A 55,985-nucleotide genomic window follows, 5' to 3' on the forward strand; every position below is an offset into this window, starting at 1 on the left:
AAATACAGAGCTGGCAATCAAAGCCATGGGGGACTTTTCAACCAAATGCGACCGGTTCAGCGGTGCGGGCTTCGTGTTCCTGATCGGTATGGGAACCTGGCTTTTGACGCCTTTTTCATGCGAGAGTTGGTTGAGGCTGGGCTCATACAGGGTTCCAGTTGCTGAAAATGGCGGCGCGGTTGGGTCGCCATTGCGCGCCGGGCTGTCAGAATACGGCGGATGCTTGACCGTCGCCTCAAGCGCCTGCCAGATCTGTAGCCTTTCCCACCCTTGTTCATGACCTCCCCAGCTTCTCCCGTCTCTCGCGCTGCCCTGCTGGCGTCTTTTGATGGACTTCTGCAGCCCTCGATGTTTCAGGACCATGGACCCAATGGACTGCAGGTGGAAGGGCGGGCTGACGTGCGGAAACTGGTTTCCGGGGTCACAGCAAGTCTGGCCTTGATCGACGCGGCCATCGCGGAGAACGCCGATGCCATCCTGGTCCATCATGGTCTTTTCTGGAGAGGTCAGGATGGCCGGGTCACCGGATGGATGAAGCAGCGCCTTTCGCGCCTGCTGGCGCACGACATCAACCTGTATGCGTACCATTTGCCGCTGGACGCTCACCCCGCGCTGGGCAACAACGCTCAACTGGCCAGACGCCTGGGTATCGAGCTGCAGGAAGGTCCGGATGGCCGGTTTGGTGAGCAGTCGCTGGGGTTCCTGGGTTGGCGTTCCACGGCGTCTGCGTCCGCGCTGGCTGAGCATGTCGCCCAGGCGCTGGGTCGGCCGGTGACCCTGGTGGCCGAGCCGGACCGATCGATCGAACGCATTGCCCTTTGCACTGGCGGCGCTCAAGGGTATTTTGAGTCCGCCATTGCGGCTGGTGCTGACGTGTTCATCACCGGCGAAATCTCGGAACCACAGGCCCACTACGCCCGCGAATGCGGCGTGGCTTATATCGCCTGCGGGCACCATGCGTCCGAGCGCTATGGCGCACCGGCAGTGGCTGGCCATGTCGCCACGGCGCTCGGTTTGCAGCACATCTTTATCGATATTCCCAATCCAGGCTGAGCCACGTTGGCAGCATGACGGCATCAGAACATCTGTCTTCCGCCCCACAGGGTCCTGTGCTGCTGACCATGGGCGATCCGGCGGGCATCGGCCCGGAGATCATCGCATTGGCCGTGCGGGAACGCCCCGCCCTGTTGAGCCAGTTGGTGGTGGCGGGCGATGTGGAGACGATGCGCAGAGCCACCCATGTTGCGGCCCTGCGATCTCAGCCGGCATGGCCAACCCCGATCGCCGAATTGTCAATGCTTTCGGATTGGCGCCAGACCCCGCCGGGCTGTTTGGCCGTTGTGCAGGCGTGTCATGCGCCAGACGCTGTTGCCTGGGGCCAGGTGAGTGCTGTTGCAGGGCGGGCCGCAGCAGAGTGCATTCGTTTCGCTGCAGAAGCGGCACTTCGAAATGAAGCGAAGGCCTTGGTGACCGCACCTGTGCACAAAGAGGCACTGGCCTTCGCTGGCGTATCGCATCCGGGGCATACCGAAATGCTGCAGTCGATCGCGGCGGAGCATCTGGGTGTTTCGCTGGATCGACTGCCAGTTCGCATGATGCTGAGCTGCCCGGGTTTGAGTACCGTGCTTGTCAGCATTCATGTTTCTTTGCGCGACGCGCTGGCGGCCGTGAGCGTTGAGCAGGTGGCAAAAACCATTCGGCTGACCCATGTTCACTTTCAGCGTGCGGGCCATGACAGGCCAAGGATCGCTGTGGCGGGCCTGAATCCCCATGCAGGGGAGGGTGGCCTTTTTGGGCGGGAGGAGATCGACGTCATCGCGCCAGCAATCGGACAGGCTCAGGGGGAAGGCATCGATGCCACTGGCCCCCATGCGCCTGATACCGTTTTCATGCGGGCCCGGCGGGGCGAGTTTGATGTTGTGATCGCGATGTACCACGACCAAGGACTGATTCCAGTCAAGCTGCTGGGGCTGGACGATGGTGTCAACACCACGATCGGGCTGCCTTTTGTTCGCACCAGCCCGGATCACGGCACGGCGATGGACCTGGCCGGAACTGGGTTGGCCAGCCCATCAAGTTTGCTCGCTGCGATTGAGGCGGCTGTGAGCGATTTCTCACGTTGATCCGAACCTCGTGCCATACCCCTGCGCGAGCGCCTATTTCTGCAGGCTGTCCCGGATCTCTCGAAGCAGCAGTACGTCCTCGGGTGTGGCCGGAGGTGCCGCTGGCGGCGTCGCCCTTTTGAGGCGGTTCACTTGCTTGACCATCATGAAGATGATGAAGGCAAGGATGATGAAATTGATGGCCACGGTGATGAAGCTTCCGTACGCCAAGACAGGCACACCAGCCTCTTTCATGGCCGCCAGGGTACGTACTGTGCCCTCGGGTACATTGCCCAGCGTTACAAACAGGTTGGTGAAATCAAGATTGCCGAAGATGGATCCGACCACGGGCATGATCACGTCGTCCACCAGAGATCCCACGATCTTCCCGAAAGCCCCGCCAATGATCACGCCGACCGCCAGGTCGATCACATTCCCTTTGACGGCGAATTCCCTGAATTCCTGCATCATGCCCATGCTGACTCTCCTGAAACTGCGTGTGGAAAAAATTGCTGCCGCCCCTCTGGGTTCAGACTCTTGAATAGCGAGATTCTCACATGCCTGCAGAGTGCTGGCCCGGCTTCGGTGTTGGACGCGACGGAAGTGATTCCCCGTATTCACGGAATAGCCAAGCTGTCCACCCAGACAACTGGGGAGGGGTGAGAATCGCTCCAGTACAATGCCGGGTTGTCCCTAACGTCTTCTCGACTCTGATTGAAAGATCCCCATGAGTGAAGCAACCGTCGCTGCGCCCGTCGACAGCAGCCGCCGTACCTGGCTGATCACTTCCTGCGCCATGGGTGGCGTTGGAGCAGCCGCAGTCGCCGTTCCTTTTGTGAGCAGTTTTCAACCTTCCGAGCGTGCCAAGGCAGCTGGTGCTGCTGTCGAGGTGGACGTTTCCGGCATTGCCCCCGGCGAGAAACTGGTGGTGGAGTGGCGGGGCAAGCCCGTGTGGATCATGCGACGCACGCCTGAGCAATTGGCATCGCTTGAAAGCCAGGAAAATCAGCTGGCCGACCCCCAGTCGGTTCGCACCGCCTACCCCACGCCCGAATACGCAAGAAATCGTCACCGCTCGATCAAGCCCGAAATTCTGGTCGCGGTAGGCATCTGCACCCATCTGGGTTGCTCGCCCAGCGACAAGCTCACTCCCGGGCCTCAGCCTTCGCTGCCGGATGACTGGCAAGGTGGTTTTCTGTGTGCGTGCCACGGCTCCACATTTGACGTGGCTGGCCGGGTCTTCAGGAACAAGCCCGCGCCCGACAACCTGGAAATCCCGCCTCATTACTACACGTCGGACACCACTGTGATGATCGGCGAAGAGCAACAAGCCTGAGCGGGTGCTCCCCTCCGCGCAAACAGACACCTGACATCCGAGGCATCACATGGCTGAATTCAAAGAGATCTCCCCTGACGCGCCAATTGGTCAGAAGGCGCTGAACTGGGTCGACAACCGGTTTCCCCTGTCCAAGCTGTACAACGAGCACCTGGCCGAGTACTACGCGCCGAAGAACTTCAACTTCTGGTATTTCTTCGGCTCGCTCGCGTTGCTGGTGCTGGTGATCCAGATCGTGACCGGCATCTTCCTGGTCATGCACTACAAGCCAGATGCAAACCTCAATGCTGCGGGCGTACCGGTGGCGTTTGCGTCGGTGGAATACATCATGCGCGATGTTCCATGGGGCTGGCTGATCCGGTACATGCATTCCACAGGCGCATCGGCGTTTTTCGTGGTCGTCTACTTGCACATGTTCCGAGGCCTGATCTATGGGTCCTACCGCAAGCCACGCGAACTGGTGTGGGTATTTGGTTGTGCCATTTTCCTCGTGCTGATGGCAGAAGCCTTTATGGGCTACCTGTTGCCCTGGGGGCAGATGTCGTATTGGGGTGCGCAGGTGATCGTGAACCTGTTTTCTGCAATTCCCTTCATCGGGCCTGACCTCGCCTTGTTGATTCGTGGCGATTTCGTCGTCGGTGATGCGACGCTCAACCGCTTCTTCAGCTTCCACGTGATCGCAGTCCCTCTGGTTCTGCTGGGCCTGGTCGTTGCGCACATCATTGCCTTGCACGAAGTGGGTTCCAACAACCCCGACGGGGTGGAAATCAAGGCGCTCAAGGACGACAAAGGCATTCCCCTGGACGGCATTCCGTTCCACCCCTACTACAGCGTGCACGACATCCTCGGCGTCTCGGTGTTCCTGATGGTGTTCTCGGCGGTTGTGTTCTTTGCGCCTGAGTTTGGCGGCTTCTTCCTCGAATACAACAACTTCATTCCGGCCGATCCGCTGGTCACGCCGCTGCACATTGCGCCAGTTTGGTACTTCACTCCCTTCTATTCCATCCTGCGAGCGGTCACCAGCGAGATGATGTATGCGTTGGTTGCCTGCGTGGTGCTCGCCGCGGTACTTGGTGTTATCAAGACCCAGTTGAGCACCCTGATGAAGGGTGTGGTGGTGGGTGGCGCACTGGCGCTGGTGGCCATGATGCTGAGCATCGACCCCAAATTCTGGGGTGTGGTGGCCATGGGTGGCGGTGTCGTGATCCTGTTTTTCCTGCCCTGGCTGGACAACAGCCCGGTGAAGTCGATCCGCTACCGTCCAAACTGGAACAAATGGCTCTACGCGCTGTTTGTGATCAATTTCCTGATTCTGGGTTATCTCGGCGTGCTGCCACCTTCACCGATTGGCGAGCGGGTTTCGCAGGTCGGCACACTGTTTTACTTTGGCTTCTTCCTGCTGATGCCTTGGTGGAGCCGTTTGGGCGAGTTCAAGACTGTGCCCACCCGCGTCACATTCAAGCCGCACTGAGCCAGCCAGAACCAAACAGAGAGCCACAGCAATGAAAAAACTGATTTCGAGCTTCGTGCTGGCCCTGGCCGTGTCGGGCACGGCATGGGCAGCGGGTGCCACCATTCCCATGGACAAGGCACCTCAGCGCACCAACGACATGTCAGCGCTGCAGAACGGCGCCAAGCTTTTCGTCAATTACTGTCTGAACTGCCATTCGGCATCGTTCATGCGATTCAATCGCTTGCGCGACATCGGCTTGACCGACAAACAGATCGCCGAAAATCTTGCCTTCACGACCGACAAAATTGGTGACACGATGAATGCGGCGATCAGCCCAAGTGACGCCAAAACCTTTTTCGGCAAAAACCCGCCCGACCTCACTTTGGTCGCCCGTTCCAGAGCTGCCATCGGCAGTCATTCCGGACCCGACTACCTCTACACGTTCCTGCGCACTTACTACCGGGACGAGAGCACGCCCACTGGCTGGAACAACAAGGCCTTTCCTGCCACCGGGATGCCCAATCCGTTGTGGGAGCTCCAGGGTGAGCAACGTCCGTTGTACAACAAGGTGGAAAGCCACGGGCAAGAGGTGGAAGTGCTGCGCGGTTGGGAACGCGTGAGCCCGGGCACCATGAGCTCCGTGGAGTTTGACCAAAATGTGGGCGACCTCGTTGCTTTCCTGCAGTGGATGAGCGAGCCGGAGCAAAACACCCGTGTGCGCATTGGCGTCTGGGTCATGCTGTTTCTCGCCGCCTTCACGGTGGTCGCCTGGCGTCTCAACGCGGTTTTCTGGAAAGACATCAAGTAATTCGACCCGGCTTGGCAGAGCGTGCCTGAGCGCTCATGCCGACCGTTCCACAGTGGTTTGCATCACCTCCGAGGTGATTCTGCAAACCACTGTTTTTTGCATTAAGGAGCTCCCCCATGATGGTCTTGTATTCAGGCACCACCTGCCCGTATTCCCACCGCTGCCGCTTTGTCCTTTTCGAGAAGGGCATGGACTTTGAAATCCGCGACGTCGATCTCTACAACAAGCCAGAAGACATCGGTGTGATGAACCCCTATGGCCAAGTGCCCATTCTGGTCGAACGTGATCTGATCCTCTACGAATCGAACATCATCAATGAGTACATTGATGAGCGATTTCCTCATCCACAGCTCATGCCCGGTGACCCGGTGGACCGCGCTCGAGTCAGGCTGTTCCTGCTGAACTTTGAAAAAGAGCTGTTTACACACGTGTCCATGCTGGAGTCACGCAGCTCCAAGGGCAATGAAAAAGCGCTCGAGAAGGCCAGAGCCCATATCCGCGATCGACTGACCCAGTTGGCGCCCGTGTTCCTGAAAAACAAGTTCATGCTGGGAGACAATTTCTCGATGCTGGACGTGGCAATCGCGCCGCTGCTGTGGCGTCTTGATTTTTACGGCATCGAACTCAGCAAGAACGCGGCTCCCCTGCTCAAGTATGCGGAACGCATCTTTTCCCGCCCGGCCTACATCGAGGCGCTGACGCCTTCAGAGAAAGTGATGCGCAAATAGTTGCTGCGCGGTCGTTCGTTTCCATGAGTGCACTCGATACATCTTCTTCGTCGACACGCCCGTACCTGATTCGTGCACTCCACGAATGGTGTACGGACAACGGGTTCTCGCCCTACATTGCCGTGCAGGTCGATGGTTCGGTGCAGGTGCCAGGCGAGTTTGTGCAGAATGGAGAAATCGTTCTGAATGTGAGCTTTGATGCGACCAGCTCACTGCGCCTGGGCAACGACTGCATTGAATTCAAGGCCCGCTTCGGCGGGGTTGCACGGGAAATCGTTGTGCCAATCAGCCATGTGGTGGCGATCTATGCGCGTGAAAATGGTCAAGGCATGGCCTTTCCGGCGCCCTCGGCGACAAGCACGCCAGGCGACAGTCAGCGCATGGGTGCTGCCGAGCCTTCCGACCCATCACCCACTCCTGACAGCTCGCGTGCGCTTTTGCGATCCGTGCCCAGCGATGAGAGCGCTGGTGGACCCTTGGGCGAAACGCCAGAGCCGCCAACCGACGGTCCACCGCGACCGGGTGGCCGCCCCAAGCTCAAACGGGTCAAGTAAACTCGTGTTTTTTCGTGGGCCGCTTTAGCTCAGTTGGTAGAGCAATCGCCTTGTAAGCGATAGGTCGTCTGTTCGAGTCAGACAAGCGGCACCATCTCTCGAACCATCTTGCCTTCTGTCACCCTTGCGTGCTCAGTCAGCGTCTGGCATGTTGGACTTTGATGCGAATTGCGTTAATCTTCGCACCATTTTGGTTCAGGGTCTGCAACAAAGCAGGCAACATCTGGCGAATTTTTGTCGATGCGGCGGCGCTGTCCACCAGCAGACACCATTCGGTATCGTCGAGTGGGCCTGGGTGGATGTGGGGTCTCAGGCCCGTTGGGATCAGGTGGCCCACTTGTTCGATCAGTCCTTGAGATTTCCGGACGCGCTCACAAAGCGCTGCAAGAGTCGGGGCCGCACCCACGGCTTCGTTCAGGCTGAACATCGGGTTTGAGCGCGAGGCAGAACTCATGCGGTTTGGTGTGGGTTATGCGTGATTGTCTGGAAAGGACGAACGGTGCACATCATTATCACGGATGCATGGCTGGCCAAGAGCCGGGCGATGCATCTCAGTGGACTCAAGTTGGTGGCCGCCGGAGCGCTGGCTTCTGTTCTCTTGATGCTGGGATCGATCACGACCTACCACTGGTTTTTTCTCGAAGGCGTGCGGCAAGGTTGGCCCGGCTTCGCATCTGTGGCGCGCATCGTTCATCAGAACCAACCCGAATCCAGAGACGCCTATTTGCGGGCCAATCTGGATGCCATGGCCCGGAAGCTGGGGGAGATGCAGGCCCGCATGATGCAGATTGACTCACTGGGCGAGCGCGTTGCGGGCCTGGCGGGGCTCAATCCAGCAGATTTCAAGGCCGCCGGCGCTGGTGGTGCACTGGTCAGCGGCCGGGAGCTTTCGGTGAACGAATTGTTGACCGCCATGGATGATCTGGAGCAGGTGACGGGCTCCCGGGTCGACTGGCTCACCGTGATTGAGTCGCGCCTGTTTGACCAGAAAATTCAGCGCACCCTGGTGCCGACCGAGCCGCCTGTTCCGGGTGTAAGGGTAGGCTCGAGGTTTGGATTTCGAATCGATCCCATCACGGGGCGTTCTGCCCTGCACACCGGTCTGGATTTTCCGGCTGACACCGGGACCCCCATTCTTGCGGCAGCCGGTGGTGTGGTTGTGGTGCAGGAATACCACTTTGCGTACGGCAACATGGTCGAGATTGACCACGGCAACGAGTTGATCACGCGCTACGCGCACGCCTCTGCTGTGGATGTCAAGAAGGGCGATATCGTCAAGCGCGGCCAGAAGATTGGTGAAGTCGGCTCCACCGGCCGATCCACCGGCCCCCACCTCCACTTTGAGGTGTGGGTTTCAGGCGTTCCGCAAGACCCCCAGCGATTTCTCGCTGCAGGCGAAGGGGTCGCTGCACGTCAGGTCGCCAGTGGCGACGCAACCCGGCGTTGATTTATCCCTTTTCGCCACGGGTAAAATCCACGGTTTGCTCTTGAAGCCTGAACGTTCGGCAGCATCTGCCGAACACTTTTCCGTTTCTTGTCCTCTGGGCTCGCAAGCGTCCTCTGAATCCAATTCAGCCTGTCCGATGCCCGCAAGGCGGTCGCTGCAGGCATGCATGTATGGCCACAAACTTCCTCACAAAAATATTTGGTAGCCGCAATGATCGCTTGCTCAAAACCTACCGGAAGACGGTGGAGCGCATCAACGGCCTGGAGGCGCAGTTTGAAAAACTGAGTGATGAGGAGCTGAGGGGGCAGACAGAAACATTCAAGCGCAGGGTCGCCGATGGCGAAAGCCTGGACAGTCTGCTGCCTGAAGCGTTTGCCGTGGTTCGGGAAGGCAGCAAGCGTGTCATGAAGATGCGCCACTTCGATGTTCAGATGGTGGGTGGCCTCGCGCTGCACCACGGAAAAGTCGCGGAAATGCGCACGGGCGAGGGCAAGACGCTGACCTCCACGCTTCCGGTGTATCTCAATGCACTCACTGGCAAAGGCGTGCACGTGGTCACGGTCAACGACTACCTCGCCAGTCGGGACGCCCAATGGATGGGCCGGCTTTACGGTTTCCTCGGTTTGACGGTGGGTATCAACCTGCCGCAGGCGCCCAGGGAAGACAAACAGGCGGCATACCGTGCGGACATCACCTATGGAACCAACAACGAGTACGGGTTTGACTACCTTCGTGACAACATGGTTTACGAGGCAGGTGACCGGGTCCAGCGTGGCTTGAACTTTGCCATCGTGGACGAGGTCGACTCGATTCTGATTGACGAAGCGCGTACACCACTGATCATCAGTGGCCAGGCAGAAGACCAGACCCAGCTTTATATTGCCATCAATAAGCTGATTCCGAGCCTGAACCGCCAGGAAGGCGAGGCAGACCCTCGAACAGGGGAGGGCGTGATCAAGCCGGGCGACTTCACTCTGGACGAGAAATCGCACTCCATCCACCTGACAGAGGCTGGGCACGAAAATGCTGAGCAGTTGCTCAGTGGTGCGGGCTTGCTGCCAGACGGCGCTTCGCTTTATGACCCTGCCAACATTTCCTTGCTGCATCATCTGGTGACAGGGCTCAAGGCGCACCATCTCTATCACCGCGATCAACACTATGTAAACCAGAATGGTGAAATCGTCATCGTGGACGAGTTCACCGGCCGCCTCATGTCAGGCCGCCGTTGGAGCGATGGTCTGCATCAGGCAGTGGAGGCCAAGGAGGGCGTGGCAATCCAGCCTGAGAACCAGACGCTGGCTTCCATCACGTTCCAGAACTATTTCCGCCTTTACGGCAAGCTCTCGGGCATGACCGGAACGGCCGATACCGAGGCTTACGAGTTTCAGGAAATCTACGGGCTTGAAACGGTGGTGATACCACCGAACCGCATCAGCAAGCGCACGGACCAGCTCGATCGTGTTTACAAGACCACCAAGGAAAAATACGTTGCGGCGATTGCCGACATTCGTGAATGTCACGAGCGGGGGCAGCCGGTTCTGGTTGGCACGTCGTCGATCGAGAACTCCGAGCTCATCGCCGAGCTGTTGACGGCAGAAAAACTGCCGCATGAAGTGTTGAACGCCAAGCAGCATGCACGCGAGGCGGACATCATCATTCAGGCAGGTCGCCCGGGCGCCATCACCATCGCCACCAACATGGCTGGTCGCGGCACCGATATCGTGCTGGGCGGCAATCTGGAAAAAATGGTTGACGCCGTGGAGGCCGATACGTCGCTCGACGATGCGACCAAAGCACGCCGTGTCGAAGAGGTGAAGTCACAATGGCAGCAGGACCATGAGAAGGTCAAATCGCTGGGCGGGCTTCGCATCATCGCAACAGAGCGTCACGAGTCACGCCGAATCGACAACCAGCTGCGCGGCCGATCTGGTCGCCAGGGTGATCCGGGATCGTCCCGCTTCTACCTCAGCCTAGATGATTCGCTCATGAGGATCTTCGCGGGTGACCGGGTGCGTGCCATCATGGAACGCCTGAACATGCCCGAAGGCGAAGCCATTGAGGCTGGCATCGTCACTCGAAGCATCGAGAGCGCACAACGCAAGGTGGAGGCGCGCAACTTCGATATCCGCAAGCAGTTGCTTGAGTACGATGATGTGTCGAATGACCAGCGCAAGGTGATCTATCAGCAGCGCAACGACATCCTGGATGCGCAAAGCTTGCGCGCCCAGATCGATGCGCTGCGGGATGGCAGCTTCACCGACCTCGTCCACCAGTACGTACCTGAAGGCAGCGTGGAAGAGCAGTGGGACCTGCCCGGCCTGGAGAAGGTGCTCAGCGACGACTGGTCGGTCGATGCGCCCGTCACGACTTGGGTTTCCGATGCAGAGGCCATCGATGCAGAGGAAATTGTCGATCGGGTGCTGGTGGCCGCAAAGCAAGTGTTTGATGACAAAGTCGGTCTGGTGGGCGAAAACAATTTCACCCAGTTCGAACGCATGGTGCTGCTGCAGACCATCGACGGCCAGTGGCGTGAACACCTCTCTGCGCTCGATTACCTTCGTCAGGGCATTCATTTGCGCGGATATGCGCAGAAGCAACCCAAGCAGGAATACAAACGCGAAGCCTTTGTGTTGTTTGGGCAGTTGCTGGACAGCGTGAAGAACGATGTGACGCGCATCCTGATGAATGTGCGCGTGCAGTCGCCCGAGCAGGTCAGTGAAGCTGCGCAGCAGATGGAAGCACGTGCCGAACAGATTGCCAATGTGACCTACACAGCGCCCACAGAGACGGGGGAAGCACAGACCATCACCGATCCTGCAACGGTCGAGAATGCCGTGCCACGTGTGGGTCGCAACGATCCGTGCCCGTGTGGCAGTGGCAAGAAATACAAACAGTGCCACGGAAAGCTGGATTGAGTTTGCGCGCATCGGATTCGTCGGTCACCGTCAACAGAAGTCGCCCCGCCAGGCCCTCAACGGAGCATTCATGCCAGTTCACCTTCTCCCTCCCGTCGCCAGCGAACTGCATGGCATTGCTGGTGTTCGTATCGGTGTGACGCAGGCCGGAATCCGCAAGGCGAACCGGAAAGACCTCACCGTCTTTCTTCTGGATAAGGGGTCGGCGGTTGGGGCGGCATTTACCCAGAACCGGTACGCGGCCGCACCGGTGCAGGTGGGTCGGGCGCATCTCAGTTCAGGTGCTGCCATCCGAGCCATGGTGGTGAACACCGGAAATGCCAATGCGGGTACCGGAGAGGCCGGTCTGATCGATGCGCGCCAGACCTGCGTGGCTCTGGCCCGAGCGCTCGGACTGGAGCACGAACAGATTCTTCCATTTTCAACGGGGGTCATCATGGAGCCGCTGCCGATGGACCGGCTGCTGGCTGGTTTGGCGGGTGCGCTGGAAGACGCCTCTCAGGCCGCTGCCACCTCGGGCGCCCAATGGCTGTCGGCGGCCGAAGGCATCATGACCACGGACACTGTGCCCAAGGCGGTCAGCGCTGAATTCGTTGTGGGTGGCGTGCAGTGCCACGCCACAGGTATTGCCAAGGGGGCGGGAATGATTCGCCCCAACATGGCCACCATGCTTGGATTTTTGGCAACCGATGCCTCCGTGGCTCCTGCCATGATGAACGCTCTGGCGCGCCGCCTTGCCGAGTCCTCCTTCAACCGGATCACTGTGGATGGTGACACCAGCACGAACGACTCGTTTGTGATCGTGGCCACAGGTCAGGCCGGCAATGCGATGATCACCGACCTCGACAGTGAAGACGGCCGCGCACTGCTGACTTCTCTCACATCGGTTGCCAAAAGGCTGGCACATGCGATCGTGCGCGACGGTGAGGGCGCGACCAAGTTCATCTCGGTGCAGGTCGATGGCGGGGCTAACACGGCTGAATGCCTTCAAGTGGCTTATGCGGTGGCTCACTCACCGCTGGTCAAGACCGCTTTTTTCGCCAGTGACCCCAATCTGGGGCGCATCCTCGCAGCCGTGGGATATGCAGGCGTTGAAGATCTCGACGTGGCCGGTATCGAATTGCATCTGGGCGATGTGCACGTGGTGACCCGAGGCGGTCGGCACCCGGACTACCGGGAGGAAGACGGACAGCGCGTGATGAAAGAGGCCGAAATTCTGGTGCAGATCGGATTGGGGCGTGGAGAAGCCACCGAGACGGTTTGGACCTGTGACTTCAGCCACGATTACGTGACCATCAACGCAGACTACCGTTCGTGAATGGCGCACTTGTGACCACGTGCGGTCCTTCCCCTGAAATGGCCGCATCTATGCAGAGCTTCCTGATTTGGAGATGGGTGCATGAGTGATGGCCTGGAACGTGTGCTGGCTCGTGCCGAGCGCCTGATGGAAAGAATTGAACTGGTGTTGCCGTCCAGGCTGAGCGCTCCCGACTGGCATGCCTCCATCGCCTTCAGGTACCGCAAGCGTGGAAATGGGCATGGCGTTCTGGAACCCGTGCGACAAGTGGGTGCGATTCGACTGACCGACTTGCAGGAAATTGATGACCAGAAAGTCAGGATTCAACGCAACACCCTTCAGTTTGTTCAGGGCTTGCCGGCCAACAATGTGCTGCTCACGGGTGCACGTGGAACCGGCAAATCTTCGCTGGTGAAGGCCTGTCTGCATGAGTTCTCGGCAGATGGACTGCGTCTGATCGAAGTGGACAAATCCGATCTGGTCGATTTGCCAGACATCGTCGATGTGGTGGCGGACCGCCCCGAACGATTCGTTGTGTTTTGTGACGATCTCAGCTTCGAGGATGGCGATCCAGGCTACAAGGCCCTCAAGTCCATCCTGGATGGCTCTGTCTCCGCTGTAGGGCAGAACGTTCTGATTTATGCCACCAGCAACAGGCGCCATCTGTTGCCGGAATACATGAAAGAGAACCTTTCCTACACCCACACGGCCGATGGCGAGGTCCATCCTGGCGAGGTGGTCGAAGAGAAGATTTCCTTGTCGGAGCGGTTTGGTCTTTGGGTGAGTTTCTATCCATTCAGTCAGGACGAATACCTCTCGATCATTGCGCAGTGGTTGACATCATTCGGGGTGTCCGAGTCCCAAGTCGAGGCTGCGCGCCCGCAAGCGCTGGTCTGGGCGCTGGAAAGGGGTTCACGCAGCGGTCGGGTGGCCTACCAGTTTGCGCGTGATTACGCAGGCTCACACGCCATTCCCTCGCGCTGAAGCAGGCGGGATCCATGGGCAATGGCATCTTGATGGTCGATGGTGCGCAAAGCCGCAACCGCCTTCATGGTGAATCGGTGGTGGAAGTGGCGGTGGGGATACTTGTTGCGCCGAACCGCGACCTGCTGTTGACCACTCGACCTCCCGGCAAAGCGTATGCCGGCCACTGGGAGTTTCCTGGCGGCAAGCTGGAAGCCGGTGAGTCTGTTGAAGAGGCGCTGCGCCGAGAGCTTCAGGAAGAGATCGGTATCACAATCGGCGGGATCAATCTGTGGCGTGAGCAGGTGGTGGACTACCCGCATGCGCTGGTGCGGCTGCATTTCTGCAAGGTCCACGAGTGGACGGGTGATCTGCAGATGCGGGAAGGTCAGAGCTTCAGCTGGCAGCAACTGCCTGTTCAATGTGCGCCGGTGCTGGCCGGTACGCTCCCGGTCCTTGAATGGTTGGCTCAGGAGCGGTTGCTGAACGGCAGCACGACCTGACCAGACTACACCCACAAAGTCGTGGTACCTGCGGTGCGCAAAGAGGTCTTGCTGCTGTCGCAGACATCAGCCCCTTGAAGGGCAGACGAAACGGTCGGCCAGTCAATGCGGTTCTGGAAACTCCGCCGGGGTGCCGGGGTGCCGGGGTGCCGGGGTCGTGGTCTTCGACTTTGAAGCTTTCGCTGGCCCAGGCACCCAGGTCGTGGTGTTTGCAGCGTTCGCTGCAAAACGGCCGATGCGTATTGGTGGACGCGTACACACTGGCGCCGCCACAGGCAGGGCAGCGCACGGTTCGCGCATGAAAGCCAGCTTGTTCGGCATTCACTGGTTTGGCATCCATGAATCGTTCAGGCGCAAAGCGTCAGTTCGAATGCTGCGTCCTCTTGTACCAGGTGCAGTCGGTCATCATCTCCTTGGCGCATGAGTCGAACGGAGAACATGAGCCGATTTCCGCTGATTTCTGGAATCCATCCGGAAGCAGGATCGATACTCAGACGCAGGAGTTGAAATGTGCGTCCTTGCGGCAGGTTCTGTTGCAATTGCCCTTTGACTGCAAGCATCTTTTGGGCTGAACCGGAATCCCTGAGCATCTTGAGCAAAAGCACGATGGCATCGGCCAGGGGCGCGACACTGAGCGACCAGCGATGCAGATCCTTCTGCCGGTTCTCGGTGCTGGAGTGCTGCCAGTGAAAGTACGCCGGCAGGTCAAATTCGCAGGTACCCCCCGGGATGCCGATGCGGCTGCGAATGCTCATGAGCCAGTCGTTTTCTGTCAGCGCATGGCCTGTCTTGCCATGCAGCTGGTTCAACGCCACGAAGCATGCTTCAAGCTGGGCGATCACGCTGTCCAGCATTTCCTCTGAGATGGCAGGGTTGCCTCGGTACCCGTTAAGCTGAAGCTTCTGTCTGTCAAGGTCTTTGAGGACGTCCGATTTCATGTCGGCGCGCGAGGCGACGTCCATGATTTCGAAGATGGTCTGGATCGCAAAGTGGTGATCCAGCGGGTGGCTGCGCGGCACCAGTTCCGCCAGTCGACGGAAAAGCTGCTCAAGGCGCAAATAGGTGCGGATGCGTTCGTTAAAGGGGTATTCGTACAGGATCACGGCTGCAGGGCTTCACGGGGCGGGGCCAGTGCGGAGGTTTCGCGCAATGATTCATCATAGCCCGAACTGAGTCGCGAGATCGTGGACCAGCGATTGCAGATGTTCCATCTCGTTGCCGTCGTTGAAGATGACGATGTCGGCGGACCCCAGACGCTGGCGCCTTGAGGCTTGGTGTTGCATAACGCCATTGATGGTGGCCACGTCCCATCCATTGCGGGCCTGGACCCTGCGCACCTGGGTCTCCTGGGTGCAGTCCACCACCAACACCTGATCCAGCTGAGGTCTCCAGCGAGGCGATTCGACCAGCAGGGGCACGTCAAACACCAGGCACGGGGCACGTGTCCGGTCGGCTTGCATGCGGATTTGTGCAGCAATCAGCGGGTGCAGGATGGCTTCCAGTTGCGCCTTGGCCTGTGGATGCGTGAACACGTGTTCGCGCATGTTTCCCCGATGGAGGGCACCATCGGCATCCACAAAGTCTGGACCGAATGTATCGGCAATGGCGCGCATGGCGCTGCCACCTGGCGCAGTGCAAACGCGTGAAATGGCGTCGGCGTCAATGACCTCGGCGCCGCGAATTTCCAGAAGCCTTGCCACCGAACTCTTGCCGCTGCCAATGCCCCCGGTGAGGCCCAGTCTATGAACGGCTGGCATGAGGCTGGGCCACCGCGCTACAGGCCGATGAGGGCAAGAATAGATGCATGACCGAAGACCATGGCGGTCAAGCCGGCAAGGGCGAGAAACGGACCAAAAGGAACATACCCACCTTCCCGCAGCGAACCCCTGAACTTGATGGCCAGGCCCACGATGGCACCAATGACCGATGCCATGAGAATCATCGGAATGAGAGCCTGCCAACCAAACCAGGCGCCCAGGGCAGCAAAGAGCTTGAAGTCGCCATGCCCCATCCCTTCTTTGCCAGTGACCAGCTTGAACCCCCAGTACACCAGCCAGAGCGACATGTAGCCACCCACTGCACCCCAGACCGCATCATTCAGGCTCGCACCCGTGAGCTGCAAGGCGGCACCGCAAAGACCAGCCCACAGCAAGGGCAGGGTGATGTCGTCCGGCAACAGCGTGGTGTCCCAGTCGATGAATGTCAGTGCGAGCAGAGCGGCGGCAAAGCCTGCCCACGCAATGGCTTGAAATGACAAGCCCCAGCGCCACCCGCACCATGCGAAGAGAAGTCCGCAGGCAGTTTCAACCAAAGGGTACCGGGGGCTGATTGGAGCCGCACAGGAATTGCAGCGACCGCGCAAGGCAAGGTAGCTGACCACTGGAATGTTTTCGAACCACCGGATCTGGTGATCACAATGGGGGCATCGTGATCGGGGTGTCATCAGGTTGAATGGGGGTGCATCAGCGCCGTCGACAGAAGGTTCCACACCATCAGGCTGAATCAGACTGGCGCACTCTCGCGCCCAGCCCAGCTCCATCATCTTCGGCAGTCGGTGAATCACCACATTGAGGAAGCTGCCGATCAGCAATCCCAGAATGCCCAGCAGCACCGCATCTGCGGCACCCAGAGAGGGCATCAAACCACCTGTCCCAATTTAAAGATCGGCAGGTACATCGAAACAACGATGCCGCCGATGATGGTCCCCAGGATCACGATGATGATGGGCTCCATGAGGCTCGACAAACCGGCCACCATGTCATCCACTTCGGCTTCATAGAAGTCGGCCGCTTTTCCGAGCATGTGGTCGATGGAGCCGGACTCTTCACCGATGGCGCACATCTGAAGCACCATGGAAGGAAAAATGTTGGCATTGGTCATCGCATTGGTCAGGCTGGTGCCTGTGGAGACTTCTTGCTGAATTCTCTCTGTGGCGATGGCGTAGACCGAATTCCCGGAAGCCCCGCCCACCGAGTCCAGCGCTTCGACGAGTGGAACGCCTGCTGCGAACATGGTGGAAAGTGTGCGGGTCCAGCGGGCAATCACGGATTTTTCGACCAGAGTCCCGAAGATGGGCATCTTGAGCATGACGCGGTCCATGAAATGCTGGACCTTTTCATTGCGTCGCCAGGCTTCCATCAGGAAATAGCCTCCACCACCCAGGCCCCCGAATATCAGCCACCAGTATTCGGTGAAGAACTCGCTCATGGCAATCACGAACAGCGTGGGTCCCGGCAGGTCCGCTCCGAAGGAGGTGAACACTTCCTTGAATGACGGGATCACAAAGATCATGATCACTGCGACGACCACAAACGCAACGATGATCACCGAGATCGGGTACATCAGTGCCGATTTGATCTTGGACTTGATCGCTTCGGTTTTCTCCATGTAGACCGCCAACCGGTCCAGCAATTCTTCAAGAATACCGGCAGCCTCGCCTGCTTCGACCAGGTTGCAATAGAGGCTGTCAAAGTACAGCGGGTGCTTTCGAAAGGCCGAGCTGAGCGAGGTGCCGGTTTCCACATCCGAGCGGATGTCGTTGAGCAGCTTGGTCACGCTGGGGTTGGGGTTGCCGCGCCCCACAATGTCAAAGGCCTGCAAAAGCGGCACGCCCGCCTTCATCATGGTTGCCAACTGGCGTGTGAAGATGGCGATGTCTTTTGGCTTGATGCGCTTGCCAGAGGACGTGCGGCGCTTCTTGACCTTGCCGGGGATGATCCCCTGGCGGCGCAGCGCCGCCAGAACCTGGTTTTCACCCACCGCGCGAGTTTCGCCCCGGACCGTCCTGCCATTGCGGTCCTTGCCTTCCCACTCGAATACGAAGTCCTTGATGCTCTTGGATGCAGCGGTTGCCATGGTGTCCTCGGGTTCTGGCGCCTAGTGCGCGATCATTCGTTGGTGACGCTGAGTACTTCTTCCAGCGACGTCAGGCCTTGTCTGACCTTGAGAAGCCCGGACTCTCGAAGCGTGCGCACGCCTTCTCTGCTGGCCTGTTGGGCAATGTCCAGCGCACTCCCGCCCTTCAGGATGATTCGCTGGATTTCTTCCGAAATGGGCATCACCTGGTAAATGCCCACGCGACCTTTGTAGCCGTTGTTGCATGCCGAACATCCCACAGGCCTGAACGGTGTCCAGGTGCCATCCAGGTCTTCGCTCTTGAAACCGGCGTCAATGAGTGCTTTGCGCGGTACATCCAGCGGCGCCTTGCAGGTCGGACACAACCTGCGCCCCAGGCGCTGAGCCGTGATGAGAATGACACTGGAGGCAATGTTGAACGTGGGAATCCCCATGTTCATCATCCGCGTCAGGGTCGTGGGCGCGTCGTTGGTGTGCAGGGTGGACAGCACCATGTGGCCGGTCTGGGCAGCCTTGATGGAAATATCGGCGGTCTCCAGATCGCGAATCTCACCCACCATGATCACATCGGGATCCTGGCGCAAGAAGGCCTTGAGGGCCGCTGCAAACGTCAGTCCTGCCTTCTCGTTCACATTGACCTGGTTGACACCGGGCAAGTTGATTTCCGAAGGATCTTCTGCCGTGGATATGTTGATGCCTGGCTTGTTCAGGATGTTCAGGCAGGTGTAGAGCGAAACCGTCTTGCCCGATCCCGTGGGGCCAGTGACCAGCACCATGCCGTAGGGACGGGCAATCGCAGACAGCAGCCGCGCTTTTTCCTCAGGTTCATAGCCCAGCGCCTCGATCCCCACCTTTGCACTGCTCGGATCCAGAATCCGGATCACGATCTTTTCACCAAAGAGCGTAGGCAATGTACTGACGCGGAAGTCGATCACCCGATCCGGACCAATCTTCAGTTTCATTCGACCATCTTGTGGTACCCGCTTCTCGGAGATATCCATGCGGGAGATCACCTTGATGCGAGACGCCAGCTTGTCCTTGATGGCAATGGGGGGTGAGGCAATTTCCCTGAGTTCGCCGTCGATCCGGAAGCGCACGCGGTAGGTGTGCTCATAGGGCTCAAAATGAAGGTCAGATGCGCGCATGTTGAACGCATCGATCAGCATTTTGTGGAGAAACTTCACCACTGGGGCGTCGTCTACCTCGGATGCCTTGTCGGCGGCGTCGGTCACCACGGTTTCGGTGGCGAGGTCATCAAACTCGATATCCCCACCGATGATGTTGTCCATCGCCTCGCTGGCGGTGGTGCTCTGCGACTCCACCAGTTTGCTGAGCTTGTCGTACTCGGCGATGACCCAATCCACACCCATCTGGGTGGCGAACTTGATTTTTTCGACGGCCTGCTGATCTGCCGGGTCTGCCGTGGCAACAATGAGCCGGTTGCTGCGCTTGCTCAACACCACGATGCGGTAGTCGGAGCAGATTTTGGGGTCCAGCAGACCCTTGGGAAGGCGCTCGGCGTCAATCGCATCCAGGTCCAGCAGCGGCGCTGCAAAGGCGCTTGCGATGGTGTGCGCCATGTCCGCTGCCGAAACCGCACCTGAGTTGGTCAGCTCTGCAATGAAACTCGTGCGGCCGCTTTGAGCCTTCTTGTACAGGTCCTCAGCGGCTTTTTGCTTGAGCTTTCCCGCAGACACGAGTGCCCGCCCCAAGCCGGGAAGGGCCATGGAAGAGCTTTCCTGGGTTACCGTATCGACAGACGCCATAAATTCGTAATCTATCGCAAATCAACGACTTGCCTCACACAATTGAGGCGAATTGTGCCGAATTTGCCCATTCCTGGCGAAGCGTCGTTGTTTACGTGTCGTGAAGTTGTCACCATGCCACTGAGGCCCATGCTGGGCGGTATCCGTGGGGCGACCAGTGGATGGTCGGGGTGAGAGGATTCGAACCTCCGGCCTCTACGTCCCGAACGTAGCGCTCTACCTGGCTAAGCTACACCCCGAAGCTGTGCGGGTTCCTGATGCGGTCGCACCAGATTCTTCACGCGGATCGTCAGGATCGGCGACCCAAAAGCTCGGTCGCCAATTCTAGCAAGGCGCCGCTGTATTCGTTCTCAGGCAATGCTCGCGCTGCCTGGATCGCACGTTGGGCTTCCGCCGTCGCGCTTGCCGTTGCCAATTCCAGTGCGCCCGATGTTTGAATGATCGACTGAATCTCTTCCAGGTGAGTTTGATCACCTTCGACAATGGCGCCACGGATCAGCGCTTTTTGCCCTTCGCTGGCGGTTCGCAGCGCGCAAATGATGGGAAGCGTGACCTTGCCTTCGCGCAGGTCGTCTCCAAGATTCTTGCCAAGCACTTCCCGGTCACCTTCGTAGTCAAGGACGTCATCGATCACCTGAAATGCTGTGCCAAGCGCTTGCCCATAGGTGGCGCAAAGCGCTTCGGTTTCGACATCGGCTCCGGCGAGAATGGGCGCCAGTCGCGCGCTTGCCTCGAACAACTTCGCAGTCTTGGAGCGTATGACACGCAAATAGGCTTCTTCGTCCAGGGAAGCATCACGCATGTTCATCAACTGCATCACTTCACCTTCGGCAATGACGTTGGTCGCTTCGGAGAGAACCTGCATGACCCGCATGTTGTCGACATCGACCATCATCTGGAAGGCCCGCGAATAAAGGAAGTCACCGACGAGCACGCTGGCCGCGTTGCCAAAGCGCTCGTTAGCGGTCTCTCGCCCTCTTCGCAAGGTGGACTCGTCGACCACATCGTCGTGAAGAAGGGTGGCCGTATGGATGAATTCGACCACCGCAGCCAGCGAATGTCTTTGTGGATGCCGGCTGCCCAATGCTCCCGACATGAGCAAAAGCAAAGCTGGACGAAGGCGCTTCCCGCCAGACGAAATGATGTACTGGGCCACTTCCCTGACCAGCGGCACATCGGTTGAGAGCCTCTCTTTGATGACCTCGTCCACCCTCAGCATGTCAGGCTGAATCAAGTCGAGTGCGTGAGCGGCGGCGGCAGAGGTGGTCAAGATGCGGTGTCGGCTGAAGTGCTAAGGGCTGTGAACGCTGGAGGAATTATAGAAAGCTGGCCTCCACTTTCGTTGTGCACCGTAATTGCCCGGCGGGGATTTCAGTGCGCGCCATTTGTGCTCACTTGGAAACCACGCAAGGCCATGCTAGAATTGCCGGTTCAGCGAAAAGGGTTTTGCTGGTTGCTCCACTCGTGGAGTGTTTTTGAAGAGGTTCATATGTACGCGGTCATAAAAACCGGTGGCAAACAGTATCGTGTTGCTGCTGGCGAAAAAATTAAAGTAGAACAGATTGCTGCGGATGTGGGCCAAGAGATCGTGATTGACCAGGTTCTGGCTGTCGGCAACGGCAGCGAGATCAAGGTTGGCACTCCCTTGGTTTCCGGCGCAACGGTCACGGTCACGGTGGTGGCACATGGCAGGCACGACAAGGTTCGCATCTTCAAGATGCGCCGTCGCAAGCACTACCAGAAGCGCCAGGGCCACCGTCAGAATTTCACCGAGCTGCAGATCGCTTCGATCGCAGTCTGAGGAGTCGATAAATGGCACAGAAAAAAGGCGGCGGCTCTACGCGAAACGGGCGCGATTCCAAGCCCAAGATGCTCGGTGTGAAGGCTTTTGGTGGTGAGCTGGTGAGCGCCGGTTCGATCATCGTCCGCCAGCGCGGCACGCGATTTCATCCGGGCGCCAATGTCGGTTTGGGCAAGGACCACACCTTGTTTGCCACGGTTGATGGGCACGTCACGTTCGCCATCAAGGGCGCGCTGAACCGTCAGGTTGTCAGCATCACGCCGGCTGCCTGATTCTGGCGGCGTCTAGGACGGCTGGGCTCGCCCGGCAGTGATCCTTCCAGAGCGGTAACACTCTGATTGCAAAAGGCCCGCCAGCGCGGGCCTTTTGTGTTGGTCTCTACAGGAGAAACATGTCATGAAATTTGTGGACGAAGCCACGATCGATGTTGCTGCAGGCGACGGTGGCAATGGCTGCGCATCTTTCCGGCATGAAAAATACAAAGAGTTTGGTGGCCCAGATGGCGGAGATGGTGGTCGAGGAGGCCATGTGTACGCCATTGCAGATGCCAGCCTGAATACGCTGGTTGACTTTCGTTTCACGAGGCGCTTTGAAGCCCGCCGTGGTGAGCACGGCAAAGGGTCTGACATGTTTGGCATCAAGGGCGACGACATCATGCTCAAGATGCCGGTGGGCACCATCATTGCCGATGCAGAGACGGGTGAGGTCCTGCACGAACTGCTCGAACCCGGTGAGCAGATCACCATCGCCAAGGGCGGTGATGGAGGCTTCGGCAACATGCACTACAAGAGCTCGACCAACCGGGCTCCGCGTCAGAAAACACCGGGATGGCCCGGCGAGCGCCGCACATTGAAGCTGGAGCTCAAGGTACTGGCAGACGTCGGCCTGCTCGGCATGCCCAATGCGGGCAAGTCAACGCTGATCGCTGCGATTTCGAATGCGCGCCCGAAAATTGCCGACTACCCTTTCACCACCCTGTATCCCAACCTCGGCGTGGTCAGGGTGGGGCCTGAAAAAAGTTTCGTGGTGGCTGATGTGCCCGGGTTGATTGAAGGCGCTTCGGAAGGAGCAGGACTGGGACACCAGTTTTTGCGTCATTTGCAGCGCACGCGTCTCCTTCTGCATCTTGTGGACATGGCGCCGTTCGCCGAAGGTGTGGATCCTGTACAGCAGGTCAAGGCCATAGCGGCGGAATTGAAAAAATTCGACCCCGCGCTCTATGCCAAACCGAGATGGCTGGTATTGAACAAACTCGACATGGTGCCCACCGAGGAGCGGGAAGCCCGAGTCAAAGACGTCGTCAAGCGACTCAGGTACAAGGGCCCGGTTTTTGAAATATCGGCGCTCACCCGGGAAGGGTGCGAGTTGTTGATTCAGAAGGTCTATCAACACATCGCACAAGTGCACCAGTCGTTGCAGCCACCGACTGAGGTCGATCCCCGGTTTTCAGATGCACCGGACAGCGGCAAGTGACGTTGGCCAGGCCATTGATCCGCATTTTTCTGATCTATGTTGGATGAGTCCATGAACGCGATCGAGCCGTTACCGGTGTCTTTGCTCAAACATGCCCGTCGCATTGTGGTCAAGGTGGGTTCAAGCCTGGTGACCAATGACGGAAGGGGGCTGGATGAGGAGGCCATCGGCGAGTGGTGCCAACAACTCGCGGAACTGGCGCAACAGGGGCGTGAGCTGATCATGGTGAGCAGCGGCGCTGTTGCCGAGGGCATGAAGCGGCTGGGCTGGGCCGAGCGTCCCAAGGAGATCCATGAACTGCAGGCGGCAGCGGCTGTGGGGCAAATGGGGCTGGTGCAGATGTACGAGTCCAAACTGCGTGCTTGCGGCGTGGGCAGTGCGCAGGTGCTGTTGACCCATGCCGACCTGGCCGACCGCGAACGTTACCTGAACGCCAGATCCACTTTGGTGACGCTGCTGGGTCTTGGCGTGGTCCCGGTGATCAATGAAAACGACACCGTGGTCAACGACGAGATCAAGTTTGGCGACAACGACACGCTGGGGGCGCTGGTGGCGAACCTGGTTGAGGCCGATGTGCTGGTGATTCTGACCGATCAGAAAGGGCTTTACACGGCCGATCCCAGGCACAACCCCCAAGCTGAGTTCGTGCATCTGGCTCGGGCGGGGGACCCGAGGCTGGAGGCCATGGCCGGGGGCGCAGGATCTGGCATTGGCAAGGGCGGGATGCTAACGAAGATACTGGCCGCGAAGCGTGCGGCTGCTTCAGGAGCGTCCACCGTCATCGCCTGGGGTCGCGAGCCCCGCGTGCTGTTGCGTTTGTGCGAGGGTGAGTCGATCGGCACCTGCTTGCAGGCGCAGACACCCAAGAACCAGGCACGCAAGCGCTGGATCGCCGATCATTTGCAACTGCGCGGTGCCGTGGTGGTGGATGACGGTGCGATGGCGAAGCTTCAGGGCGAGGGAAAGAGTCTGTTACCGATCGGCATGCTTGCTGTGGATGGCGATTTTTCGCGCGGCGACGTGATCGCGGTTCGAAGCATCAACGGCTTGGAGATCGCCCGGGGGCTGGCCAACTACGCCAGCTCGGAGGCTCGCCTCATATGCCGAAAGTCATCCTCTGACTTCGAACGCTTGTTGGGCTATGTCGGTGAACACGAAATGATTCATCGCGACAATCTCGTGTTGTCCAGTCGCTGAAGCAAGGCGGGGGCCCTTGATCGCAGGCGTCTGCGCCGATGTTACGCGTCGGACCCGTTCAATTTGAAGGTTCGGCGTTGCGATGGCTTTGCGGATCCGGATCGAAACTGGCACCTGGTGGCAGCTCAAGACCCAAGGGTGCTGTGATCATTGGCTCCCCCTGGAGGCCTTCGCCGGGCCCGCGCTGCTTTGCCCCGCTGCGCAGATAACGGTTGCGCGGATCGTTTCTCGGCAAATAACGCGCGAGTTCAGTCAATGCCATCTCGTAGACCCCGCGCTTGAACTCGACCACGACGTCCAGCGGGACCCAGTAGTCGTGCCAACGCCACGCATCAAATTCGGGATGGCTGGTGGCGCGCAGATTGAGATTCCAGTCGTGCGCAACCAATCTCAGCAGGTACCAGATCTGTTTCTGCCCTTTGTAGTGGCCGCGTGCATCACGTCGGATGAACCGGTCCGGCACTTCGTAGCGCAACCAGTCCCTGGTGCGGGCCACAATGCTCACGTGCTCGGGCATCAAGCCCACTTCCTCGTGCAGTTCCCGGTACATCGCTTGCTCGGGGGTTTCGCCCCTGTCGATACCACCTTGCGGAAACTGCCAGGAGTGAGAGCGGATGCGCTTGCCCCAGAACACCTGGTTTCTCTGGTTGAGCAGAATGATGCCGACATTGGGCCTGAAGCCTTCTCTGTCAAGCATAATCAACCTCAAATTTTTGAACTGTATGGATTATGCATCGCGCATGACAAATTCCGTACCGTTCTGCCCCCTGAGGGCGATCAACGCCGGGTATATACCGACTGATGGACCCCGTGACCATCCAGGCATGGGGGTCGCATCTGCCCTTCATTCACATCTTTTCTTGAGACCTTTACGGTTCGTGTGCCCTTCATGAAAGCCTCTCAGTTCTATATTTCCACGCTAAAGGAGGCGCCTGCCGACGCCGAGGTGGTCAGTCACCAGTTGATGACCAGAGCCGGCATGATCAAGAAGCTGGGTGCGGGCATATACACCTACATGCCGATGGGTCTGCGGGTGATCCAGAAGGTGGAGAAGATCGTTCGCGAAGAGATGAACCGCGCGGGTGCCGTGGAGCTGACCATGCCTGTGATCCAGCCCGCCGAATTCTGGCAGGAGACCGGCCGGTTCGAGAAGATGGGACCGGAACTGCTGCGCATCAAGGACCGCCACGATCGCGACTTCGTGGTTCAACCCACCAGTGAAGAAGTGGTCACCGACATCGCCAGGCAGGAGCTGCGCAGCTACAAGCAGTTGCCCAAGAATTTTTACCAGATTCAGACCAAGTTCCGGGACGAGCGCCGGCCCCGATTCGGATTGATGCGCGGGCGCGAGTTCATCATGAAGGACGCCTACAGCTTTGATCGCGACGAAGCCGCCGCCAAGGCCAGCTACCAGGTCATGGCCGCCGCCTACCGCCGCATCTTCGATCGTTTCGGCCTGCGCTACCGTGCAGTGGCTGCCGACAGCGGTGCCATTGGCGGCGACCTGTCTGAGGAATTTCAGGTGATTGCATCCACAGGTGAAGATGCGATCGTGTATTGCCCGAGCAGCGATTACGCCGCCAACATGGAAAAGGCGGAGTCGCTTGCGCCACAAGCAGCAAGACCCGCTTCATGCAATCCCATGACCAAGACCCCGACGCCCGGAAAGAGCACCTGCGCCGACGTGGCCGCGCTGCTGGGTGTTCCCCTTGCCACCACAGTGAAATCACTCGTGCTGGCCACCGACGAACTGGGTGATGACGGGCAGATCGTGCGTTCGCAAGTCTGGTTGTTGCTCCTTCGAGGCGACCACGACATGAACGAGGTCAAGGTATCCAAGGTGCCCGGTCTGGACGTGGGCTTCCGCTTTGCCAGCATCCCCGAAATCGAGAACCACTTCGGTTGCAAGCCTGGCTACCTGGGACCCGTGGGTACCCTGCTACCGGTGAAGCTGGTCGTGGACCGCGAAGTGGCGGTGATGGCCGACTGGATCTGTGGCGCCAATCAGGCTGACTTCCACATGACAGGGGTGAACTGGGGGCGTGATCTGCCCGAGCCCGATCTGGTGACCGATCTGCGCAATGTGGTGGAAGGTGACGCTTCGCCAGACGGCAAGGGCGTTCTGGCCATCGAGCGCGGCATCGAGGTGGGTCATGTGTTTTACCTGGGAACCAAGTACAGCAAGGCCATGAACGCGACCTTCCTGGGTGAAGACGGCAAGCCCGCGCATTTTGAAATGGGATGTTATGGAATCGGCATTACGCGTTTGCCAGCAGCGGCCGTTGAGCAGAATCACGATGAGCGCGGCATCATCTGGCCCGATGCGATCGCACCGTTCACGGCAGTGGTTTGTCCGATCGGCATGGATCGCAGCGCAGAAGTCCGCAGCGCTGCAGAGCGGCTGTATGCAGACCTGTCGGCAGAGGGTATTGACGTGATCCTGGACGATCGTGGCGAGCGTCCGGGGGCCATGTTTGCCGACTGGGAACTCATCGGGGTGCCGCACCGGATCACCATCGGGGACCGTGGCCTCAAATCAGGGCAGGTGGAATACCAGCACCGGCGAGATGCCGCTGCCACCCAGGTGGCGTTGGGCGAAGTGGTGGCATTTCTGAAGAACAGACTGGGCGGATGAATCGATCAGCTTCGCTTTTGCCATTGTTGCTGCAACAGGGCCAGCACTGGGCTCCTGGCCGGCGTGCGTGCCTGCTGGCGGGTGTCTCCGGTCTGGCGTGGTCTGCTTCGTCGTTGCTCAGTCCTGTGGCGGCTGGTCAACTGGAAGAACCTTTGGCCGATTCAGTACGCAGTGCATTGGCCTCTGCCATCGCCCACAGTGCACCCCCTGACCCAGTGTTTGCTGATACCGAGCGGCGACTGGCGTACTTGCGCTGGCTGGGCGCCATGGGCGACCGCCTGCACCGACGCAAGCCGGATTTTCAGACCCGAATCGAGTTCCTGCAGACGGTCTGGTACGAAACGCGGCGCGCCGGTCTGGACACCACCTTGGTCATGGGACTGATCCAGGTGGAAAGTGCGTTTCGCAAGTTCGCCATTTCGCGGGTGGGCGCCAGAGGTTACATGCAGATCATGCCCTTCTGGTCCCGGCTGATCGGCGATGGCGAAGTCGGCAGGCTCTTCGACATGCGCGTCAACCTGCGCTTCGGCTGCGTGATTCTGCGCCACTATCTGGATCGGGAACGCGGCAACACCTTCATGGCGCTGGGTCGCTACAACGGCAGTCGCGGTCGCGCTGAATACCCGAACGCGGTGTATGCGGCGGCGCGAAACTGGGTACACCCCGACGCCTGAGCGCACAGGTGGGGCGCGTGCACTTGGCCCTACTGCAAGAAGCCGATTCGGGCCTTTGCGGCTCCCAACTTGGGCAGGTCGACCGGCTCAATTCTGTAGCGGTTGTCCAGGCGGGCGTTGCCGAAAGCCGTGACCAGCGCCCGGCGCATTTCGCGTGGGGCGAGTGTGGCGAGCGCATCGAGCACATCATCCACGGGCTCGGGATCGAAGCGTTGGCCCCAGTCGTGTTCGCCTCGAATGCCCCGGTACAGGTGCGCCGCGATCTTGCGTGCGGCTTCTGGTGAGGGCGAAGCGATTTCAAACACGTTCATGCGATTGAGAATGGGCTCGGGGATGCTGCGCTCGTCGTTGGCTGTGGTGATCCAGATCACCTGGCTGGCGTCGATCGGTACCTCGGCATATTCGTCGACAAAGCTCTGTGCGGTGTCGTGTTCGAGCAGGCTGTAAAGGGCGCCCATGGGGTCGTACTGGGCGTCGGCGCTGGCTTTGTCGATTTCGTCGACCACGATCACCGGATTGGCGTATTGTCCGTCCACCAGTGCTTCAAACACTTTCCCGGGCTTGGCGCCTTTCCATTGGGACGATGAACCAGACAGAAGCCAGCCGGCCGTCATGGAACTCATGGGGATCAGGCTCATGCTGGTGCCCAGCAGGTCGGCGATCTGGCGTGCGAAGTGGGTCTTTCCTACCCCAGGCGGGCCCAGCAGCAGGATGGGCGTGACTTCAAGACTGTCGTGGCTGTCTTGCGTGAGGGCCACATGGCGCTTCACGTCGTCGAGCACTTCACCAAAATTGGGCAGCAGGTCGTACAACGGCGCCATGTCAGGCACGCCGGACGGTTTGACGGCAAAGCGTTCGGGTCCGCGCTCGAGCATGCGCTGCCAGGTGTTGCGCAAGGCATCGAAGTCGCGCTCGGTGCCGCTGGCTTGCAGGTGCGCCAGCTTGCGCTCGACGGCATCCGCGCTGAACACGCTGCGCATCTGGGCGATGGGCAGGCCCATGGTGGGTGAAGCGACCAGGCTGCGTAAGCTCATGCGGTTCTCCTTGGGTACGGCAGTGCTTTTATTCAAGCACAAGACGTGCCTGCCCTCAATGCCGGATAAGACCTCGAAAACACCGTCTTTCCTTGTTCATGCGCCAGACCGTGACAAATACCGCGAACACCAACGAAGAAAGCCACCCTCGGGTGGCTTTCTGGCGACAAGAACCGGCTTATCGAGGTCAGGCTCCGCCGTTGATGACCTGCTGCAGTTCGCCGGACTCGTACATCTCCATCATGATGTCCGACCCGCCGATGAATTCACCCTTTACATAGAGCTGGGGAATGGTGGGCCAGTTGCTGTATTCCTTGATGCCCTGGCGAATGCCTTCGTCCTCCAGCACGTTCACGGTTTTCAGGGTGCGTGGTTCGACACCGCAGGCCTTGAGGATCTGGATGGCACGGCCCGAGAAGCCGCACATGGGGAAACTGGCGTTGCCCTTCATGAAGAGCACAACGTCGCTCGATTTGACGATCTGGTCGATTTGGGTTTGTGCGTCGCTCATGGCAGAAATTCCTTGATCTGATGGGTCGTGTCCGACCCGGAAACAAATCCGATTATCGCTGCTCTGGCCATTGGCCTCCACTGCAGCGCTCAATGCCCGCGAGGTCGGTGCGGCTGGTGACCACTTCAAAGCCGGCTCGCTCCAACAGATCGCGCACCGGGCCAGCCTGGTCGTGGCCATGCTCCAGCAGCAGCCAGCCGCCGGGCACCAGGAAGCTCGGCGCTTCGGCGATCAGGTGTCGCAGGTCGTCCAACCCATCGGGCCCGGAAACCAGAGCAGAAAAGGGTTCGTGTTGAAGTTGGGCCAGGTGCGGGTCGTTGGTCTTGATGTAGGGCGGGTTGCTGAGGATCAGGTCGAAGCGCTCGCCCGGCACCGCTGCGAGCCAGTGGCCGAGCCGAAAAGACACGGCCAGATGGAGTGCCTCAGCATTCGCTTGAGCCACCGCCAGGGCTTCTGGACTGGCGTCGGTTGCCCATACGTGGGTGTGCGGTCTGCTTGACTTGAGGGCCAGAGCGATGGCACCGCTACCGGTGCCGAGATCCAGGGCGCGCAGCGGGATACTGCTTCTTTCAGTAGCGGCATCGACGACATCCATCGCCCAGAGCACCAGGGTCTCGGTGTCCGGCCGCGGTACGAGTACACGCCCGTCAACCTTCAAGGGCAACCCGAAGAACTCCTTGGTGCCCGTGAGGTAAGGAAGAGGCTCGCCTTGAGCTCGTCGCCGGCACAGCTGTTCAAACAACCGCTCCTGGTCCGCACTCAGCACCTGGTCGTCATGGGCAGAGAGCCAGGCGCGGGCATTGGGGTCGCGCCCCAGGCTGAACAGCAGCAGCATCTGGGCGTCGAGCCGGTCAAGACCGGCGGCCGCAGCTTGGCGAAGCGCATCGGTCAACGTCATTTCAAGCTTCCAGGATCAACCATCGCCGAAAAGCGCCCATGGTGGTGGAATGAAGAAGCGCCCTCCAGGGCACCCGTGGAACCGCCCTTCGACAGGCTCAGGACGGGCCATGAGGTGCGTCCCCCCTTGGGGGGAAGACGCGAAGCGGCGCAGGGGGGTCATGCCTTCCCTTCCAGCTCGGCCAGCAGCTCGGCCCCTCGCGCCACCTGCAGTGCGTGCACCACATCACCCAGATCCCCCTCCATGACCTGGAGCAGCTTGTAGACGGTGAGGTTGATGCGGTGGTCGGTGAGTCGGCCTTGCGGAAAGTTGTAGGTGCGGATGCGGTCGCTGCGGTCGCCGCTGCCGATCAGGCCCTTGCGGGTGGCGGCTTCTTTGGCTGCTCGCTCGGAGCGGTCTTTTTCCTGCAGCCGTGCGGTGAGCACCTGCAACGCCTTGGCTTTGTTGCTGTGCTGGGAGCGGCCGTCCTGGCATTCGGCGGTGATGCCGGTGGGCAGGTGCGTAACGCGGACCGCAGAGTCGGTCTTGTTGATGTGCTGCCCTCCGGCACCGCTGGCGCGGTAGGTGTCGATGCGCAGTTCGCTGGGGTTGAGGGCGATGGCCTGGGTTTCATCCGGCTCTGGCATCACGGCCACTGTGGCCGCGCTGGTGTGGATGCGGCCCTGAGTTTCCGTGACCGGCACCCGTTGTACGCGGTGGCCGCCAGACTCGAAACGCAGGCGACCATAGGCCCCGTGACCCGCAACGCGCAACACCACCTCCTTGTAGCCACCCAGTTCGCTGGGCGACTCGCTCACGATCTCCACCTGCCAGCGCTGAGTTTCGGCGTAGCGCGTGTACATCCGTGCCAGGTCGCCAGCAAACAGTGCGGACTCGTCACCGCCGGTGCCAGCGCGGATTTCCAGGAAGGCATTGCGCTCGTCGTCGGGGTCTTTGGGCAAGAGCTGCTGTTGCAGCTCGATGTCCAGCTCGGCCATGTCGGTGCTGGCTGAGGCCATTTCTTCTTCTGCCAGTTCGACCATGTCGGGGTCGTTCAGCATCGCCTGGGCAGACGCATGGTCGGCCTCGCGTTGCAGGAAGCGGTTGTAAATTTCGACCAGGCTGGAAGCGTCGGCATGTTCGCGGCTCAGGGCGCGAAAGCGGTCCATGTCGTTGACCACATCAGGTGCAGACAGCAGAGCATCCAGTTCGTGCAGGCGCGCTCGTTGGCGCTGCAAGGTATCGCGGACAAAAGGTTTCATGAGGTGGGAAGATGGCCAGCAGGGGAGCGACAACGTGCCGGTCCCTGATGGGTACCGCGCTGCCGGATGGCTCGCTAGGAAAGATTGCTTCGGCCGCTCTTGCGCGGCTCGTCGCGCAGGAACAGGCGCGAAACGGTCTGCGCGGTGGCGGCGCGGGTGGCGCCATCGCCGGCGTGCAGCTCGGCCAGCGTGCCGTGCAGCATTTTTTGGGTCAGGCCACGGGAGAGCGCTTCCAGCACGGCTTCCACGGGCTCGCCTCTTGCCAGCAATTTCCGCGCACGCGCGAGTTCAGCGGCGCGCCATTCGTCGGCCTGAGCGTGAATCTGCTGGATCAGTGGCACGACGCCATGGGCAGGGTCCCGCTGCTCCATCCAGTGCATGAAGCTGAGCACACCCGCGTCGATGATGGCTTCTGCCTGGGCCACGGCAGCCTGGCGGTTGTTCTTGCCTGTTTGCACAACCGAAGCGAGGTCGTCCACGGTGTAGAGGTAGACATCGGCCAGCGCCTTCACTTCGATCTCGATGTCGCGAGGGACGGCCAGGTCGACCATGAACAGCGGGCGATGACGGCGCTTCTTCAACGCGCGTTCCACCGCGCCCAGCCCGATGATGGGCAGTGTGCTGGCGGTACAGCTGATGACGGCATCAAACTCGTGCAGGCGATCGGGTACATCGGCCAGGCGCATGACTTCGCCCCCAAAACGCACGGCCAGTTTTTCCCCACGCTCCAGCGTGCGGTTGGCAATTGCCATGCCCTTGGGCATCTTGGCCGCAAAGTGGGTGGCAGCGAGTTCGATCATCTCGCCAGCGCCCACGAACAGCACCTTGATGTCGCGCAGGTCTTCGAACAACTGCCCGGCGAGGCGGACCGCTGCTGCCGTCATGCTGATGGAGTGGGCGCCGATCTCGGTGGAGGTGCGCACTTGCTTCGCGACCGCAAACGAGCGCTGGAACAACTGGTGCAAGGTGGTGCCCAAGGCACCAGCGTCGTCAGCGGCGCGAACCGCGTCTTTCATCTGCCCCAGGATCTGGGGTTCGCCCAGCACCATGCTGTCCAGACCGCTTGCCACGCGAAACGCGTGGCGTGCCGCCTGGTCTTCCCGCAGCACATAGGCATGGTCTCTGAGCACATGGGAACTCACGCCACCCGTCAGGGCCAGCCATTCAAGCGTCGGTTCCACAGCGGCCTGATCCCCGGCGCCGTAGAGCTCGGTGCGGTTGCAAGTGGAGAGCAAAGTGGCCTCAGGCTGGCGGGCCAGACTTTGCCGGTAGCCGTGCAGCGTAGGCTGAATCTGATCAAGCGCAAACGCAAAGCGGCCCCGCAAATCGAGCGGAGCCGTGTGGTGGTTGATGCCGAGCGCCCAGACAGACATTGCCGGATTATAAAATTGAACGCTTATGCTGCATACCATGACGTTCAAATGACAGTGATAGCCGCGGTGCTGCACCTCGCAGGATTTCTTGCTCCTGCCTTCGTGACGGGTTCATTGTTGTGGCTGGCCGCTGGTTTGTGGCGCGCCGGACGTCGTCGGCGCCTGAGTCTAGGTCTTCTGGTGCTGGCGGGTGCGGCGGTGCTTTTTGCAGGGCTCGCGTACTTTGGGCGCGACGGCAAGATCGCGACCTACGCCGCGCTGGTGCTGGTGCAAGGCACCCTTGTCTGGTGGCTGCGGCGACGCTGAACGTCACCTTTTGATCTTCACACCGAGTCGCGGCCCGGCGCAAAAAGGTCGACACGATCTGTGATCACGCCGTCGATGCCCAGGTTCAGCAAGCGCTCAGCCGCCCATTCATCGTTGACGGTATAGGCCATGGCACGCATGCCGGCCTTGGTGGCCGTTGCCATCAAGGTTTCGTCCCACAAGGCATGGTTGCAGACGATGGTCACACAGCCCAATTCGCCCGCAACGTCCAGCCAGCCGTCCCACAGGGTGTCGAGCAGCAACCCGCGGGGCAGATCGGGCGCCGCTTCTTTGGCTCCCTGCAGAGCCTCTGGCTGGAAGGAGGTCAAAAGCGGTGGCGAGGTCGATGAAGCGGTCCACAGCGCCGCCGCTTCTTTGGCTACTGCCTTGCCCGTGGCCTGCTCCAGACCCGGGGTGGGCTTGATCTCGATGTTCAACATGAACGCATTGGCCAGGCAATAGCCGGCCACCGCAGCCAGTGTGGCGAGGGGTTCCCCTGCAAAGGTACGCGAGTGCCAAGCCCCGGCGTCGAGTTGGCTGAGGTGGTGCCAATCGTGGTGTCCACCAATGCCTTCCCCGCTGGTGGTGCGTTGCAGTGTGGCGTCGTGCAACAGGAATACCACGCCGTCGGCGCTCAGCTTGGCGTCGCATTCGAACATGCGGTAGCCGTGCGAGGCACCGACGCGGAAAGCGGCGAGGGTGTTTTCAGGTGCGAGCTTTCCGGCCCCCCGATGGGCGATCCAGCGCGGATACGGCCAGGGAGCGGGCGCCGGCGGGGTGGGGGATTTCATTGCCGCTTGCCTGTCTCTGCGTCGAACCAGTGCATCCGGTCTTCCCTTGGCTGGGCATGGATGGTGCTGCCAATCTCGGGTGCACCCTGGTCTTCGTGGGTGCGGATGATCAGTTGCTCGTCACCCAGGCGGGCGTGGACCAGGCGCTCGGCACCCAGCAGCTCCACGGTTTCAACCTGAAGGGACCAGCCGCTGGCGCCAATGTCGATGTGCTCGGGCCGGATGCCCAGCAGGCTGCCGGGGCGGCCACCCGGCGCATGCTTCAACAGGTTCATGGGCGGCGAACCGATGAAGCTGGCCACAAATGTGGTGGCAGGGCGGGAGTACACCTCTTCGGGCGTGCCGAATTGTTCCATGTTGCCTGCGTTCATCACGATCATGCGCTGGGCCAGCGTCATGGCTTCGACCTGGTCGTGCGTGACGAACAGCGACGTGATGCCGAGTTCGCGGTGCAACTTCTGAATTTCCAGGCGGGTCTGGGCGCGCAGCTTGGCGTCGAGGTTGGAGAGCGGTTCATCGAACAGGAAGACCTGAGGCTGGCGCACGATGGCACGACCCATGGCCACGCGCTGCCGCTGGCCGCCTGAAAGTTCTCGCGGTTTGCGGCTGAGAAGATGACCCAGTTCCAGAATGCCGGCGGCCTTGTCCACGCGCTGCTTGATCTCGTCGATGGGGACTTTCTTGATCTTCAGGCCATAGGCCATGTTGTCAAACACGGTCATGTGGGGGTACAGCGCGTAGTTCTGGAACACCATGGCAATGTCACGTTCAGCCGGCTCCAGCGCGTTGACCACGCGAGGGCCGATGGTGATTTCACCGCCGCTGATTTCTTCCAGCCCGGCCACCATGCGCAGCAGCGTGGATTTGCCACAGCCGGAAGGGCCCACGATCACGATGAATTCACGGTCGGCGACTTCGGCGTTCACGCCGTGTATGACCTGCAGTTCGGTTTTGCCGGAGCCGTAGCGCTTGATGACGTTGCGCAGGGAAATGGATGCCATGGGGATTCAGAATTGATTTGGGTGAGGAAAGCAGCGACAGAGGCGGTGGGGGAGACCTACTTCTCCGTGTCCACCAGGCCCTTGACGAACCAGCGCTGCATGAGCATGACCACCACGGCGGGTGGCAGCATGGCCAGGAAGGCGGTGGCCATCAGCACATTCCATTCAGTGTACGACTCGCCCGAAACCAGGCGCTTGATACCCAGCACGATGGGATACATGTCCTCGTTGGTGGTGATCAGCAGCGGCCAGAGGTACTGGTTCCAGCCGTAGATGAACTGGATGACAAACAGCGCGGCGATGCTGGTGCGCGACATGGGCAGCAGCACGTCCCAGAAGAAACGCATCGGTCCGGCACCGTCCACGCGCGCGGCCTCTACCAATTCGTCTGGCACGGTCAGAAAAAACTGGCGGAACAGGAATGTGGCCGTGGCCGACGCGATCAGCGGAATGGTCAGGCCGGCGTAGGTGTTGAGCATGCCCAGGTCGCTCACCACTTTGTAAGTGGGTCCGATGCGCACTTCCACCGGCAGCATCAGGGTGACGAAAATCATCCAGAACACCAGGCTGCGCATCGGAAAGCGGAAGTACACGATCGCGAACGCTGACAGCAGCGAGATGGCGATCTTTCCAATCGCTATCACCAGGGCCATGATCAGGCTCGTACCCATCATGGGGAGCGCGGCAGGCAGGGTGCTGCCGGCTTCTGTCACGCCGCCGAACAGCGCCACTTTGTAAGTGGTCAGCATGTTCGAGCCAGGCAGCAGCGACATGGGCACCGAGGAGGCAATGTCCTGCGCCGACTGCGTGGACGCGACAATGGTGAGGTAGACGGGGAAGGCCACGATGGCCACCCCGACGATGAGGATGAAGTGGGACAGGAAGTCCAGTCCCGGGCGGCGTTCGATCATGGGGGGCCTCCTGCCTGACCGCGCCAAGGGTGGTCAACCCCCTTGGAGGGTAGCGAATACACGAAATGGTGAGCGTGGGCGTGCATGGTCAGTACTGGACTTTTTTCTCGACGAAGCGGAACTGGATCACCGTCAGCGCAATGACGATGGTCATCAGCACCACCGACTGAGCGGCCGAGCCGCCCAGATCCAGCGCCTTGAAGCCGTCGTAATACACCTTGTAGACAAGGATCGAAGTCGACTTGCCCGGCCCGCCCTGTGTGGCTGCGTCGATGATGGCGAAGGTGTCGAAGAACGCGTAGACGATGTTGATCACCAGCAGAAAGAAGGTGACGGGAGAGAGCAGCGGAAAAACGATGCTCCAGAAACGCCGCCAGAAGCCAGCGCCGTCGATCGCTGCGGCTTCGATCAGCGACTTGGGAATCGACTGCAGGCCCGCGAGGAAAAACAGGAAGTTATACGAAATCTGCTTCCACACCGACGCCATCACGATCAACGCCATGGCATCGCCTGGCTGAAGAAGATGGTTCCAGTCATAGCCCAGAAAGCGCAGCAGATAGGAAATCGTGCCGAAGGGCGAGGCGAACATGAACAGCCACAACACGCCAGCGACCACCGGCGCCACCGCGTAGGGCCAGATCAGCAAAGTCTTGTATGTGCTCGACCCCTTGATGACGCGGTCGGCCATGAGGGCCAGCAACAGTGCCACCACCAGGCCGATGACAGCCACCAGCACCGAAAACACCGCCGTGGTGTTGAAGGATTCGATGTAGGTTTCGTCCGCCCACAAGCGCTCGAAATTGAGCATGCCCACGAACTCTGTCGTGGTGCCGAAGGCGTCCTCTTGCAGCACGCTCTGATACAGCGCCTGAGCGGCCGGCCAGAAGAAAAAAATCAGCACCACCGCCATTTGCGGGGCCACCAGCAGCCAGGGCAGCCAGGCGGAACGAAATCGGACTCGTTTTTCCATGGAGTATCAATGGGAAAGGACGCGAAACATACAACGAAAAACCGCCCCGCCGGCTGCGCCGGTTCGGGGCGGGTGGGACGCCGGGGGCGTCCATCAGCGCATCAGCGGGCTTGGTTGGCGGAGGCGAAACGGCTCAACTGCTCGTTACCGCGGCGGACCGCGTCGTCCAGTGCCTGCTTGGCGGACTTGCGACCGGCCCAGACCTGCTCCAGCTCTTCGTCGTTGATGGTGCGGATCTGCACGAAGTTGCCCAAGCGGATACCGCGGGATTTATCGGTGGTTCTGCGGATCATCTGCTCGACCGACACGTCTGTGCCCGGGTTCTGCTGGTAGAAGCCCGACTTTTCTGTCAACTGGTACGAGGCGGAGGTCAGCGGCAGGTAGCCGGTGCGCTGGTGGCTCTTGGCTGCTTCTTCGGCTTTGGAGAGATGCGCGAAGAACTGGGCCACGCCTTTGTACTCATCGTCCTTTTTACCTGACATCACCCACAGGCTGGCGCCACCGATCACGGTGTTCTGCGGCGCACCGGGCACGTCAGGATAGAAAGGCAGGGTGCTGATCCCGCTGGCAAATTTGGCGTTGCGTTTGATGTTGCCGTAGAGCGCCGACGAACCGGTGGTCATGGCGCACTCGCCCGAGACAAACGTCGCATCGGCCGCATTTCCACGGCCCTTGTAAACGAACAGCCCAGTCTTGGCCATGTTGGCCAGATTTTCGATGTGGCGCACGTGCAGCGGGCTGTTGAAGGTCAACTTGGCGTTGATGCCGCGCATGCCGTTGCCCAGGGTCGCGAATTCTGTGTTGTGCCAGGCTGAGAAACTCTCAAGTTGCGTCCAGCTGACCCAGCTGGTCGTGAAGGGGCACTTGTGTCCGGAGGCCTTGAGCTTGCCTGCTGCGAGGGCCACTTCAGGCCAGGTCTTGGGCGGGGATTCGGGGTCCATCCCGGCAGCCTTGAAGGCGTCCTTGTTGTAGTGAAAGACCGTGGTCGAACTGTTGAACGGAAAGCTCAGCATCTGACCATTGGGAGCGGTGTAATAGCCGGCCACCGCTGGCACGTAAGCATTGGGGTCGAAGGTCACGCCTGCCTTGCGCATCACCTCACCCACCGGAACGATTGCCCCGCGGCTGGCCATCATGGTGGCAGTGCCGACCTCGAACACCTGCAGGATGTGAGGCGCATTGCCAGCGCGGAAAGCTGCGATGGCGCCCGTCATGGACTCGTCGTAGCTGCCTTTGAAAGTGGGGACGATCTTGTACTCGGTCTGGCTGCCGTTGAAGTCCTTGGCCAGGTCGTTGACCCATTCGCCCAGCGCGCCGCCCATGGAATGCCACCACTGGATTTCAGTCTGGGCGTGCAAAGGAGTGCTGATGAAGGCGGCGAGCGCCACGGCACCAGCGGCGGGGATGAGTTTCTTGCGCATGGGGAAGCTCCTGAAGAATTGTTTGGAACGCCGAAGCCTATCGGTCTTTTGTGACAAATTGATTGCATACGGGTTTCCTGGGCATGACAACAGGGGTTTCCATAGGGGGGGTAGGTGTATGTTGCGCTGCGGTACCATCACCGGCTACCCACAGTCATGCTGGCGACCGCCACACAGATGAACGCTCCGACCCCGCTTTCGCTTCTCGCCACGCCGACCGAAGACGCGCCGCGTTTGCGAGAAATCCCCTACAACTACACGTCCTTTTCGGATCGGGAAATCGTCCTGCGGCTGTTGGGCGAGCGCGCCTGGTCCTTGCTGGACGGCTTGCGCGGTGAGCGGCGCACCGGTCGCTCGGCCCGCATGTTGTATGAAGTGATGGGCGACATCTGGGTGGTGCAGCGCAACCCTTATCTGCAGGACGATCTGCTCGACACACCCAAGCGCCGCAAGCAACTGGTGGATGCCTTGCACCATCGGCTCGGTGAGGTGGAAAAGCGGCGTACGCCTCAGGACGACGCCAGTCGCGACGCTCTGGTGGCCGAGTTGCTTGAGGCGGCCAAAGCGGCTGTGGATCGGTTTGCCGGTTCGTTCGACGAAATGGCGGCTTTGCGCCTGCGAGCCACCAAGGCCCTGCGCAAACTGACCGCACGCGACAACATCAAGTTCGACGGTCTTTCGCGTGTCTCGCATGTGACCGATGCCACCGATTGGCGGGTGGAGTACCCGTTTGTGGTGCTCACGCCTGACACGGAAACCGAGATGGCGGCGCTGGTCAAAGGTTGCTTCGAACTGGGCTTGACCATCATCCCGAGAGGGGGTGGCACGGGCTACACCGGCGGCGCCATTCCGCTGACTTGGAAGAGCGCGGTGATCAATACCGAAAAGCTCGAAGCCATGACCGAGGTCGAGTGGGTGATCGTGCAGGGCCATGACAAGCCCGTGCCCACCGTATGGACCGAAGCCGGTGTCGTGACGCAGCGCGTGGCTGATGCCGCCGAGCGGGCGGGGCACGTGTTTGCGGTCGACCCCACCTCGGCAGAGGCTTCGTGTATCGGCGGCAACATTGCCATGAACGCTGGCGGCAAGAAGGCGGTGCTCTGGGGCACGGCACTCGACAACCTGCTGAGCTGGCGCATGGTCACGCCACAGGCCGAATGGCTGGAAGTGACCCGGCTCGACCACAACCTCGGCAAGATCCACGACGCCGAAGTCGCTACCTTTGAGTTGCAGTATTTCCAGGCTGACGGCAAGACGCTGCTGCGCACCGAGCGGCTGGCCATTCCTGGCAAGACCTTCCGCAAGGAAGGCCTGGGCAAGGACGTGACAGACAAGTTCCTCAGCGGCCTGCCGGGCATCCAGAAGGAGGGATGCGACGGCCTGATCACCAGCGCGCGCTGGGTGGTGCACCAGATGCCGGACCACGTACGCACCGTGTGCCTGGAGTTCTTCGGCAATCCCAAGGACTGCGTGCCTTCGATCGTCGACATCAAGGATTTCATGTTCGGCGAAATGAAGCGCCCGGGTGGCGCCATCCTGGCCGGCCTGGAGCATCTGGACGACCGCTACCTGAAAGCCGTGGGCTACGCCACCAAGAGCAAGCGCGGCACCTTGCCCAAGATGGTACTGGTGGGTGACATCGTGGGCGACGACGCCGACGCAGTCGCCCGTGCCACCAGCGAGGTGATCCGCCTGGCCAATTCGCGCAGTGGTGAAGGCTTTGTCGCCATCAGTCCGGAAGCCCGCAAGAAATTCTGGCTCGATCGCAAGCGCACGGCGGCGATCAGCAAACACACCAACGCCTTCAAGATCAATGAAGACGTGGTGATTCCGCTGCCTCGCATGGGGGAATACACCGAAGGCATCGAACGCATCAACATTGAGTTGTCGCTGCGCAACAAGCTCAGACTCTGCGAATCGCTGGAAGCGTTTTTCACCCGCGGGCAACTTCCGCTGGGCAAGAGCGATGACGCCAACGACATTCCCAGCGCCGAACTGCTGGAAGACCGTGTGCAGCAGGCACTGGCTCTGGTGCGCGAAGTGCGCGCACTCTGGTACGGCTGGCTGCGTGACGTGGACGTGCTGTTCCCGCAGTTGCAGGACCATCGTCTGCGTGCGAGCTGGAAAACCCAGATTCGCGCGCCGCTGCAAGGCATCTTCGCTGGCGCGGCATTCGGGCCCATTCTGGCCGAATGCCAAGCGATTCACCAGCGTGTGCTCAAGGGACGGGTGTGGGTCGCGCTGCACATGCATGCCGGTGATGGCAATGTGCACACCAACATCCCGGTCAATAGCGACGACTACGAAATGTTGCAGACCGCCCATGAAGCCGTGGGCCGCATCATGGTGCTGGCCCGCGGTCTGGATGGCGTGATTTCCGGTGAGCATGGCATCGGCATCACCAAGCTGGAGTTCCTGACCGACGATGAACTGCGACCGTTTGCAGAGTACAAGGCCAAGGTGGACCCTGAAGGCCGATTCAACAAGGGCAAATTGCTTCGCGAGTTTGCCGGTACGCCCGCCTTGGCGCACGACGCCAGCCTGCGCAGCGCCGACCTCAGCAATGCTTACACCCCCAGCTTTGGTCTGATGGGGCACGAGTCGCTGATCATGCAGCGCAGCGACATTGGCGCCATCGCCGACAGCGTGAAGGACTGCCTGCGTTGTGGCAAGTGCAAGCCGGTGTGCGCCACCCACGTGCCGCGTGCCAACCTGCTGTACAGCCCGCGCAACAAGATCCTGGCCACGTCGCTGCTGGTGGAAGCCTTCCTGTACGAAGAGCAGACCCGCCGTGGTATCAGCCTCAAGCACTGGGAAGAGTTCGAAGACGTGGCAGATCATTGCACGGTCTGCCACAAATGCCTGAGCCCTTGCCCGGTCAACATCGACTTTGGCGACGTGACCATGAACATGCGCAACCTGCTGCGCAAGATGGGTCAGAAGAGCTTCAGGCCTGGCAATGCGGCGGCCATGTTTTTCCTCAATGCATCGAACCCCGAGACCATCAAGCTGATGCGCACGGCCATGGTGGGTGTGGGCTTCAAGGCCCAGCGTCTGGCCAATGACCTGTTCAAACGCGTGGCGCGCAAACAGACAAGCGCGCCCCCCGCAACGCTGGGTGCCGCACCTATCAAGGAGCAGGTGATCCACTTCATCAACAAAAAGATGCCAGGTGGGCTGCCCAAGAAAACGGCCCGCGCGCTGCTGGACATTGAAGACAAGGACTACGTGCCCATCATCCGCGATCCAAAGGCCACCACGGCCGAAACGGAAGCGGTGTTTTATTTCCCTGGCTGCGGTTCTGAACGCCTGTTCAGCCAGGTGGGCCTGGCCACCCAGGCCATGTTGTGGCACGCCGGCGTGCAGACGGTGTTGCCACCGGGCTACCTCTGTTGCGGCTACCCCCAGCGCGGCAGTGGTCAGTTCGACAAAGCCGAGAAGATGATCACCGACAACCGGGTGCTCTTTCACCGCGTGGCCAACACGCTGAACTACCTGGACATCAAGACGGTGGTGGTGAGCTGCGGCACCTGTTACGACCAGCTGCAGGGCTACGAATTCGACCAGATATTCCCGGGCTGCCGGATCATCGACATCCACGAATACCTGCTGGAAAAAGGCATCAAGCTACCGGCCGGGCAGGGCGGCTACCTGTACCACGACCCCTGCCACACCCCCATGAAGCTGCAGGACCCGATGAAAACGGTCAGGGCCCTGGTGGGCGACAACGTGGTGGAGAGCAAGCGGTGCTGCGGCGAGTCCGGCACGCTGGGCGTGACCCGGCCGGACATCTCCACCCAGATCCGTTTTCGCAAGGAAGAAGAGATCAAGAAGGGTGAAGCGACGCTGCGCGCGGCCGGCACCGTGAGCGAGACCGGCAACATCAAGATGCTGACCTCGTGTCCCAGTTGCCTGCAGGGGCTGACCCGCTACGGCGACGATCTGAAGAATGGTCTGCTCGAAGCCGACTACATCGTGGTCGAGATGGCCAACCAGATCCTTGGCAAGGACTGGCTGCCTGAGTACGTGGCGGCCGCCAACCAGGGTGGTATCGAGCGGGTGCTCGTATGAGGCACCCCCGCGCCGCCTTCGGCGTCACCCCCTCAAGGGGGCGATACCAGTGGCCCGGCGAAGCCGGTTCCACGGTATCTCTGGAAGGGGTCACTTCGCGCCAGAGCACGAGATGCACCCCCGCAACGCTTTGGGCTAACCCCTCTGGAGGTCACCAGTGGCCCGGCAATGCCGGTTCCTCGGTGTTCGCTGTTTAGGGAATCCCTCCTGCATTCTGAACCTGGAGCACTGAAATGGCTGGACTGGACAAGAACACCCCGACACCGCAGGACATCACCTTGCACGGCGCCTCGCGCGTGCTGGAAGTGGGTTTTTCTGATGGTCAGACCTTCCGCATTCCGTTTGAGTTGATGCGTGTGTACTCGCCGTCGGCAGAAGTGCAAGGGCATGGCCCTGGGCAGGAGGTGCTGCAGACAGGCAAGAGGGAAGTGGGCATCTCGGGTTTGGAGCCCGTGGGCAACTACGCGGTGCAGCCCACGTTCAGCGACGGTCACGACTCCGGGATTTTTTCGTGGGACTACCTGTATTTCCTTGGATCGAAGCAAGACGAATTGTGGGCTGATTACAACGCGAGGCTGCAGGCTGCGGGTGTGGATCGCGATTCGTCCATGCCAGAGAAGTCGGGGCAGGGTTGCGGCAGTCACTAAGCCTTTAATATTGTTTATGGCTAGCACTCACTTCGGTTTCAAGACGGTCGACGAACGCGAGAAGGCGCAGCGGGTGCGCAGCGTGTTTGACTCGGTTGCGCCCAAATACGACGTCATGAACGACCTCATGTCCGGTGGGCTACATCGCTTCTGGAAGCGATACACCCTGACGGTGGCCCACCCCCAGCCTGGCGATCAGGTGCTCGACATCGCGGGAGGCACGGGTGACCTGTCTCTGGCCTTTGCGAAGAAGGTGGGGTCCCAAGGCAGGGTGGTGCACACCGACATCAACGAAAGCATGCTGCGCGAAGGGCGTGATCGCCTGATCGACCTGGGTGTGGTGTTGCCCACGCTGGTTTGTGACGCGGAGCAGTTGCCCTTCCCCAGCGATTCTTTCGATTTCGTGTCCGTGGCCTTTGGTCTGCGCAACATGACCAGAAAGGAACTTGCATTGGCCGAAATGTATCGGACGCTCAAACCGGGTGGGAAGCTGCTGGTGCTGGAGTTCTCGAAGGTGGCGCAGCCGCTGGAAAAGGCCTATGACTGGTATTCCTTCAACATCCTGCCCAAGCTGGGCAAGTGGGTCGCGAAGGACGAGGAGAGCTACAGGTACCTGGCCGAATCCATACGCATGCATCCGGGTCAGGAGGCATTGAGGCAGATGATCAAGCAGGCAGGCTTCGGGCACGTGGATGTACACAACCTGACAGCTGGGGTGGTCGCTTTGCATGTGGGAATCAAGTGTTGATAAACCTTGCCGAAAAGAAGGTGTGATGTGAAAAATTTCTTACGGGGACAAATGACAATGAACAAGTTGTGGTCGGTGGTGTTGGTCTGTGCACTGGTGGTCGGTACACAGGATGCTTTTGCAAAGCGCCTGGGTGGCGGTTTCTCCTTCGGCAAGCAATCGGGCAATGTGACGCAGCGCAACGCGGCTCCCCCTGCGCAGCAACAGGCCACTCCGCAACAGGCACCTGCTCAAAATGCAGCTGCCCGTCCGGCTTCGGCAGCGCCGACCGCCGCAGCGCCCAAGCGGCCCTGGGGCGCCATGATGGGCGGTCTGGCTGCGGGTCTCGGTCTTGCCTGGCTGGCTTCCGCACTGGGATTCGGGGAAGCTTTTGCGCAGTTCCTGCTGTTTGCCCTGATCGCCGTGGTGGTGATGGTCGTCATTGGCATGGTCATGCGCAGCCGTCAACCTGCCAGTCGCAATGGAGGCTTGGCTTACCAGGGCGCATCCTCGATGCAGGCCGGTGGTGCCGGTGACGCCCTCACGCCCCGCAGTTACAGTCCTCAGAATGTCGGCAACGATTCGTCGGCCCGTCCATGGGAGCGTGGTAGCGCGGTGTCTGACAGTGGTCCCGGGGCACTTGGTGGTTCCATGATCGGGTCGGCTCTTTCGGGTTCCCAGTCATGGGGTGTGCCCCAGGACTTCGACCAGGAAGGTTTCCTGAAGGCTTCAAAAGGCAACTTCATCCGGCTTCAGGACGCGTGGGACCGCTCCGATATGGTCAGCCTGCGCGCCATGATGACCGACGACATGCTCGAACAGATCAAGCAACAGCTTGCTGATCGGGAGCAAGCCGGCGGCGGCGCAGCGAACAAGACCGAGGTGGTGGTTCTGGAGGCCCAGTTGCTGGGCATCGAAGAGCTGGAGTCCGAGTACATGGCCAGTGTGGAGTTCTCCGGCCTGATCCGGGAGGATGAATCGGCTGGTCCGAACCCATTCCGGGAAGTCTGGAACATTACCCGTCCCAAGGCCGGGTCAGGTGGCTGGCTGGTGGCAGGGGTGCAGTCACTGCAATAGAGCGGCAGTGGCGGCAGCACTGCGCTGGCGCATGACCGTTCAAGCACGACACGAGTGAAAGTGCGTACCTCAGGCATGCCCCGGCCGGTGGCATCGCCAGTCTGAGTCAGCCCTCGTGGGTGGGTTGCGGCTCAACAGAGTCGCATGGGCAGCGCCGAACAAGTCCCTATCGACGAGCGATTCCCAGCCACGCGCGGTCAGCGGCTCTGCCGATCTTCGTGAAACCGGCCGTTGCTGAGGTCTTTTGTTGCTTGGATTCCAAGCCGCGAAGCGCGCGCAACCACGGGGACACTTGCAGTGTTGCCGTCGTGTTGCCGTTTGCGCGGTGGCGCATTCACGGCTGCGACAGCCACAGGGCTGGCTCGATCCTCTGAGATGTGGGTGTACCCTTCAAGCTGCAAGAGGCGCACGGCATCGCATTCGGTGCGCTTTTCCGGCATGGATCGACACCATGAACCAAGCGACAGGCAGTTCACGAGACACCACACGCGGGCGCAAACGACCAAACTGGTTTTATCTGGGCTTCCGGGCCCAGATGATCCTTCTGGTCGGCTCTCTGGTGGTCCTGATGCTGGGCATTCAGGGGCTTTATCTGAACCAGCGCTACGCGGCCCTGATGGAGAATCAGATCGGGAAACGTGCCCTCAGCGTGGCGCGCACGCTGGCCGCCAATGGCTTGCTGATCGAAGCATTTGCGCTGCCCGATCCAGCGACGATCATTCAACCCTTGGCAGACCATGTGCGCAAGCAGACCGGGGCCAGTTTCGTCGTGGTGGGCAATCGGGACAGCATCCGCTATTCCCACCCCTTGCCCGATCGGCTGGGGGGTCGGATGGTGGGAGAGGACAACGAGCCTGCGCTGCTGGAGGGGGCTGAGTATGTTTCCCGTGCCACCGGATCGCTGGGCCCTTCCATTCGGGGCAAGGTGCCGGTAAGGGATGCAGACGGAGCGATCATCGGTGTGGTGTCTGTCGGTTTTCTGGCCAGTGAGATCGGCGATCGCATCTCGAGCGATATGCGATCACATCTCCTGCTCATGGCGGGCATCGCTGGTCTGGGTTTGCTGGGGGCGTTCTTTATTGCCATCCGCTTCAAGCGCGCCATCCTCGGTCTGGAGCCGCACGAGATTGCGCGGCGCCTGCAGGAGAAGGACACCATTCTCCAGTCGATGCATGAAGGCCTGGTGGCAGTCAATGCCCAGGGACGCATCACACTTGCGAATGCTGGCGCTCGCCGCTTCCTGTCGGGCGGCGTCGATCAGGACCCGGCGGGGCAGGACATTCTGCAAGCCTTGCCGCGCTCGCGCCTCCATGAGGTGTTGCGAACCGGAGAGGCCCAGTACGACAAGGAAACCTGGGTGGGTGAACAGCTTGTGGTGGTCAACCGGGTACCCATCGTGGTTGAGGGACGGATCGAGGGCGCCGTGGCCACGTTTCGCAGTCGCATGGAAATACTGGAACTCTCACGCAGCCTGGCCGAGGTTCGGCTGCTGGCCGACGGGTTGCGGGCGCAGGCACACGAGTTCTCCAACAAGTTGCACATGCTGGCGGGCTTGCTTCAACTGGGCAAGGTGCAAGAGGCCATCGCACTGATCGGAGACGAAAGCCGGCTGGAGCAAGCTCGCCTGACTTTGCTGCAGAACCGGGTGCACGATGCGGCCCTGTGTGGCCTTCTTGCGGGCAAGCTCATGCGCGCCGAGGGCCGAGGCGTGAAAATCGAGGTGGACGAAGGCAGCAGCCTGCACAGCGTGCTGTCTGCTTCGGGACGCGAAGCCTTGCTGTGCATCATCGGTAACCTGCTGGAAAACGCCAGCGAGGCACCTCGTCCGCCCGACCGTTCGCCTGTGGTCGTGCTGTTTTTCACCGACGTGGGGGATTCGGTCGTCATCGAAGTCGATGACAACGGCTGCGGTGTCGATGAAACCCGGGCAGAACAGGTGTTCGAGCGCGGTGCATCAAGCAAAGGAGTTGGTCGAGGCATTGGGCTGGCGCTGGTGAGGCAGCTGTGCAGGGACTTGGGCGGTGACGTCACGCTGGAGCGGGGCGAACAGGGAGGTGCCTGCTTTGTCGCTGTGGTGGCCAAGTCGCTGGTCACCGAAAAAGAAGGTGGAAGCGATGTCGAATGAGCTCAGACCGTACCGTGTGCTGGTGGTGGAAGACGACTTCCGGATTGCACAGATCAACACGGCCATGGTTGAACAGCATGCGAGATTCCAGGTGGTCGGGAGCTGCCGCAGTGGTACCGAAGCCCTTTCGTGGTTGCAGGTTCATGGTCACGATGTGGACCTTGCTTTGCTGGACGTATACCTGCCAGATGTCGAGGGGCTGTCGTTGCTGTGGGAAGTCCGCCGCCTGTACCGCCAACTGGACATTGTGATGGTCACCGCCGCAAAAGAGGTTGACACGGTGGAAGAGGCTTTGAGGGCTGGCCTGTTCGATTTCCTGATCAAGCCTGTTCAGGCCTCGCGCATGCAGGCCATGCTCGAGCGGTTCCTGCAACGGCGCGCCCTGGGGCGTCAGCGCGAGGTCGACCAGAAGCAGCTGGACCTGGCCCTGGCGGCTGCGGTACCGGAAGATCGTTCGCGTACGCTGCCCAAGGGTGTGGACTCGCTTTCTCTGGACACCATCCTGCAGGCTTTGTCCCTGGCCACCGGCCCGTTGACGGCGAGTGAGCTGGCCGAACGCACGGGCACCAGCCGGTCGACTGCCAGGCGTTACCTGGAGTATCTGGTCGGCACTGGTCAGGTGGGGGTGGCCGCTGCCTATGGCGAGGTGGGCAGGCCACAGCGCCTGTACCAACTGCGTTCTGAAGTCTGACCTGCGGTTGACTTTTCGCCACCCGTGTTGGACAGGCAGGCCGTGAACACAACGGCCAAAACACCCAATTTGACCTTAACTCCGAATCTCTGGGAAACCCTGATGTGACGCCCAAGGTCCGTCCCTAGCATCCCGTCACCTGCCCGGCATTCCCCACTTGCCGGGGCTTGCAATCACGGCCGATCGACAGCCGGCCGAACCATCAAGGAGACAACACCATGCCTGTTTCAAACCAGTTTGACCGCCGCGAAACCCTGAAGTTGCTGGGTGCCACCGGTTTGGCGCTGAGCCCTCTGAGCATGGCCTGGGCACAGGCCTGGCAGCCGCGCCAGGCGGTGGAATACATCGCGCCCGCCAACCCGGGCGGTGGCTGGGACACCTTGATCCGCACCACTTCACGCGTGATCCAGGAAGAAAAGCTGGCCACAGTCAACTTTGCTCCCATCAACACCCCCGGAGGCGGCGGAGCAGTGGCCTGGGCGCAGATTGCGGCCAAGAGGGGCAACCCGCATGTGCTTTTCGCCGCCAGCCCGCCACTGATCCTGGTACCGCTGTCTGGCACATCGCGATTCGGCCACAAGGACTTCACACCGATCGCACGACTGATCACGGATTATTCGATCCTGCTGGTCAAGTCCGACGCTCCATACAAGAGCGCCAGGGATCTGTTCGATGCCGTCAAGGCGCGGCCCAATCTCAGCGTGGGTGGTGGGTCCGCCCCGGGTTCGATGGACCACATCTCGATTGCGGGTGCTGCCTCGGCTGCGGGACTCAATCCTGCGAGTCTGAACTACATTGCTTTTTCCGGCGGTGGCGAAGCCATGACCAACTTGCTGGGCGGGCATGTACAAGCGGTGATCACCGGTGCGGGTGAGGCGCAGTCCCAGCTCAAGGGCGGTCAGGTGCGTGCGCTGGCCGTATCCGGGCCCAAGCGGGTGGCGTCATTGCCTGATGTACCCACTTTCCAGGAGCAGGGCATCGATTTCACCTTCGACATCTGGCGCGGCATCATGGGGGCGCCGGGCATGCCGGCCGAGGCTGTCGCCTACTACCAGGACATGTACGCCCGCATGCTCAAGACGACCGCCTGGGAAAAGGCACGTGACCAACTCGGCTGGATCGACGCGTATCAGACCAGCGCCGAGTTCGGCGCCTTCCTGGAAGACCAGCACAAACAGTTCAGCACGGTGTTGGCCGACCTGGGTCTGGCTCGCCGCTGACCACTGAACGCCGTTGCCTGAGCAGTGGCACCCGGCCGGGTCGCCGCTGCTTTCCGTCCCCATGCTGGAGCGTATTCCATGACGGCCAATCGTTTGCTTGCGCTGGTCACCGGCATTCTGTCGCTGGCCTACTTGTATGGCGCTTTTCAGATACCGGTGTTTCCCATTCCCCGTCCGGTGGACTCCGACGCGTTTCCCAAGTTGCTGGGTGCGGTCATGCTGGGCCTGTCGATCTGGCTGTACTTTGAAAAAGAAGGATCAGCGCCGGTCGCCTCAGGTGACGAAGAGGACCCCCGGAGCGCCTGGCCGCGGTGGCAACCGGTGGTGGTCACCGCCTTGGCGGTTGCGCTCTATGCCGGCTTGCTGGCCTGGCTGGGCTTCGTTCTGGCTTCCTTTCTGCTGACCGCTGCCCTGACCTGGTTCTACGGGTACCGCCGCCACACCATCAACGCGGTGGTGGCGCTGACCGTCCCGCTGGGCCTGTACCTGATCATGACGCGCTTGATGAACATCCATCTGCCAGCCGGGGTGCTGCCTTTCTGAGAACACCATGGAAGTCATCGACAGCATTCTTTTCGGCTTCAGTGTGGCCCTGCAGCCGGGCAACCTGTTCTACGTCTTCATTGGCGTGTTCGCTGGCACCATCATCGGCATGGTGCCCGGCCTGGGGCCCATCAGTGCACTGGCGCTGATGATTCCCATCACCTTTTCGATGAACCCGACCTCTGCCCTGATCCTGATGTCGGGGGTCTATTACGGCGCTATCTTTGGCGGTTCCACCTCGTCGATCCTGCTCAATGCACCCGGTGTGGCCGGAACTGTGGCGACATCGTTCGACGGTTTTCCGCTGGCCAAACAAGGCAAGGCCGGCAAGGCGCTGGCACTGGCTGCCTGGGCGTCGTTCGCGGGCGGCACGATCAGTGTGATCGCCCTGATGCTGGTGGCCCCCATGCTGGCCAAGGTGGCAGTGAGCTTCGGGCCACCCGAGTACTTTGCCCTGATGGCACTGGGGCTCACAGCGGTGGTCAGTCTGTCCGACAAGTCGCTGGTCAAGGGCCTCATGGCAGCGGTGTTCGGCATCATGGTCTCTATCGTCGGCATCGACCGCCAGACCGGCACCCAGCGCTACACCTTCGATTCTCTGCACCTGTTGCAGGGAGTGGACTTTCTGGTGGTGGCCCTCGGCGTGTTTGCACTGGCGGAGGTCTTCGTGATGCTGCTCAGGGGCAAGGACGAAAAGGGCTATGTGAAGCAGGCGCTGGGGTCCCTCAGGCTGTCACGTCAGGAGATCCGCGAGATTGCCGGGCCAGTGACGCGCAGTTCGATCCAGGGCTTTTTCGTGGGTGTGCTGCCCGGGGCCGGTGCCACAGTGGCCTCGTTTCTGGCGTACATCACGGAGAAACGCATCGCCAAGGACGGTCACACATTTGGTCAGGGCAACATCAAGGGCGTGGCAGCCCCCGAAGCGGCCAACAACGCCGCCTGCAGCGGTTCATTTGTTCCGTTGCTCACGCTGGGGGTGCCTGGCTCCGGCTCCACCGCCGTGCTGCTGGGCGCCTTGCTGGTCATGGGTGTGACGCCCGGGCCGATGATGCTCACCGAGCGACCCGACGTGTTCTGGGGTGTGATCGCCAGCATGTACATCGGCAACCTGTTCCTGCTGGTGCTGAACCTTCCGTTGATTCCCTACATTGCCCGCATCCTGGAAGTGCCCCGCCCCATGTTGCTGGCGTTGATCCTGCTGTTCTGCATGATCGGTGTGTATGGCCTCAAGTTCAGCGCCTTCGACCTGTGGCTGCTGCTGGGGTTCGGCCTGGTGGGCCTGCTGATGCGCCTCAACGGCTTTCCGGTCGCTCCCATGATCCTGGCCCTGATTCTGGGGGACATCATGGAGGAGAACATGCGGCGCGCGCTGCAGATCTCCGGTGGCGACTGGATGGTCTTCTTGGACAAGCCCATCTCGGCCGGGTTGCTGACCGTTGCCGTGACGTCGCTGATCCTGCCGCCGCTGTGGCGCCGCTGGCGGGGGCACCGCAGCGCCTGACGCGCGGACTGCGCTTTATCCGTCAAAATCGGGGGGCCATGAAAAACTCGCCCCCCGACTCCACTTCTTCCTCTGACGCCACCGGCGGCCCCGGACTGCTGCAAAGCATGTTGCAAGGTCTGCGTCCACCTGAATGGGTCGTCGACGAGCTGCAGAACCGGGTGGTGCTGTTTCTCAACCATGTCTTGATGCAGGAGAAGGCGGCCCAGGATCGCTTGAGGCGCCAGAAGGGCAAGCCGGTACGTGTCCAGTGGGGCGACTTTCATCTCACGCTGGCGCCCACTGCCGCAGGCCTGCTTGAACGCACTTCACCCGACGCGAAGCCCGAGTTGAGCATGACACTCACCCAGACCTCGCCTTTGTCGTTGGCCCAGAGCGTGTTGACCGGGCAGAAGCCTGGTGTTGACATCCAGGGTGACGTACAGCTGGCGGCCGAAGTGGCGTGGTTGGTGGACAACGTGCGCTGGGATGTGGAAGAGGATCTTTCACGCTTTGTAGGGGATGCAACCGCCCACACGCTGGGTAAGTTCGCACGCGCTGCAGCGCAGGCGCTGCAGTCCTTTCTGGCCCGCCTGCCCGAAGGATTCGCTGCGCGTTCCCCCTTCTCGCCTGCTTCGTCAGCACCTTCGGCGCCGCCGGCCTCCGCTCCCGCCGGACCTGCATCCGGGGGTGAAGGCGGAACGGCAGCATGACGCGGCTTTTTCGCGGCTTTTTCATCGTCTGGGTGGTGTTGCGGTATGGCCTGGACGAGCTGGTGCTCTCCAGCTTCCAGCGGCCAGGTCTGCGCCTGCTGACCCGGATCGTTTCGATTGGCCGAGACCTCCGAAGCCCGCGCGGTGAGCGATTGCGGCTGGCGCTGGAGCGTCTGGGGCCGATTTTTGTCAAGTTCGGGCAAGTGTTGTCCACGCGCCGCGACCTGCTGCCAGCGGACATAGCCGACGAGCTGGCCCGTTTGCAGGACCGGGTTCCCCCATTTCCCAGCGCGGTGGCGGTCGCCACCATTGAGCGCGCATTCGGCAAACCGCTGGACGCGGTTTTCAGCCATTTTGAACAGGTGCCGGTGGCCAGTGCGTCCATCGCGCAGGTGCACTTTGCCACCTTGCGCAGCGGACGCCACGGCGGACGCGAGGTGGCAGTGAAGGTGCTGCGGCCGAACATGCTGCCGGTGATCGAGAAGGATCTCAGCCTCATGCGCATGATGGCGGGCTGGGTCGAAAAGCTGTCCTCTGACGGCAAACGCCTGAAACCGCGAGAGGTGGTGGGCGAGTTCGACAAGTACCTGCATGACGAGCTCGATCTGGTTCGCGAAGCCTCCAATGCGGCCCAGCTGCGCCGCAATATGCAGGGGCTCGAACTGGTTCTCATCCCTGAAATGCTGTGGGACTACTGTCACACGGAAGTGATGGTGATGGAGCGCATGCACGGACTGCCCATCAACCGAGTGGACGAGCTCCGCCGCCTGGGTGTGGATATTCCGAAGCTGGCGCGAGACGGCGTCACCATCTTTTTCACCCAGGTGTTCCGGGACGGCTTTTTCCACGCCGACATGCATCCGGGCAACATCCAGGTCAGTGTGGATCCGTCCACTTTTGGCCGCTACATCTCGCTCGACTTCGGTATCGTCGGCACCCTCACCGAATTTGACAAGGAGTATCTGGCACAGAACTTCACCGCATTCTTTCGCCGCGACTACAAGCGCGTGGCCGAATTGCATGTGGAGTCGGGTTGGGTGCCGGCCAACACACGCATCGACGAACTGGAGTCGGCCATCCGGGCGGTCTGTGAACCGTACTTCGACCGCCCGCTGAAAGAGATTTCACTCGGCATGGTGTTGATGCGGCTGTTCCAGACCTCGCGCCGCTTCCATGTGGAAATTCAGCCCCAACTGGTGCTGTTGCAGAAGACGCTGCTCAACATCGAGGGCCTGGGGCGCGACCTCGACCCCGAACTGGACCTGTGGAACACGGCCAAGCCTTTTCTTGAAAAGTGGATGCTGGAGCAACTCGGGCCTCAGAAGCTGCTGCAGCAACTCAAGGAAGAGGCACCGCAGTACGCCAAACTGCTGCCAACCCTGCCTCGCCTGCTGCACGACTATCTGCAACACAAACCCCACGAAATGCGCCGGGAGCTTGACGCCCTGCTGCATGAGCAGCGCCGCACCAATCGCCTGCTGCAGGCCATCATCTGGGGTGGTTTGGGCTTCCTGCTGGGCCTGATTCTCATGCAGGTGCTGCTGCGGGTTCGAATCTGGTGATGTGCAGAGAGACTGTCTTCACGTGCGATGGTCAGATGAACAAGTACCCCACGGAGCAAGGCGGCAATTTATAATGCCCGGTTTTGTTCCGATTTCCGCCAGCCGGTGGTTGGCGCCTCGAGCAGATTGACCCAGCCGGTCTGATTCTGCCGCCTGCGCCCATTCAGGTCCTACTGCTTTTCACCAGGTTTCAGCCATGCCCATCTATGCGTACAAGTGCGAGTCCTGCGGTCATGCCAAGGATGTTCTGCAGAAATTGTCTGACGACCCACTGACCGTCTGCCCCGCTTGCGGTGAGCCGGGTTTTCGCAAGCAGTTGACGGCAGCGGGATTTCAACTCAAAGGCTCGGGCTGGTACGTCACCGATTTCCGTGAAGGAAGCAAGGCCCCAGCCCCTCCTGCTGCCGAAGGAGCGGCCCCTGCCGCAGCCGCTGCCGAACCCGCTGCCAAAGGCGTCGGTGAATCGACCACAGCGCCTGTGGCTTCCCCTGCGTCGGCCGCCACTGCTGCAGCCCCTGCCGCTGTAACCAAAGCGCCCGCCAGTCCATCGTCCGGCTCGTCGCCCACCTGACCCCGAACATGCCTTCCTTGCGCAAATGGTTGCTCTCGGGCCTGCTGGTTCTGGTGCCCCTGATCATCACCTTGTGGGTGCTGGACTGGGTCGTCAGCACGCTGGACCAGACTTTGCGAATCCTGCCGGTCAGCTGGCATCCCGACCATGTGCTGGGCATGCACATCCCCGGCCTGGGTGTGCTGTTTGCGCTGGCGGTGGTGCTCTCCATTGGCGCCATGGCGTCCAACATCATTGGCTACAAGCTCGTGCACTGGTGGCACGCCTTGTTGCATCGCATTCCGGTCGTTCGCTCCATCTACTCTGGCGTCAAGCAGGTGTCAGACACCCTTTTCTCCGAGAAAGGCAACGCATTTCGCAAGGCGCTGCTGATTCAATGGCCGCATGAGGGCATGTGGACCATCGCTTTCCTGACCGGCGCACCGACAGGTGATGTGCTCGCCAAACTGCGTGCACAACCCGGAAATCAGCCGGTCGATGACCCCGATGTCTTCTGTAGCGTCTTCGTGCCCACCACACCCAACCCGACGGGTGGGTACTTTGTCCTGGTCCGCAAGAGCGATTGTGTCGAGCTGCAGATGACGGTGGACGAGGCCTTGACCTACATCGTGTCCATGGGCGTGATCGTGCCGGGTGGTCCCCGAAACGTCCATTTGAAGGTGGCTGCGTTACCGCCTTCTGCATCCTGAATTTTCCCTGCGGGCGTGCCTGCTTATCTGTTGAAAGAAAACCTGAAATGGCCATGCGCTCCCACTATTGCGGTCTGGTGACCGAAGCCCAGATGGGTGAAACCGTTCAGTTGTGCGGTTGGGTCAACCGCCGCCGCGATCACGGTGGCGTCATCTTCATCGATCTGCGCGACCGCGAAGGCTACGTGCAAGTGGTGTGCGATCCCGATCGCGCCGAGATGTTCAAGACCGCGGAGAACGTGCGCAATGAGTTTTGTGTTCAGGTCACCGGCCTGGTGCGTGCGCGCCCGGATGGCACCACCAACGACAACCTCAAGAGCGGCAAGATCGAGGTGCTCTGCCACGAGCTGAAGGTGCTCAACGCTTCGATCACGCCGCCGTTCCAGCTGGACGACGACAACCTGAGCGAGACCACACGCCTGACGCACCGCGTGCTCGACCTGCGCCGCCCTTACATGCAGAACAACCTCATGCTGCGCTACCGCGTGGCGATGGAAGTGCGCAAGTTTCTGGATGCCAACGGATTCATCGACATCGAAACACCGATGCTTACCAAGAGCACGCCCGAAGGCGCGCGCGACTATCTGGTGCCCAGCCGTGTGCACGACGGCCATTTTTTCGCGCTGCCGCAGTCACCCCAGTTGTTCAAGCAGCTGTTGATGGTGGCGGGTTTCGACCGCTATTACCAGATCACCAAATGCTTTCGCGACGAAGACCTGCGTGCTGACCGGCAGCCCGAGTTCACGCAGATCGACATCGAGACCTCGTTCCTGACCGAGGAAGACATTCGCGACATGTTCCAGGGCATGATCAAGACCGTGTTCCAGAACACCCTGGGTGTGGATCTGGGCGATTTCCCGGTCATGGCCTACGCCGAGGCCATGCACCGCTTCGGCTCCGACAAGCCCGACCTTCGCGTCAAGCTCGAGTTCACCGAGCTCACCGACGTGATGGCCGATGTGGACTTCAAGGTCTTCAGCGCACCCGCCACCATGAAAAATGGCCGCGTGGCCGCCCTGTGCGTGCGCGGCGGTGCCGAGATCAGCCGCAGCGAAATCGACGCCTACACCGACTTCGTCAAGATCTATGGTGCCAAGGGCCTGGCCTGGATCAAGGTCAATGAGGTGGCCAAGGGCCGCGACGGTCTGCAGAGCCCGATCGTGAAGAACCTGCACGACGCGGCCGTGGCAGAGATCCTGAAGCGAACAGGTGCACAAGACGGCGACATCATCTTCTTTGGCGCCGACAAGGCCAAAGTGGTGAACGATGCGATCGGCGCACTGCGGCTGAAGATCGGTCACAGCGAACTGGGCAAGAAGAACGGCCTGTTTGAAGACCGCTGGGCTCCCATGTGGGTGGTCGACTTCCCCATGTTCGAGCACGACGAAGAAGAAGACCGCTGGACGGCGGTGCACCACCCTTTCACGGCCCCGAAGGACGGTCACGAGGACTGGATGGTCGCCGCGCCGGAGAAGTGCATTGCCAAGGGCTACGACATGGTGCTCAACGGCTGGGAAATCGGCGGTGGTTCGGTCCGTATCCACACCGCGGCGGTGCAGCAAAAGGTGTTCGACGCCCTGAAGATCACGCCCGAAGAAGCCCAGCTCAAGTTCGGCTTCCTGCTTGATGCGCTGCAGTACGGTGCCCCACCGCACGGCGGTCTTGCCTTTGGCCTCGACCGTGTTGTGACGCTGATGACCGGTGCCGAGTCGATTCGCGACGTGATTGCCTTCCCCAAGACGCAGCGTGCCCAGTGCTTGCTGACCCAGGCACCGAGCCTGGTTGACGAGAAGCAGTTGCGTGAACTGCATATCCGCTTGCGCAACGTCGAGCTTGCGAAGTCGGTCTGAGACGCCTGATTCCAGTATTGCCATTCAAAAGGGTGCTGTTTCAGCACCCTTTTTG

The 55,985-nt window shown here is 60.6% G+C and carries 53 protein-coding genes and 2 tRNA genes; 34 read left to right on the top strand and 21 right to left on the bottom strand.

The genetic code is table 11. The features are described from left to right. Positions 1 to 276: 276 nt before the first annotated feature. Positions 277 to 1,053: a Nif3-like dinuclear metal center hexameric protein gene (locus tag Q7V46_RS01785; RefSeq protein ID WP_304911786.1), complete on the top strand. Its 777-nt coding sequence runs from the start codon at positions 277 to 279 to the stop codon at positions 1,051 to 1,053. 14 nt (positions 1,054 to 1,067) lie between these two features. Next, complete coding sequence (gene pdxA / locus Q7V46_RS01790) at positions 1,068 to 2,123, top strand: 4-hydroxythreonine-4-phosphate dehydrogenase PdxA (protein WP_304911787.1); 1,056 nt, start codon at positions 1,068 to 1,070, stop codon at positions 2,121 to 2,123. Positions 2,124 to 2,156: 33 nt separating this feature from the next. Here pdxA and mscL read toward each other — a convergent pair whose 3' ends face one another. Continuing rightward, the gene (mscL, locus tag Q7V46_RS01795; protein ID WP_304911788.1) at positions 2,157 to 2,579 is read right to left on the bottom strand and encodes a large conductance mechanosensitive channel protein MscL; all 423 of its coding nucleotides are present in this window, start codon (positions 2,577 to 2,579) and stop codon (positions 2,157 to 2,159) included. Between the two features lie 250 nt (positions 2,580 to 2,829). On the opposite strand from mscL, the gene petA reads away from it, so the two are divergent. The 6 genes from petA to Q7V46_RS01825 all read left to right on the top strand — a co-directional run bounded on the left by petA (position 2,830) and on the right by Q7V46_RS01825 (position 7,075). Then, a complete protein-coding gene (gene petA, locus Q7V46_RS01800) occupies positions 2,830 to 3,438 on the top strand; it encodes a ubiquinol-cytochrome c reductase iron-sulfur subunit (protein ID WP_304911789.1) in 609 nt (202 codons plus the stop codon). A gap of 49 nt (positions 3,439 to 3,487) precedes the next feature. Next, entirely contained in the window at positions 3,488 to 4,909 is a 1,422-nt protein-coding gene (locus tag Q7V46_RS01805) for a cytochrome bc complex cytochrome b subunit (RefSeq protein ID WP_304911790.1), read from the top strand. Positions 4,910 to 4,940: 31 nt separating this feature from the next. Beyond that, positions 4,941 to 5,699: a cytochrome c1 gene (locus Q7V46_RS01810; protein WP_304911791.1), complete on the top strand. Its 759-nt coding sequence runs from the start codon at positions 4,941 to 4,943 to the stop codon at positions 5,697 to 5,699. 116 nt (positions 5,700 to 5,815) lie between these two features. After that, positions 5,816 to 6,427, top strand: coding sequence for a glutathione S-transferase N-terminal domain-containing protein (locus tag Q7V46_RS01815; protein ID WP_304911792.1), 612 nt, complete (start codon positions 5,816 to 5,818; stop codon positions 6,425 to 6,427). Positions 6,428 to 6,450: 23 nt separating this feature from the next. After that, entirely contained in the window at positions 6,451 to 6,981 is a 531-nt protein-coding gene (locus Q7V46_RS01820; RefSeq protein ID WP_304911793.1) for a ClpXP protease specificity-enhancing factor, read from the top strand. An 18-nt stretch (positions 6,982 to 6,999) separates the two neighbouring features. Further along, positions 7,000 to 7,075, top strand: a tRNA-Thr gene (locus tag Q7V46_RS01825). Positions 7,076 to 7,117: 42 nt separating this feature from the next. Here the strand turns inward: Q7V46_RS01825 and Q7V46_RS01830 are convergent. Then, entirely contained in the window at positions 7,118 to 7,435 is a 318-nt protein-coding gene (locus Q7V46_RS01830) for a DciA family protein (RefSeq protein ID WP_304911794.1), read from the bottom strand. Positions 7,436 to 7,480: 45 nt separating this feature from the next. Between Q7V46_RS01830 and Q7V46_RS01835 the strand changes: the two genes are divergently transcribed. The 5 genes from Q7V46_RS01835 (at position 7,481) to Q7V46_RS01855 (ending at position 14,106) form a co-directional block, all read left to right on the top strand. After that, positions 7,481 to 8,428, top strand: coding sequence for a M23 family metallopeptidase (locus tag Q7V46_RS01835; RefSeq protein WP_304911795.1), 948 nt, complete (start codon positions 7,481 to 7,483; stop codon positions 8,426 to 8,428). 170 nt (positions 8,429 to 8,598) lie between these two features. After that, positions 8,599 to 11,343 carry a preprotein translocase subunit SecA gene (gene secA, locus Q7V46_RS01840; RefSeq protein ID WP_304911796.1) on the top strand — a complete coding sequence of 915 codons (2,745 nt, stop codon included), beginning with the start codon at positions 8,599 to 8,601 and terminating at the stop codon, positions 11,341 to 11,343. Positions 11,344 to 11,413: 70 nt separating this feature from the next. Continuing rightward, on the top strand, positions 11,414 to 12,661 hold the full coding sequence (gene argJ / locus Q7V46_RS01845; protein WP_304911797.1) for a bifunctional glutamate N-acetyltransferase/amino-acid acetyltransferase ArgJ: 1,248 nt from the start codon (positions 11,414 to 11,416) through the stop codon (positions 12,659 to 12,661). A gap of 81 nt (positions 12,662 to 12,742) precedes the next feature. Beyond that, positions 12,743 to 13,624 (top strand): ATP-binding protein, encoded by an 882-nt coding sequence (locus Q7V46_RS01850; RefSeq protein ID WP_304911798.1) that lies wholly within the window; start codon positions 12,743 to 12,745, stop codon positions 13,622 to 13,624. A gap of 14 nt (positions 13,625 to 13,638) precedes the next feature. After that, a complete protein-coding gene (locus Q7V46_RS01855; RefSeq protein WP_370690255.1) occupies positions 13,639 to 14,106 on the top strand; it encodes an NUDIX domain-containing protein in 468 nt (155 codons plus the stop codon). Here Q7V46_RS01855 and Q7V46_RS19990 read toward each other — a convergent pair. From Q7V46_RS19990 to Q7V46_RS01895, 8 genes are all read right to left on the bottom strand, one after another. Next, entirely contained in the window at positions 14,000 to 14,446 is a 447-nt protein-coding gene (locus tag Q7V46_RS19990; RefSeq protein ID WP_370690256.1) for a DNA gyrase inhibitor YacG, read from the bottom strand. The two genes, Q7V46_RS01855 and Q7V46_RS19990, sit on opposite strands and share 107 nt — an antisense overlap. A gap of 7 nt (positions 14,447 to 14,453) precedes the next feature. Further along, positions 14,454 to 15,209 carry a cell division protein ZapD gene (gene zapD, locus Q7V46_RS01865; RefSeq protein WP_304911799.1) on the bottom strand — a complete coding sequence of 252 codons (756 nt, stop codon included), beginning with the start codon at positions 15,207 to 15,209 and terminating at the stop codon, positions 14,454 to 14,456. Between the two features lie 54 nt (positions 15,210 to 15,263). After that, on the bottom strand, positions 15,264 to 15,863 hold the full coding sequence (coaE, locus tag Q7V46_RS01870; protein ID WP_304911800.1) for a dephospho-CoA kinase: 600 nt from the start codon (positions 15,861 to 15,863) through the stop codon (positions 15,264 to 15,266). Between the two features lie 17 nt (positions 15,864 to 15,880). Further along, positions 15,881 to 16,744, bottom strand: a complete 864-nt coding sequence (locus Q7V46_RS01875) for an A24 family peptidase (RefSeq protein ID WP_304911801.1) — start codon at positions 16,742 to 16,744, stop codon at positions 15,881 to 15,883. Continuing rightward, positions 16,744 to 17,961, bottom strand: a complete 1,218-nt coding sequence (locus Q7V46_RS01880; protein ID WP_304911802.1) for a type II secretion system F family protein — start codon at positions 17,959 to 17,961, stop codon at positions 16,744 to 16,746. The genes Q7V46_RS01875 and Q7V46_RS01880 overlap by 1 nt, the downstream gene beginning before the upstream one ends. Positions 17,962 to 17,993: 32 nt before the next feature. Continuing rightward, entirely contained in the window at positions 17,994 to 19,727 is a 1,734-nt protein-coding gene (gene pilB / locus Q7V46_RS01885; RefSeq protein ID WP_304911803.1) for a type IV-A pilus assembly ATPase PilB, read from the bottom strand. A 162-nt stretch (positions 19,728 to 19,889) separates the two neighbouring features. Continuing rightward, a tRNA-Pro gene (locus Q7V46_RS01890) sits at positions 19,890 to 19,966 on the bottom strand. A gap of 50 nt (positions 19,967 to 20,016) precedes the next feature. Further along, entirely contained in the window at positions 20,017 to 20,946 is a 930-nt protein-coding gene (locus tag Q7V46_RS01895; protein ID WP_304912021.1) for a polyprenyl synthetase family protein, read from the bottom strand. Positions 20,947 to 21,216: 270 nt separating this feature from the next. Between Q7V46_RS01895 and rplU the strand changes: the two genes are divergently transcribed. The 4 genes from rplU to proB all read left to right on the top strand — a co-directional run bounded on the left by rplU (position 21,217) and on the right by proB (position 24,198). Then, positions 21,217 to 21,528, top strand: coding sequence for a 50S ribosomal protein L21 (gene rplU, locus Q7V46_RS01900; protein ID WP_304912022.1), 312 nt, complete (start codon positions 21,217 to 21,219; stop codon positions 21,526 to 21,528). Positions 21,529 to 21,539: 11 nt separating this feature from the next. Then, positions 21,540 to 21,800 carry a 50S ribosomal protein L27 gene (rpmA, locus tag Q7V46_RS01905; protein WP_304911804.1) on the top strand — a complete coding sequence of 87 codons (261 nt, stop codon included), beginning with the start codon at positions 21,540 to 21,542 and terminating at the stop codon, positions 21,798 to 21,800. Positions 21,801 to 21,924: 124 nt separating this feature from the next. Continuing rightward, positions 21,925 to 23,001: an Obg family GTPase CgtA gene (gene cgtA / locus Q7V46_RS01910; RefSeq protein ID WP_304911805.1), complete on the top strand. Its 1,077-nt coding sequence runs from the start codon at positions 21,925 to 21,927 to the stop codon at positions 22,999 to 23,001. Between the two features lie 51 nt (positions 23,002 to 23,052). Continuing rightward, positions 23,053 to 24,198, top strand: a complete 1,146-nt coding sequence (gene proB, locus Q7V46_RS01915) for a glutamate 5-kinase (RefSeq protein WP_304911806.1) — start codon at positions 23,053 to 23,055, stop codon at positions 24,196 to 24,198. 58 nt (positions 24,199 to 24,256) lie between these two features. On the opposite strand, the gene Q7V46_RS01920 is transcribed toward proB, so the two are convergent. Beyond that, on the bottom strand, positions 24,257 to 24,895 hold the full coding sequence (locus Q7V46_RS01920) for an RNA pyrophosphohydrolase (RefSeq protein ID WP_304911807.1): 639 nt from the start codon (positions 24,893 to 24,895) through the stop codon (positions 24,257 to 24,259). A gap of 192 nt (positions 24,896 to 25,087) precedes the next feature. On the opposite strand from Q7V46_RS01920, the gene Q7V46_RS01925 reads away from it, so the two are divergent. Together Q7V46_RS01925 and Q7V46_RS01930 are read left to right on the top strand one after the other, a co-directional pair. Beyond that, positions 25,088 to 26,833, top strand: a complete 1,746-nt coding sequence (locus Q7V46_RS01925) for a proline--tRNA ligase (RefSeq protein WP_304911808.1) — start codon at positions 25,088 to 25,090, stop codon at positions 26,831 to 26,833. Further along, positions 26,830 to 27,507 carry a lytic transglycosylase domain-containing protein gene (locus Q7V46_RS01930; RefSeq protein WP_304911809.1) on the top strand — a complete coding sequence of 226 codons (678 nt, stop codon included), beginning with the start codon at positions 26,830 to 26,832 and terminating at the stop codon, positions 27,505 to 27,507. The genes Q7V46_RS01925 and Q7V46_RS01930 overlap by 4 nt, the downstream gene beginning before the upstream one ends. A 29-nt stretch (positions 27,508 to 27,536) precedes the next feature. Here Q7V46_RS01930 and Q7V46_RS01935 read toward each other — a convergent pair whose 3' ends face one another. The 5 genes from Q7V46_RS01935 to hemA form a co-directional block, all read right to left on the bottom strand. Then, complete coding sequence (locus Q7V46_RS01935) at positions 27,537 to 28,541, bottom strand: AAA family ATPase (protein ID WP_304911810.1); 1,005 nt, start codon at positions 28,539 to 28,541, stop codon at positions 27,537 to 27,539. Positions 28,542 to 28,728: 187 nt separating this feature from the next. Then, positions 28,729 to 29,052: a Grx4 family monothiol glutaredoxin gene (grxD, locus tag Q7V46_RS01940; RefSeq protein WP_304911811.1), complete on the bottom strand. Its 324-nt coding sequence runs from the start codon at positions 29,050 to 29,052 to the stop codon at positions 28,729 to 28,731. Positions 29,053 to 29,104: 52 nt separating this feature from the next. Beyond that, positions 29,105 to 29,950: a peptide chain release factor N(5)-glutamine methyltransferase gene (gene prmC, locus Q7V46_RS01945; protein ID WP_304911812.1), complete on the bottom strand. Its 846-nt coding sequence runs from the start codon at positions 29,948 to 29,950 to the stop codon at positions 29,105 to 29,107. 158 nt (positions 29,951 to 30,108) lie between these two features. Continuing rightward, positions 30,109 to 31,191: a peptide chain release factor 1 gene (gene prfA, locus Q7V46_RS01950; RefSeq protein WP_304911813.1), complete on the bottom strand. Its 1,083-nt coding sequence runs from the start codon at positions 31,189 to 31,191 to the stop codon at positions 30,109 to 30,111. Between the two features lie 74 nt (positions 31,192 to 31,265). Continuing rightward, a complete protein-coding gene (gene hemA, locus Q7V46_RS01955) occupies positions 31,266 to 32,564 on the bottom strand; it encodes a glutamyl-tRNA reductase (RefSeq protein WP_304911814.1) in 1,299 nt (432 codons plus the stop codon). 48 nt (positions 32,565 to 32,612) lie between these two features. On the opposite strand from hemA, the gene Q7V46_RS01960 reads away from it, so the two are divergent. Next, positions 32,613 to 32,870 (top strand): hypothetical protein, encoded by a 258-nt coding sequence (locus tag Q7V46_RS01960; protein ID WP_304911815.1) that lies wholly within the window; start codon positions 32,613 to 32,615, stop codon positions 32,868 to 32,870. 17 nt (positions 32,871 to 32,887) lie between these two features. Here the strand turns inward: Q7V46_RS01960 and ugpQ are convergent, their stop codons facing one another. The 5 genes from ugpQ to ugpB form a co-directional block, all read right to left on the bottom strand. Then, positions 32,888 to 33,661, bottom strand: a complete 774-nt coding sequence (gene ugpQ / locus Q7V46_RS01965; RefSeq protein WP_304911816.1) for a glycerophosphodiester phosphodiesterase — start codon at positions 33,659 to 33,661, stop codon at positions 32,888 to 32,890. Further along, on the bottom strand, positions 33,658 to 34,662 hold the full coding sequence (ugpC, locus tag Q7V46_RS01970; RefSeq protein WP_304911817.1) for a sn-glycerol-3-phosphate ABC transporter ATP-binding protein UgpC: 1,005 nt from the start codon (positions 34,660 to 34,662) through the stop codon (positions 33,658 to 33,660). Before ugpC ends, ugpQ begins: the two co-directional genes overlap by 4 nt. Positions 34,663 to 34,718: 56 nt before the next feature. Further along, on the bottom strand, positions 34,719 to 35,573 hold the full coding sequence (gene ugpE, locus Q7V46_RS01975; RefSeq protein ID WP_304911818.1) for a sn-glycerol-3-phosphate ABC transporter permease UgpE: 855 nt from the start codon (positions 35,571 to 35,573) through the stop codon (positions 34,719 to 34,721). Between the two features lie 88 nt (positions 35,574 to 35,661). Further along, the gene (gene ugpA, locus Q7V46_RS01980) at positions 35,662 to 36,543 is read right to left on the bottom strand and encodes a sn-glycerol-3-phosphate ABC transporter permease UgpA (RefSeq protein ID WP_304911819.1); all 882 of its coding nucleotides are present in this window, start codon (positions 36,541 to 36,543) and stop codon (positions 35,662 to 35,664) included. A gap of 101 nt (positions 36,544 to 36,644) precedes the next feature. After that, positions 36,645 to 37,964, bottom strand: coding sequence for a sn-glycerol-3-phosphate ABC transporter substrate-binding protein UgpB (gene ugpB, locus Q7V46_RS01985; RefSeq protein WP_304911820.1), 1,320 nt, complete (start codon positions 37,962 to 37,964; stop codon positions 36,645 to 36,647). Between the two features lie 177 nt (positions 37,965 to 38,141). Here ugpB and Q7V46_RS01990 point away from each other — a divergent pair, with 177 nt between their 5' ends. The 14 genes from Q7V46_RS01990 (at position 38,142) to aspS (ending at position 55,930) form a co-directional block, all read left to right on the top strand. Further along, positions 38,142 to 42,035: an FAD/FMN-binding oxidoreductase gene (locus tag Q7V46_RS01990; RefSeq protein ID WP_304911821.1), complete on the top strand. Its 3,894-nt coding sequence runs from the start codon at positions 38,142 to 38,144 to the stop codon at positions 42,033 to 42,035. Positions 42,036 to 42,268: 233 nt separating this feature from the next. Beyond that, entirely contained in the window at positions 42,269 to 42,682 is a 414-nt protein-coding gene (locus tag Q7V46_RS01995; protein ID WP_304911822.1) for a DUF971 domain-containing protein, read from the top strand. A 16-nt stretch (positions 42,683 to 42,698) separates the two neighbouring features. Further along, positions 42,699 to 43,430 carry a bifunctional demethylmenaquinone methyltransferase/2-methoxy-6-polyprenyl-1,4-benzoquinol methylase UbiE gene (gene ubiE / locus Q7V46_RS02000; RefSeq protein WP_304911823.1) on the top strand — a complete coding sequence of 244 codons (732 nt, stop codon included), beginning with the start codon at positions 42,699 to 42,701 and terminating at the stop codon, positions 43,428 to 43,430. Between the two features lie 57 nt (positions 43,431 to 43,487). Next, positions 43,488 to 44,486: a Tim44 domain-containing protein gene (locus tag Q7V46_RS02005; RefSeq protein ID WP_304911824.1), complete on the top strand. Its 999-nt coding sequence runs from the start codon at positions 43,488 to 43,490 to the stop codon at positions 44,484 to 44,486. Positions 44,487 to 44,937: 451 nt separating this feature from the next. Next, the gene (locus tag Q7V46_RS02010) at positions 44,938 to 46,611 is read left to right on the top strand and encodes a sensor histidine kinase (protein WP_304911825.1); all 1,674 of its coding nucleotides are present in this window, start codon (positions 44,938 to 44,940) and stop codon (positions 46,609 to 46,611) included. Continuing rightward, the gene (locus Q7V46_RS02015) at positions 46,601 to 47,302 is read left to right on the top strand and encodes a response regulator (protein WP_304911826.1); all 702 of its coding nucleotides are present in this window, start codon (positions 46,601 to 46,603) and stop codon (positions 47,300 to 47,302) included. Before Q7V46_RS02010 ends, Q7V46_RS02015 begins: the two co-directional genes overlap by 11 nt. Positions 47,303 to 47,520: 218 nt before the next feature. After that, a complete protein-coding gene (locus tag Q7V46_RS02020; protein ID WP_304911827.1) occupies positions 47,521 to 48,522 on the top strand; it encodes a tripartite tricarboxylate transporter substrate binding protein in 1,002 nt (333 codons plus the stop codon). 78 nt (positions 48,523 to 48,600) lie between these two features. After that, the gene (locus Q7V46_RS02025; RefSeq protein WP_304911828.1) at positions 48,601 to 49,065 is read left to right on the top strand and encodes a tripartite tricarboxylate transporter TctB family protein; all 465 of its coding nucleotides are present in this window, start codon (positions 48,601 to 48,603) and stop codon (positions 49,063 to 49,065) included. Between the two features lie 7 nt (positions 49,066 to 49,072). Next, positions 49,073 to 50,566, top strand: a complete 1,494-nt coding sequence (locus tag Q7V46_RS02030; RefSeq protein ID WP_304911829.1) for a tripartite tricarboxylate transporter permease — start codon at positions 49,073 to 49,075, stop codon at positions 50,564 to 50,566. A 38-nt stretch (positions 50,567 to 50,604) separates the two neighbouring features. Then, on the top strand, positions 50,605 to 51,258 hold the full coding sequence (locus Q7V46_RS02035) for an SCP2 domain-containing protein (protein ID WP_304911830.1): 654 nt from the start codon (positions 50,605 to 50,607) through the stop codon (positions 51,256 to 51,258). Next, positions 51,255 to 52,820: a ubiquinone biosynthesis regulatory protein kinase UbiB gene (ubiB, locus tag Q7V46_RS02040; protein WP_304911831.1), complete on the top strand. Its 1,566-nt coding sequence runs from the start codon at positions 51,255 to 51,257 to the stop codon at positions 52,818 to 52,820. Before Q7V46_RS02035 ends, ubiB begins: the two co-directional genes overlap by 4 nt. 196 nt (positions 52,821 to 53,016) lie before the next feature. Further along, positions 53,017 to 53,391 (top strand): FmdB family zinc ribbon protein, encoded by a 375-nt coding sequence (locus Q7V46_RS02045; RefSeq protein ID WP_304911832.1) that lies wholly within the window; start codon positions 53,017 to 53,019, stop codon positions 53,389 to 53,391. A gap of 8 nt (positions 53,392 to 53,399) precedes the next feature. After that, positions 53,400 to 54,080, top strand: coding sequence for a DUF502 domain-containing protein (locus Q7V46_RS02050; RefSeq protein WP_304911833.1), 681 nt, complete (start codon positions 53,400 to 53,402; stop codon positions 54,078 to 54,080). A gap of 47 nt (positions 54,081 to 54,127) precedes the next feature. Beyond that, entirely contained in the window at positions 54,128 to 55,930 is a 1,803-nt protein-coding gene (gene aspS / locus Q7V46_RS02055; RefSeq protein ID WP_304911834.1) for an aspartate--tRNA ligase, read from the top strand. Positions 55,931 to 55,985 lie beyond the last annotated feature (55 nt).

The organism is Hydrogenophaga sp. (assembly GCF_030651625.1).
Lineage (GTDB): Bacteria > Pseudomonadota > Gammaproteobacteria > Burkholderiales > Burkholderiaceae_C > Hydrogenophaga.

What these genes read in the sequence shown, in the direction of transcription:
- Q7V46_RS01785 (WP_304911786.1), top strand. Translation starts at nt 277, where the DNA reads ATGACCTCCCCAGCTTCTCCCGTCTCTCGCGCTGCCCTGCTGGCGTCT.
- pdxA (WP_304911787.1), top strand. Translation starts at nt 1,068, where the DNA reads ATGACGGCATCAGAACATCTGTCTTCCGCCCCACAGGGTCCTGTGCTG.
- mscL (WP_304911788.1), bottom strand. Translation starts at nt 2,579, where the DNA reads ATGGGCATGATGCAGGAATTCAGGGAATTCGCCGTCAAAGGGAATGTG.
- petA (WP_304911789.1), top strand. Translation starts at nt 2,830, where the DNA reads ATGAGTGAAGCAACCGTCGCTGCGCCCGTCGACAGCAGCCGCCGTACC.
- Q7V46_RS01805 (WP_304911790.1), top strand. Translation starts at nt 3,488, where the DNA reads ATGGCTGAATTCAAAGAGATCTCCCCTGACGCGCCAATTGGTCAGAAG.
- Q7V46_RS01810 (WP_304911791.1), top strand. Translation starts at nt 4,941, where the DNA reads ATGAAAAAACTGATTTCGAGCTTCGTGCTGGCCCTGGCCGTGTCGGGC.
- Q7V46_RS01815 (WP_304911792.1), top strand. Translation starts at nt 5,816, where the DNA reads ATGATGGTCTTGTATTCAGGCACCACCTGCCCGTATTCCCACCGCTGC.
- Q7V46_RS01820 (WP_304911793.1), top strand. Translation starts at nt 6,451, where the DNA reads ATGAGTGCACTCGATACATCTTCTTCGTCGACACGCCCGTACCTGATT.
- Q7V46_RS01830 (WP_304911794.1), bottom strand. Translation starts at nt 7,435, where the DNA reads ATGAGTTCTGCCTCGCGCTCAAACCCGATGTTCAGCCTGAACGAAGCC.
- secA (WP_304911796.1), top strand. Translation starts at nt 8,599, where the DNA reads ATGGCCACAAACTTCCTCACAAAAATATTTGGTAGCCGCAATGATCGC.
- argJ (WP_304911797.1), top strand. Translation starts at nt 11,414, where the DNA reads ATGCCAGTTCACCTTCTCCCTCCCGTCGCCAGCGAACTGCATGGCATT.
- Q7V46_RS01850 (WP_304911798.1), top strand. Translation starts at nt 12,743, where the DNA reads ATGAGTGATGGCCTGGAACGTGTGCTGGCTCGTGCCGAGCGCCTGATG.
- Q7V46_RS01855 (WP_370690255.1), top strand. Translation starts at nt 13,639, where the DNA reads ATGGGCAATGGCATCTTGATGGTCGATGGTGCGCAAAGCCGCAACCGC.
- Q7V46_RS19990 (WP_370690256.1), bottom strand. Translation starts at nt 14,446, where the DNA reads ATGGATGCCAAACCAGTGAATGCCGAACAAGCTGGCTTTCATGCGCGA.
- coaE (WP_304911800.1), bottom strand. Translation starts at nt 15,863, where the DNA reads ATGCCAGCCGTTCATAGACTGGGCCTCACCGGGGGCATTGGCAGCGGC.
- Q7V46_RS01875 (WP_304911801.1), bottom strand. Translation starts at nt 16,744, where the DNA reads ATGCCCTCTCTGGGTGCCGCAGATGCGGTGCTGCTGGGCATTCTGGGA.
- Q7V46_RS01880 (WP_304911802.1), bottom strand. Translation starts at nt 17,961, where the DNA reads ATGGCAACCGCTGCATCCAAGAGCATCAAGGACTTCGTATTCGAGTGG.
- pilB (WP_304911803.1), bottom strand. Translation starts at nt 19,727, where the DNA reads ATGGCGTCTGTCGATACGGTAACCCAGGAAAGCTCTTCCATGGCCCTT.
- Q7V46_RS01895 (WP_304912021.1), bottom strand. Translation starts at nt 20,946, where the DNA reads ATGCTGAGGGTGGACGAGGTCATCAAAGAGAGGCTCTCAACCGATGTG.
- rplU (WP_304912022.1), top strand. Translation starts at nt 21,217, where the DNA reads ATGTACGCGGTCATAAAAACCGGTGGCAAACAGTATCGTGTTGCTGCT.
- rpmA (WP_304911804.1), top strand. Translation starts at nt 21,540, where the DNA reads ATGGCACAGAAAAAAGGCGGCGGCTCTACGCGAAACGGGCGCGATTCC.
- cgtA (WP_304911805.1), top strand. Translation starts at nt 21,925, where the DNA reads ATGAAATTTGTGGACGAAGCCACGATCGATGTTGCTGCAGGCGACGGT.
- proB (WP_304911806.1), top strand. Translation starts at nt 23,053, where the DNA reads ATGAACGCGATCGAGCCGTTACCGGTGTCTTTGCTCAAACATGCCCGT.
- Q7V46_RS01920 (WP_304911807.1), bottom strand. Translation starts at nt 24,895, where the DNA reads ATGCTTGACAGAGAAGGCTTCAGGCCCAATGTCGGCATCATTCTGCTC.
- Q7V46_RS01925 (WP_304911808.1), top strand. Translation starts at nt 25,088, where the DNA reads ATGAAAGCCTCTCAGTTCTATATTTCCACGCTAAAGGAGGCGCCTGCC.
- Q7V46_RS01930 (WP_304911809.1), top strand. Translation starts at nt 26,830, where the DNA reads ATGAATCGATCAGCTTCGCTTTTGCCATTGTTGCTGCAACAGGGCCAG.
- Q7V46_RS01935 (WP_304911810.1), bottom strand. Translation starts at nt 28,541, where the DNA reads ATGAGCTTACGCAGCCTGGTCGCTTCACCCACCATGGGCCTGCCCATC.
- grxD (WP_304911811.1), bottom strand. Translation starts at nt 29,052, where the DNA reads ATGAGCGACGCACAAACCCAAATCGACCAGATCGTCAAATCGAGCGAC.
- prmC (WP_304911812.1), bottom strand. Translation starts at nt 29,950, where the DNA reads ATGACGTTGACCGATGCGCTTCGCCAAGCTGCGGCCGCCGGTCTTGAC.
- prfA (WP_304911813.1), bottom strand. Translation starts at nt 31,191, where the DNA reads ATGAAACCTTTTGTCCGCGATACCTTGCAGCGCCAACGAGCGCGCCTG.
- hemA (WP_304911814.1), bottom strand. Translation starts at nt 32,564, where the DNA reads ATGTCTGTCTGGGCGCTCGGCATCAACCACCACACGGCTCCGCTCGAT.
- Q7V46_RS01960 (WP_304911815.1), top strand. Translation starts at nt 32,613, where the DNA reads ATGACAGTGATAGCCGCGGTGCTGCACCTCGCAGGATTTCTTGCTCCT.
- ugpQ (WP_304911816.1), bottom strand. Translation starts at nt 33,661, where the DNA reads ATGAAATCCCCCACCCCGCCGGCGCCCGCTCCCTGGCCGTATCCGCGC.
- ugpC (WP_304911817.1), bottom strand. Translation starts at nt 34,662, where the DNA reads ATGGCATCCATTTCCCTGCGCAACGTCATCAAGCGCTACGGCTCCGGC.
- ugpE (WP_304911818.1), bottom strand. Translation starts at nt 35,573, where the DNA reads ATGATCGAACGCCGCCCGGGACTGGACTTCCTGTCCCACTTCATCCTC.
- ugpA (WP_304911819.1), bottom strand. Translation starts at nt 36,543, where the DNA reads ATGGAAAAACGAGTCCGATTTCGTTCCGCCTGGCTGCCCTGGCTGCTG.
- ugpB (WP_304911820.1), bottom strand. Translation starts at nt 37,964, where the DNA reads ATGCGCAAGAAACTCATCCCCGCCGCTGGTGCCGTGGCGCTCGCCGCC.
- Q7V46_RS01990 (WP_304911821.1), top strand. Translation starts at nt 38,142, where the DNA reads ATGAACGCTCCGACCCCGCTTTCGCTTCTCGCCACGCCGACCGAAGAC.
- Q7V46_RS01995 (WP_304911822.1), top strand. Translation starts at nt 42,269, where the DNA reads ATGGCTGGACTGGACAAGAACACCCCGACACCGCAGGACATCACCTTG.
- ubiE (WP_304911823.1), top strand. Translation starts at nt 42,699, where the DNA reads ATGGCTAGCACTCACTTCGGTTTCAAGACGGTCGACGAACGCGAGAAG.
- Q7V46_RS02005 (WP_304911824.1), top strand. Translation starts at nt 43,488, where the DNA reads ATGAACAAGTTGTGGTCGGTGGTGTTGGTCTGTGCACTGGTGGTCGGT.
- Q7V46_RS02010 (WP_304911825.1), top strand. Translation starts at nt 44,938, where the DNA reads ATGAACCAAGCGACAGGCAGTTCACGAGACACCACACGCGGGCGCAAA.
- Q7V46_RS02015 (WP_304911826.1), top strand. Translation starts at nt 46,601, where the DNA reads ATGTCGAATGAGCTCAGACCGTACCGTGTGCTGGTGGTGGAAGACGAC.
- Q7V46_RS02020 (WP_304911827.1), top strand. Translation starts at nt 47,521, where the DNA reads ATGCCTGTTTCAAACCAGTTTGACCGCCGCGAAACCCTGAAGTTGCTG.
- Q7V46_RS02025 (WP_304911828.1), top strand. Translation starts at nt 48,601, where the DNA reads ATGACGGCCAATCGTTTGCTTGCGCTGGTCACCGGCATTCTGTCGCTG.
- Q7V46_RS02030 (WP_304911829.1), top strand. Translation starts at nt 49,073, where the DNA reads ATGGAAGTCATCGACAGCATTCTTTTCGGCTTCAGTGTGGCCCTGCAG.
- Q7V46_RS02035 (WP_304911830.1), top strand. Translation starts at nt 50,605, where the DNA reads ATGAAAAACTCGCCCCCCGACTCCACTTCTTCCTCTGACGCCACCGGC.
- ubiB (WP_304911831.1), top strand. Translation starts at nt 51,255, where the DNA reads ATGACGCGGCTTTTTCGCGGCTTTTTCATCGTCTGGGTGGTGTTGCGG.
- Q7V46_RS02045 (WP_304911832.1), top strand. Translation starts at nt 53,017, where the DNA reads ATGCCCATCTATGCGTACAAGTGCGAGTCCTGCGGTCATGCCAAGGAT.
- Q7V46_RS02050 (WP_304911833.1), top strand. Translation starts at nt 53,400, where the DNA reads ATGCCTTCCTTGCGCAAATGGTTGCTCTCGGGCCTGCTGGTTCTGGTG.
- aspS (WP_304911834.1), top strand. Translation starts at nt 54,128, where the DNA reads ATGGCCATGCGCTCCCACTATTGCGGTCTGGTGACCGAAGCCCAGATG.